51 protein-coding genes, 1 tRNA gene and 3 rRNA genes (2 of these 55 running past the window's edge) are annotated in these 57,671 nt (G+C 34.2%); 40 read left to right on the forward strand and 15 right to left on the reverse strand.

Annotated features, from left to right (window positions below; translation table 11 throughout):
- A protein-coding gene (locus SMGD1_RS10795; protein WP_008339433.1) for an ATP-binding protein crosses the window boundary here: on the reverse strand, positions 1-1,187 show its 5' portion. It extends 601 nt beyond the left edge of the window; only the first 1,187 of its 1,788 coding nucleotides appear in the window; the start codon lies at positions 1,185-1,187; its stop codon lies beyond the left edge, outside the window.
- A 179-nt stretch (positions 1,188-1,366) separates the two neighbouring features.
- Between SMGD1_RS10795 and SMGD1_RS10800 the strand changes: the two genes are divergently transcribed.
- From SMGD1_RS10800 to SMGD1_RS10820, 5 genes are read left to right on the forward strand one after another with little or no spacing between them, the layout of a single operon-like run.
- Entirely contained in the window at positions 1,367-2,197 is an 831-nt protein-coding gene (locus tag SMGD1_RS10800) for a DUF58 domain-containing protein (RefSeq protein WP_241761478.1), read from the forward strand.
- Positions 2,198-2,608 (forward strand): hypothetical protein, encoded by a 411-nt coding sequence (locus SMGD1_RS10805; RefSeq protein WP_039920245.1) that lies wholly within the window; start codon positions 2,198-2,200, stop codon positions 2,606-2,608.
- Positions 2,601-3,530, forward strand: a complete 930-nt coding sequence (locus SMGD1_RS10810) for a VWA domain-containing protein (RefSeq protein WP_008339211.1) — start codon at positions 2,601-2,603, stop codon at positions 3,528-3,530. The genes SMGD1_RS10805 and SMGD1_RS10810 overlap by 8 nt, the downstream gene beginning before the upstream one ends.
- Positions 3,527-5,374, forward strand: coding sequence for a VWA domain-containing protein (locus SMGD1_RS10815; protein WP_008339436.1), 1,848 nt, complete (start codon positions 3,527-3,529; stop codon positions 5,372-5,374). Before SMGD1_RS10810 ends, SMGD1_RS10815 begins: the two co-directional genes overlap by 4 nt.
- Positions 5,358-6,776 carry a BatD family protein gene (locus SMGD1_RS10820; RefSeq protein ID WP_008339300.1) on the forward strand — a complete coding sequence of 473 codons (1,419 nt, stop codon included), beginning with the start codon at positions 5,358-5,360 and terminating at the stop codon, positions 6,774-6,776. Before SMGD1_RS10815 ends, SMGD1_RS10820 begins: the two co-directional genes overlap by 17 nt.
- Here the strand turns inward: SMGD1_RS10820 and SMGD1_RS10825 are convergent.
- On the reverse strand, positions 6,768-7,598 hold the full coding sequence (locus tag SMGD1_RS10825; protein WP_008341345.1) for a prephenate dehydrogenase: 831 nt from the start codon (positions 7,596-7,598) through the stop codon (positions 6,768-6,770). The two genes, SMGD1_RS10820 and SMGD1_RS10825, sit on opposite strands and share 9 nt — an antisense overlap.
- Before the next feature lie 101 nt (positions 7,599-7,699).
- Between SMGD1_RS10825 and bamA the strand changes: the two genes are divergently transcribed.
- The gene (gene bamA, locus SMGD1_RS10830) at positions 7,700-9,931 is read left to right on the forward strand and encodes an outer membrane protein assembly factor BamA (protein ID WP_008339508.1); all 2,232 of its coding nucleotides are present in this window, start codon (positions 7,700-7,702) and stop codon (positions 9,929-9,931) included.
- On the opposite strand, the gene SMGD1_RS10835 is transcribed toward bamA, so the two are convergent.
- The 6 genes from SMGD1_RS10835 to plsY form a co-directional block, all read right to left on the reverse strand.
- Positions 9,928-11,388: a Ppx/GppA phosphatase family protein gene (locus SMGD1_RS10835; RefSeq protein ID WP_008339289.1), complete on the reverse strand. Its 1,461-nt coding sequence runs from the start codon at positions 11,386-11,388 to the stop codon at positions 9,928-9,930. The genes bamA and SMGD1_RS10835 overlap by 4 nt on opposite strands.
- A gap of 11 nt (positions 11,389-11,399) precedes the next feature.
- A complete protein-coding gene (locus SMGD1_RS10840; protein WP_008341347.1) occupies positions 11,400-11,651 on the reverse strand; it encodes a YfhL family 4Fe-4S dicluster ferredoxin in 252 nt (83 codons plus the stop codon).
- Positions 11,652-11,752: 101 nt separating this feature from the next.
- Complete coding sequence (locus SMGD1_RS10845; RefSeq protein ID WP_008339358.1) at positions 11,753-13,051, reverse strand: sensor histidine kinase; 1,299 nt, start codon at positions 13,049-13,051, stop codon at positions 11,753-11,755.
- A gap of 157 nt (positions 13,052-13,208) precedes the next feature.
- Positions 13,209-13,883 carry a homeostatic response regulator transcription factor HsrA gene (gene hsrA / locus SMGD1_RS10850; protein WP_008339592.1) on the reverse strand — a complete coding sequence of 225 codons (675 nt, stop codon included), beginning with the start codon at positions 13,881-13,883 and terminating at the stop codon, positions 13,209-13,211.
- Positions 13,884-13,983: 100 nt separating this feature from the next.
- A complete protein-coding gene (locus SMGD1_RS10855) occupies positions 13,984-14,313 on the reverse strand; it encodes a dihydroneopterin aldolase (protein ID WP_008339307.1) in 330 nt (109 codons plus the stop codon).
- On the reverse strand, positions 14,313-14,927 hold the full coding sequence (gene plsY / locus SMGD1_RS10860; RefSeq protein ID WP_008339567.1) for a glycerol-3-phosphate 1-O-acyltransferase PlsY: 615 nt from the start codon (positions 14,925-14,927) through the stop codon (positions 14,313-14,315). Before plsY ends, SMGD1_RS10855 begins: the two co-directional genes overlap by 1 nt.
- 99 nt (positions 14,928-15,026) lie before the next feature.
- On the opposite strand from plsY, the gene nadA reads away from it, so the two are divergent.
- From nadA to SMGD1_RS10940, 16 genes are all read left to right on the forward strand, one after another.
- Entirely contained in the window at positions 15,027-16,025 is a 999-nt protein-coding gene (gene nadA / locus SMGD1_RS10865) for a quinolinate synthase NadA (protein ID WP_008339431.1), read from the forward strand.
- Positions 16,022-16,837, forward strand: a complete 816-nt coding sequence (gene nadC, locus SMGD1_RS10870; protein ID WP_008339301.1) for a carboxylating nicotinate-nucleotide diphosphorylase — start codon at positions 16,022-16,024, stop codon at positions 16,835-16,837. The genes nadA and nadC overlap by 4 nt, the downstream gene beginning before the upstream one ends.
- A gap of 11 nt (positions 16,838-16,848) precedes the next feature.
- A complete protein-coding gene (gene flhB / locus SMGD1_RS10875; RefSeq protein ID WP_008339595.1) occupies positions 16,849-17,898 on the forward strand; it encodes a flagellar biosynthesis protein FlhB in 1,050 nt (349 codons plus the stop codon).
- A gap of 27 nt (positions 17,899-17,925) precedes the next feature.
- Positions 17,926-18,603, forward strand: coding sequence for a DHH family phosphoesterase (locus tag SMGD1_RS10880; RefSeq protein WP_008339196.1), 678 nt, complete (start codon positions 17,926-17,928; stop codon positions 18,601-18,603).
- A gap of 1 nt (position 18,604) precedes the next feature.
- Positions 18,605-19,972 carry a peptidoglycan metallopeptidase Pgp6 gene (gene pgp6, locus SMGD1_RS10885; protein WP_008339303.1) on the forward strand — a complete coding sequence of 456 codons (1,368 nt, stop codon included), beginning with the start codon at positions 18,605-18,607 and terminating at the stop codon, positions 19,970-19,972.
- Between the two features lie 98 nt (positions 19,973-20,070).
- Positions 20,071-20,955, forward strand: a complete 885-nt coding sequence (gene lpxC, locus SMGD1_RS10890; protein WP_008339510.1) for a UDP-3-O-acyl-N-acetylglucosamine deacetylase — start codon at positions 20,071-20,073, stop codon at positions 20,953-20,955.
- Positions 20,948-21,409, forward strand: coding sequence for a hypothetical protein (locus SMGD1_RS10895; protein WP_008339291.1), 462 nt, complete (start codon positions 20,948-20,950; stop codon positions 21,407-21,409). The genes lpxC and SMGD1_RS10895 overlap by 8 nt, the downstream gene beginning before the upstream one ends.
- An 8-nt stretch (positions 21,410-21,417) precedes the next feature.
- Positions 21,418-22,299, forward strand: a complete 882-nt coding sequence (gene thrB / locus SMGD1_RS10900; RefSeq protein WP_008339365.1) for a homoserine kinase — start codon at positions 21,418-21,420, stop codon at positions 22,297-22,299.
- A gap of 31 nt (positions 22,300-22,330) precedes the next feature.
- Complete coding sequence (locus tag SMGD1_RS10905) at positions 22,331-22,594, forward strand: DUF448 domain-containing protein (protein WP_008341351.1); 264 nt, start codon at positions 22,331-22,333, stop codon at positions 22,592-22,594.
- A complete protein-coding gene (gene infB, locus SMGD1_RS10910) occupies positions 22,578-25,217 on the forward strand; it encodes a translation initiation factor IF-2 (protein WP_008339207.1) in 2,640 nt (879 codons plus the stop codon). Before SMGD1_RS10905 ends, infB begins: the two co-directional genes overlap by 17 nt.
- A complete protein-coding gene (gene rbfA, locus SMGD1_RS10915) occupies positions 25,214-25,579 on the forward strand; it encodes a 30S ribosome-binding factor RbfA (RefSeq protein WP_008339477.1) in 366 nt (121 codons plus the stop codon). The genes infB and rbfA overlap by 4 nt, the downstream gene beginning before the upstream one ends.
- A complete protein-coding gene (locus tag SMGD1_RS10920) occupies positions 25,569-26,018 on the forward strand; it encodes an LSm family protein (protein ID WP_008339233.1) in 450 nt (149 codons plus the stop codon). Before rbfA ends, SMGD1_RS10920 begins: the two co-directional genes overlap by 11 nt.
- Entirely contained in the window at positions 26,012-27,022 is a 1,011-nt protein-coding gene (gene ribD / locus SMGD1_RS10925) for a bifunctional diaminohydroxyphosphoribosylaminopyrimidine deaminase/5-amino-6-(5-phosphoribosylamino)uracil reductase RibD (RefSeq protein WP_008339367.1), read from the forward strand. Before SMGD1_RS10920 ends, ribD begins: the two co-directional genes overlap by 7 nt.
- A gap of 1 nt (position 27,023) precedes the next feature.
- Positions 27,024-27,749: a bifunctional demethylmenaquinone methyltransferase/2-methoxy-6-polyprenyl-1,4-benzoquinol methylase UbiE gene (gene ubiE, locus SMGD1_RS10930; RefSeq protein WP_008339299.1), complete on the forward strand. Its 726-nt coding sequence runs from the start codon at positions 27,024-27,026 to the stop codon at positions 27,747-27,749.
- A gap of 21 nt (positions 27,750-27,770) precedes the next feature.
- Complete coding sequence (gene xseA / locus SMGD1_RS10935) at positions 27,771-28,958, forward strand: exodeoxyribonuclease VII large subunit (RefSeq protein ID WP_008339550.1); 1,188 nt, start codon at positions 27,771-27,773, stop codon at positions 28,956-28,958.
- Positions 28,955-29,554 (forward strand): FmdE family protein, encoded by a 600-nt coding sequence (locus SMGD1_RS10940; RefSeq protein ID WP_008339239.1) that lies wholly within the window; start codon positions 28,955-28,957, stop codon positions 29,552-29,554. Before xseA ends, SMGD1_RS10940 begins: the two co-directional genes overlap by 4 nt.
- 10 nt (positions 29,555-29,564) lie before the next feature.
- Here the strand turns inward: SMGD1_RS10940 and sppA are convergent, their stop codons facing one another.
- The 4 genes from sppA to SMGD1_RS10960 form a co-directional block, all read right to left on the reverse strand.
- Positions 29,565-30,434, reverse strand: coding sequence for a signal peptide peptidase SppA (gene sppA / locus SMGD1_RS10945; protein WP_008339397.1), 870 nt, complete (start codon positions 30,432-30,434; stop codon positions 29,565-29,567).
- A complete protein-coding gene (mqnF, locus tag SMGD1_RS10950) occupies positions 30,434-31,654 on the reverse strand; it encodes an aminofutalosine deaminase family hydrolase (protein ID WP_008339226.1) in 1,221 nt (406 codons plus the stop codon). The genes sppA and mqnF overlap by 1 nt, the downstream gene beginning before the upstream one ends.
- Positions 31,655-31,722: 68 nt before the next feature.
- On the reverse strand, positions 31,723-32,844 hold the full coding sequence (locus SMGD1_RS10955) for a glycosyltransferase family protein (protein ID WP_008339528.1): 1,122 nt from the start codon (positions 32,842-32,844) through the stop codon (positions 31,723-31,725).
- Positions 32,841-34,205 (reverse strand): FAD-dependent oxidoreductase, encoded by a 1,365-nt coding sequence (locus SMGD1_RS10960; protein WP_008339360.1) that lies wholly within the window; start codon positions 34,203-34,205, stop codon positions 32,841-32,843. The genes SMGD1_RS10955 and SMGD1_RS10960 overlap by 4 nt, the downstream gene beginning before the upstream one ends.
- A 141-nt stretch (positions 34,206-34,346) precedes the next feature.
- Here SMGD1_RS10960 and SMGD1_RS10965 point away from each other — a divergent pair, with 141 nt between their 5' ends.
- From SMGD1_RS10965 to rrf, 15 genes are all read left to right on the forward strand, one after another.
- The gene (locus tag SMGD1_RS10965) at positions 34,347-34,682 is read left to right on the forward strand and encodes a hypothetical protein (RefSeq protein WP_008339372.1); all 336 of its coding nucleotides are present in this window, start codon (positions 34,347-34,349) and stop codon (positions 34,680-34,682) included.
- Between the two features lie 78 nt (positions 34,683-34,760).
- Positions 34,761-35,243: a type II 3-dehydroquinate dehydratase gene (aroQ, locus tag SMGD1_RS10970; RefSeq protein WP_008339575.1), complete on the forward strand. Its 483-nt coding sequence runs from the start codon at positions 34,761-34,763 to the stop codon at positions 35,241-35,243.
- A 3-nt stretch (positions 35,244-35,246) separates the two neighbouring features.
- A complete protein-coding gene (gene folK / locus SMGD1_RS10975; protein ID WP_008339280.1) occupies positions 35,247-35,735 on the forward strand; it encodes a 2-amino-4-hydroxy-6-hydroxymethyldihydropteridine diphosphokinase in 489 nt (162 codons plus the stop codon).
- Positions 35,732-37,003 carry a flagellar biosynthesis GTPase FlhF gene (flhF, locus tag SMGD1_RS10980; protein WP_008339276.1) on the forward strand — a complete coding sequence of 424 codons (1,272 nt, stop codon included), beginning with the start codon at positions 35,732-35,734 and terminating at the stop codon, positions 37,001-37,003. The genes folK and flhF overlap by 4 nt, the downstream gene beginning before the upstream one ends.
- On the forward strand, positions 37,000-37,875 hold the full coding sequence (locus tag SMGD1_RS10985; protein ID WP_008339518.1) for a MinD/ParA family protein: 876 nt from the start codon (positions 37,000-37,002) through the stop codon (positions 37,873-37,875). Before flhF ends, SMGD1_RS10985 begins: the two co-directional genes overlap by 4 nt.
- Before the next feature lie 21 nt (positions 37,876-37,896).
- Positions 37,897-38,232 (forward strand): hypothetical protein, encoded by a 336-nt coding sequence (locus tag SMGD1_RS10990; protein WP_008339254.1) that lies wholly within the window; start codon positions 37,897-37,899, stop codon positions 38,230-38,232.
- Positions 38,229-38,912, forward strand: coding sequence for an RNA polymerase sigma factor FliA (locus tag SMGD1_RS10995; protein WP_008339422.1), 684 nt, complete (start codon positions 38,229-38,231; stop codon positions 38,910-38,912). Before SMGD1_RS10990 ends, SMGD1_RS10995 begins: the two co-directional genes overlap by 4 nt.
- Position 38,913: 1 nt before the next feature.
- A complete protein-coding gene (gene fliM, locus SMGD1_RS11000; RefSeq protein WP_008339473.1) occupies positions 38,914-40,011 on the forward strand; it encodes a flagellar motor switch protein FliM in 1,098 nt (365 codons plus the stop codon).
- The gene (gene fliY, locus SMGD1_RS11005) at positions 40,004-40,870 is read left to right on the forward strand and encodes a flagellar motor switch protein FliY (RefSeq protein WP_008339263.1); all 867 of its coding nucleotides are present in this window, start codon (positions 40,004-40,006) and stop codon (positions 40,868-40,870) included. The genes fliM and fliY overlap by 8 nt, the downstream gene beginning before the upstream one ends.
- A gap of 2 nt (positions 40,871-40,872) precedes the next feature.
- On the forward strand, positions 40,873-41,643 hold the full coding sequence (locus SMGD1_RS11010) for an LOG family protein (RefSeq protein ID WP_008339223.1): 771 nt from the start codon (positions 40,873-40,875) through the stop codon (positions 41,641-41,643).
- A 3-nt stretch (positions 41,644-41,646) separates the two neighbouring features.
- Positions 41,647-42,678: a tRNA 2-thiouridine(34) synthase MnmA gene (gene mnmA, locus SMGD1_RS11015; RefSeq protein WP_008339531.1), complete on the forward strand. Its 1,032-nt coding sequence runs from the start codon at positions 41,647-41,649 to the stop codon at positions 42,676-42,678.
- 425 nt (positions 42,679-43,103) lie between these two features.
- Positions 43,104-44,619, forward strand: a 16S ribosomal RNA gene (locus tag SMGD1_RS11020).
- Positions 44,620-44,730: 111 nt separating this feature from the next.
- A tRNA-Ala gene (locus tag SMGD1_RS11025) sits at positions 44,731-44,806 on the forward strand.
- Positions 44,807-45,038: 232 nt separating this feature from the next.
- A 23S ribosomal RNA gene (locus SMGD1_RS11030) occupies positions 45,039-47,934 on the forward strand.
- Between the two features lie 194 nt (positions 47,935-48,128).
- Positions 48,129-48,244 (forward strand): 5S ribosomal RNA (gene rrf / locus SMGD1_RS11035).
- Together the 16S, 23S and 5S rRNA genes with 1 tRNA gene alongside form the textbook arrangement of a ribosomal RNA operon.
- 65 nt (positions 48,245-48,309) lie before the next feature.
- On the opposite strand, the gene SMGD1_RS11040 is transcribed toward rrf, so the two are convergent.
- Positions 48,310-49,392 (reverse strand): AAA family ATPase, encoded by a 1,083-nt coding sequence (locus tag SMGD1_RS11040; RefSeq protein ID WP_008339596.1) that lies wholly within the window; start codon positions 49,390-49,392, stop codon positions 48,310-48,312.
- 194 nt (positions 49,393-49,586) lie between these two features.
- Between SMGD1_RS11040 and SMGD1_RS11045 the strand changes: the two genes are divergently transcribed.
- From SMGD1_RS11045 to SMGD1_RS11055, 3 genes are all read left to right on the forward strand, one after another.
- Positions 49,587-53,555, forward strand: coding sequence for a hypothetical protein (locus SMGD1_RS11045; protein ID WP_008339368.1), 3,969 nt, complete (start codon positions 49,587-49,589; stop codon positions 53,553-53,555).
- An 86-nt stretch (positions 53,556-53,641) separates the two neighbouring features.
- The gene (locus SMGD1_RS11050) at positions 53,642-54,727 is read left to right on the forward strand and encodes an AAA family ATPase (protein WP_008339590.1); all 1,086 of its coding nucleotides are present in this window, start codon (positions 53,642-53,644) and stop codon (positions 54,725-54,727) included.
- Positions 54,728-54,773: 46 nt separating this feature from the next.
- A complete protein-coding gene (locus SMGD1_RS11055; protein WP_039920240.1) occupies positions 54,774-55,418 on the forward strand; it encodes an SGNH/GDSL hydrolase family protein in 645 nt (214 codons plus the stop codon).
- On the opposite strand, the gene SMGD1_RS11060 is transcribed toward SMGD1_RS11055, so the two are convergent.
- Both SMGD1_RS11060 and SMGD1_RS11065 read right to left on the reverse strand, forming a co-directional pair.
- Positions 55,413-56,450, reverse strand: a complete 1,038-nt coding sequence (locus SMGD1_RS11060; protein ID WP_241761479.1) for a serine hydrolase domain-containing protein — start codon at positions 56,448-56,450, stop codon at positions 55,413-55,415. The two genes, SMGD1_RS11055 and SMGD1_RS11060, sit on opposite strands and share 6 nt — an antisense overlap.
- Before the next feature lie 2 nt (positions 56,451-56,452).
- On the reverse strand, positions 56,453-57,671 hold the end of the coding sequence (locus SMGD1_RS11065; protein WP_008339267.1) for a CapA family protein. Its footprint extends 1,625 nt past the window's final position; the window shows 1,219 of its 2,844 coding nt (coding positions 1,626-2,844); its start codon lies off the right edge, out of view; the stop codon is at positions 56,453-56,455.

Below are 57,671 nucleotides of genomic sequence, written 5' to 3' on the forward strand. Positions count from 1 at the left end.
TTTAAGGGCTGTCTCCATTGATGAGCAATTGCTCCTATCATCTCACCCATAGAAGCTAATTTTGACTGCTCTTGAATGATTTCTAACTGTTTTATATTTTCATTTGTTTTTGTCTCAATAAGATACTCTAGATTCTCGTTAATCTCTTGTAGTTTTTTTGTTTTTTCATCTATTATTGTTTCAAGGTTTTCATTTAGAGCTTTTAGTTTACTTTCGTTCTCTTTATGCAGAGTTATATCAGATATGTTTGCCACAACAAGAACACCGTTTTGTTTATAACTGGAGCCAAAAGAGATGACAATAGGAAAAATAGTTCCATCTTTTTTAATCGCTTGAAGTTCATGTTCTTTACCTAAGATTCCGCATGATTCTCCTGTTTTTAAGTATTTTATAGAAGATATGTTATGTTTGTCTTTATACTCATGAGGAACTATATATGAAAGGTTATGAGTATTTATCATCTCCTCTTTAGTCCAACCAAACATTTGCTCTGCTTTTTTGTTATATGTAGTAATCTTTCCAGTTTCATTTATAGCGATAATAGCATTGTTATTTGATTCAATAACAGCTTTTTCATACTCTTCCTTATTTATTATCTCTTGTGTATTTGCCTCTATCTTTTTTGCCGCTGGTTTAAATATAAAAAATACTTCAAGCAGTAGAACAAATAGAGTAGTTAGCATCAGATAAAATTCATATTGAGCTAATATTTCTAGTTGAGAGTTTGCATATTTTTCATACTCTTTTACAGCTTTATCTAGTTTCATAAGTATAGATTTTGATGAATCACGTGATTGTTTTAGATATTCTTGATTATTAGTTAAAAGCAGGTTTGTAAAGTTTAAAACATATTTGTCAAACTCATCATTAAGCCCTTGTTTATAGTAAATGTCTGATAGTTCTTTAGTAAATACTTTTGTTAGGAGATATTGATGACTGGAACTTATCTCATCAATTGCATCTTTAAGTTCACTTTTTGTAGACTTATTTCTATCTGCAGTATAGTTTATACCAAGAATTACTAGTCGTTGAGAGAGCATTCTTTGTTTACCGCTAATGTTGATTATTTTACCATACTCTTCATTGGAACTAATGACGTTTTTAGTCAGTAAATTGGCGACTATAATAAAAAATGCCACTAATAAAACAGCTGGTATATACCTCTGTGTAATTGATAAATTAAACATATTAAACCATATTATAAAAATTACACTATCTATAGTGCTTTGACTATTCTAGCATCTTTTATGTTATATCTTATTAAGCATAGATTTTAACGAGCAATTATTTTCACTAATCATTAACCCCATTTAGCTATACTCCTAAGAATATTTTTTAATAATTTTCAAAACCGAGATAGCAAAGAATGAGTAAACTGAAAAAAATTCTAGTTCGAGCAAGACGACAGGTCTTTAGTGAAATGGTCGGGAACAATCCCTCTATCTTTCAAGGTGAGGGCTACGACTTTATTGAACTGCGTGAGTATATGGCTGGTGATGATATACGTCATATTGACTGGAATATCACAGCGAAGATGCAAAAACCATTTATTAAAATCTTTCGTGAAGAGAGAGAACTAAATGTCGTTATTGCTACAGTTTTAAATGGAAGCGTACACTTTGGCTCTAAAAAATTCAAACAAGAGACAATAGCTGAGATATCAGCACTTTTAAGTTTTTCAACTTTAAAAAATGGTGACTTATTAAGTTCATATATATTTACAGATAAAATGATTTCAAACTCGAAACCTAGTAAAAAACTTAATCAAATTCAAAAATATGTTTCAGAGATTTTGGATTTTAATGCGATCAATCAAAAAGTTGATTTCAAAGTTATAGCAGATACTCTTTATAAGCGATTGAGAAGAAAGTCACTTATATTAGTAATCGGAGATTTTTTTGAGATTCCAGATTTAAAATTACTGGCAAAAAAGCATGAAGTTGTAGCTGTGATTGTAAGAGACATACTTGAAGAGAAACCACCTGAGATGGGGTTTGCATCTTTGGTTGATCCTGAGAGTGGGGCAGTTTTGGAAGGTGATTTCAACTCTTCGAGTGTAGAGGCTTATGCTAAAAAAGTCGTAGCTCATGATCATGAATTATATAATACTTTTAGAAAGCATCAGATCAGGTTTGCAAAAATATATACTCATAGTGTAGCCAGCGTAGAGCTTCGTAGATTGTTCGAGGGTAGGTAGATGCAAGATAATAATCAGACTTTTGATATTCCACTTCATGATATAAAACCAATAGTAGATATACAAGAGTATTCTCTTTACTACTTTTTAGGAATAAGCTTTTTTGCTCTTTTACTTGTCTTTGGATTAATCTACTTGATATACAGATGGGTTAAAGCTAAAAATGCTTTTAACATAAGAAAAGAGCATTTTGAAGTTATTAACTCACTAAATCTTAGTGATACAAAACAATCAGCATACATACTTACTTCATTAGGGTTTACTTTTAGAGACGATAGCCAAAGACACACTGAGATGTATGATAACCTAGTTCAAAGACTAGAATCATATAAATACAAAAAACAAGTTGATGAATTTGATAGTGAGGTCAAGGGTTATATAGAAGTTTATAAGGGCATGATTGATGTTTGACGGACTTTATTTTGAGTTCCCAAGGTTAGTTTTTATTATCTTCTTTTTTGTAGCTTGTGCGAGCCTATGTAAGATGAAACTGCCATCTATCTACTTTCCTCATACCGGGCAGTTTATGAACAACTCTGTTTCAGCATCTAAGTTACTTTTCTTTTTAAAGTGGCTTGGAATTATAATGCTCATACTGGCTTTAATGTCCCCAGTAAAAGATGAGCCTTATACTCTTGAGCCAAAAGACGGTTATGAGATAGCACTTATCCTAGATGCATCTCAGTCAATGAAAGCTCAAGGCTTTGATGTTACAAACCCTCAGCTTACACGATTTGATGTAGTTAAAGATATAGTCAGTAATTTTATAAAAGAGAGACAAAACGACAATATAGGATTAGTTGTATTTGGAGCTTATTCTTTTATTGCATCTCCACTTACGTATGATGAGAATATTTTAAACAAAATAGTCTCACAACTCTATATCGGAATGGCAGGAAAATATACAGCACTGTTTACTTCTTTAGCTCAAGGTGTAAATCTTTTAAAGATGAGTGAGTCCAAGAGTAAAGTGGGTATTTTGCTTACAGATGGCTTCAGTACACCAGAAGTAGATAAAATCCCATTTGATGTTGCTCTAGACATGGCGATTAAAGAGAAGATAAAAATTTACCCTATTGGCATCGGAATGCCTCATGAGTATAACATAGAAGTTTTGAGGAAAATTGCTGAAAAAACCGGAGGAAAAGCTTTTGGAGCAGCGAGTGCAACTGAACTTAAAGAAGTTTACAAAGAGATAGATGCATTGGAAAAATCAGAGATACAGGCTGAGACTTTTTCATACTTAAGCTACTACTATGTATATCCACTTTTTATATCTTTGTTATCTTTAATGCTATATGTCTATTTTAGAAATAAGAGGGGGCAAGCATGAGTTTTTTACATCCAGAATTTCTATACTATATGCTGCCCCCTCTTTTTATACTATTTGGACTGCTGCTAACTCAAAAAGAGACTCAAGCACATTTCTTTAGTAAAGAAGTGATGGACAAACTTAGAGTAAGTGCAAACACTATGACTCTTCGTGCTAGAAATGCGCTGTTTTTTCTTATCGGATTTTTTATCATAATTGCACTTGGACAACCAGTTATTGATGATGGCAAAGTAGTTGTAAAAGCAAAGAGTGCAGATATTATGATAGCTCTTGATATCTCAGATTCAATGCTTGCCGAGGATGTTTACCCAAATCGCTTAGAACTTGCAAAAGAAAAAGCTCTAACACTGCTGTCTGAAGCTCCAAGTGAACGTGTAGGCATTATGGCTTTTGCTAAAAACTCATATCTTGTCTCACCTCTTAGTTTTGATACAGGTGCGGTTAGTTTTTTACTAAAGCAGCTTGACACTACATCAATAACTCAAAAAGGAACAGACTTCTTGTCTATCTTGGATGTTTTTAACACATCTCAAGAGAATGATGGTGAAAAATATCTTCTCATACTTAGTGACGGTGGAGATTCTAAAGAGTTCTCAAAAGAGATAGAACTTGCTAAAAAGAGTAATATTGTTGTTTTTATATTAGGCGTAGGTACAGTAAAAGGTGCTCCTATTAAACTTGAAAATGGAAGTTTTATAAAGCAACACGGAGAGATACTCGTCTCAAAACTAAATGAAAATATAGCAGATTTGGCGACTAAGAGTGGTGGAGTTTATATTCAAAGTACAACTTCTTCTTCAGATATAAAAACTATGTTAAAAGAGATTAAGGGCATCTCTAAGGCTAAAGAGCTTAAAAGCGAAGAGATACACAAATATATACCACTTTTTTACTATCCTGTAGCTATGGCTCTTTTTCTTTTACTGATTGCTACTAGTTCGATGAGTAAGAGAGTAAGAGTAGAGCTCCCATCATTACTGGCGACCATAGTGCTTGTATTTGCATCTGTAGACTCCAGAGCAGGGGTATTGGACTTTATGGACTTAAGCGAGGCTAAGGATGCTTATAAAGCGGAGGATTATGTAAAGTCAGCAAAACTCTATGAGAAGTATGCCCAGAGTTCCAAAAAAGGAGAGAGTTTTTTTAATGCTGGGAACTCACTCTATAAACAAAAAAAATATAAAGAAGCTGTAGAAGCGTATGAGAGAGCAACTTTTGACAGTAATAGTCTAAGAGCAAAAAACTTCTCCAATATGGGTAATGCTCTTGCAAAATCTCAGAGCTTGCAAAAAGCTGTAGAGTCTTATGAAAAGTCTCTTGAAATAGAAGAAGATAAAGATACTAGAGAGAATTTAGAAGAGGTTAAAAAACTTTTAAAAAAACAAAAACAGCAGTCAAAAGACAGTGATAAGCAAAATGACAAAAAAGATAAAGATAAAGATGACAAGAGCGAGTCCAAAGAATCAAAAGAAGGTGATAAAGACTCAGATAAAAAAGATAAATCTAAAAAAGAAGAAGACAGCTCAAAAAGTAAAAAGTCTGAAGATAAAGATCAAAAATCTGATGATATGAAGTCTAAAAAAGAGAAAGCCTCAGATGCAGAGGATAAAAAAGAGAAAAAGAATGAAAAAGAAAAAAAAGAGCAGTTAGAAAAACTTGATAAAGATGAAGATAAGAATAAATCGGAGTCTCAAAGTAAAGCCCAAAATCTAACTGAAGAAGAAATGAGTGATGCTGAAGAAGCAAAATGGATAGATCAGCTTAATTTACAAAAAAACACTTACCTCTATAAACTCGGTGAGCAAAAACCTATGAAGGAAATGAGTGATGAAAAACCTTGGTAAAATAGTTTTATTTTTACTTTTAGCACAATTATCAGCGACAGCTAGCGTTAAAGCAACAGTAGATGCAACAAGTATAGAAGTTGGGGAGATGGTTACTTACTCTCTGCATCTTTCAGGAGTAGATGTTGATAGACCAACAATTCTCAGCCTTTGCGGTACTGATGTGATTTCAACAAGCTCACAAACATCAATAGAGATGATAAATGGGGACATAACTAGAAAGAACATACTTAGCTATAAGTTTATGCCACAAAAGAGTTGTGTAATTGAGCCTATTGAAGTAACGATTGACTCAAAGGTTGAAAAGAGTAATTCTGTTGAAATAAAAGTAGGCGAGATAGTTGCAAATAAAGATGCAGATTTTATTTTGACACTTGAAACTCCTACAAAAGAAGTTTATGTTGGGGAGCCATTTGAAGTGACCCTTCTTTTTAAACAAAAAAGCGATGCAGAGGCCGTTGATAGTAAGTTTATTCCACCTGAGTTAAAAGGTTTTTGGATCAAGGGTGAATCACAACCACAAAGAAGTCAGGATGGAAAATACTCAGTTTCAAAAGTAATCTATACGATGGCAGCTCAAAGAGTTGGAAAACTAGATATATCTAAAGCACAGATACGTATAGCGTCTAGAGCTCATGTTCGTGATAGTTGGGGCTCATGGATACCAAAGATTAAGTGGAGAACTTATTACTCAAATGAGCTAAATATAGATGTAAAAGCTCTTCCTGGTGGTGTGGATCTTGTGGGTAATTTTAGCATCAATGCAACTGCGGATAAATCTGAGATAAACCCCAGTGAAGCTTTAAACATTACTATAGAAGTACTGGGAAATGGCAACTTGGAAGATATAAAAAGTTTTAAACCATATATAGACGGAGTAAATATTTTTGATGAGAAGATAGTTGTAAATGGAAATAAACTGACTCAAAAGATGGCATTTGTAGCAGAGAGTGACTTTGTTGTAGCGCCGTTTGTTTTAAAGTATTTTGACCCTATTACAAAAGAGATAAAAACAGTCTCAACCAATGAAATAAGTATAAAAGTAAAAAATGCGAAACCAAAAGAAGAGTTAACTATTAAAAGAGAAGAAGTAGAGCCAAAAGAAGTTGTTCAAACAGTAAACTTTTCAATCTCTAATCTTTGGATTGCAATAATCTTTATTGTTGGTTTAGCATCTGGAGTATTAATAATGCTTCTGAAACCTTGGACGATTTTAAAGAAAGAAAAAAATATTTCAATAAAAGATCCTAAAACACTTTTAATTAAATTGTTTCCATATAGAAATGATGAAGAAGTTCAAATAATTATAGATATTTTAGAAAAAAATATCTACTCAGATGCTAAGATAGAGATTGATAAGAAGCTTCTAAAAGAGATTATTAAAAAATATAATCTACTCTAAGATATCGTGAAGTTTATAGCCATCGTTCATGGTTTTATTGACTTCACTCCACTCATCGTTCTCAATGCTTTTCTTTAGCATTGAAAGTTCGCCTTCAAATACTTCTATTGCTTCAAGAAGATTTGATTTGTTTTGTCTAAAGATGTCTTCCCACATATTTGGTGAACTTTTCGCGAGTCTGCTCATAGAACGAAAACCACCGGCAGCCAAAGCTAAAATATTATGTTTATTCTCTTGTTTCATTACTGTGTTCGCAATTGAGTAAGAGATAGCGTGCGGCATGTGCGATATGAAAGCAGCATGACGATCATGTTCGTTTGATCCCATAAAGTATTTTCTCATTCCAAGAGCTTTAAATATCTTTCTACTAACTTCTTGTTGGAACTTTCCACTATCTTCTAAATCACATAGAACAACTACCTGATCTTTATAAAGACCTTCTATAGCCGCTTTAGGACCAAAGTACTCTGTTCCAGTCATAGGATGTGCTGCAATAAAGTTTTTTCTGATTGCTGGCGGAACCGAAGAGACTATTATGGACTTAGTACTTCCTAAGTCTATAATAGTTGTATTCTCATCTATGTCTGTTAAATTTTTAAGTACAGCTATTACTCCATCAACAGGAATAGCTAAAAAGATGACATCATATTTTTTCACTTCTTCAAAATCTACTATTTCACTAACCAAATTAAGCTCTAGAGCTTGTTCCTGGTGCTCTTTATTGTGGTCACTTCCAACTATCTTATCGATAAAATCTAATTTTTTTAGACTAAGAGCCAACGAGCCACCCATAAGTCCAAGTCCAACTATTGCTACATTCATATTATTCTTTTATATTTAGTTTTCAAATTATGTCACAATTTACTTAACATTAACCTCATAACGGGTAAAATCTTTTCTTATTTTATAACTATGGAATTTTAATGAGAATATTTTTAGCAATCTTGCTAGCTCTAATAACAATGAACCTATTTGCTATGACTGTAAAGTCTGTTAACTATGAAGGAATGGTACACATTTCAAAGCCGGTTGCACTAAGAATGCTTGAGTTTGAAATAGGCGATACAATAGATGATAAAACTCTAGATGAATCAATAAAAAAATATTTTAAACAGGGATATTTTGATGATGTTTGGGCTGAGTTTGATGATGGAAATCTAACTTACCACTTTAAAGAAAAAGCTATTATCTCTAAGATTGAACTAAAGGGTTGGAAAGAAAACGATAAAGATATTTTAGATAGTGTTGTTCAGATTAAAAAGGGTTCACTTTATGATAAAAAAAAGTTAGAAGCTGCTAAAAAAAGAATTATAGAAGCGATTAGTCAAGACGGAAAAATTGACAGTGTTGTAGAGGTAGAAGAAGAACTTCTAGACAATGGCAGTATTAAGGTTACCTTCATTGCAAATGAAGGTAAAGAGATTGTTATAGAAAAGTTAGACTACAGTGGTGTACTTGGTTTAGACAGTGATCTTTTCAATGATGTTATAGCAAATAAAGAGCATCAGTTCATGGGTTGGTTTTGGGGACGAAATAACGGAGAGATGAAACTTTCTGATTTAGCGTATGATCCGCTTAGAATTCGTGATACCTATATGCAGTATGGGTACTTAGATGCTAAAGTTGATGAACCATTTGTTAGGGTGAATTTTGACCACTACACGGCTGACATGAGTTATCAGATAGAAGAGGGTGAAGTTTATCATATTAGCGGTATCTCTATAAATCAAGTTGAGCATGTTATTGCTGATGAAAAGATACGTGAGATAATTAGTTTAGAAAAGGGTGAAGCCTTTAATATTAAAACTTTTCGTGATGATGCACAAAAAATCAAAACAATTATTGCAGATTTAAGTTACGCTTTTGTTCAAGTTGTTCCTGACCTTAGAAAAAATAAAGAAGACCATACTGTTGAAGTTGTATTTAAAATTACGCCTGGTGATAAAGTTAAAATAAGAAATGTAGTAATCTCTGGAAATAACAGAACACTAGATAGAATCATACGTAGAGAGCTCTATCTTGGGCCTGGAGATATGTATTCACTAACTGACCTAAAAGACTCCAGAAACTCTTTAGGTAGACTTGGTTTTTTCGATGGAAATACAATAGAAGAGAAGAGAATAGATAACTCTAATATGGATCTTGTTGTAAAAGTAAAAGAGGCACCGACCGGTAATATTCAACTTGGTGGTGGATACGGTAGTTATGGTGGTCTTTTAGTTACAGTTGCAGTAGATGATAGAAATATATGGGGTTCTGGTATCAATATGGGTGTAAAAGCTGAAAAGTCTGAAAAGACTCAGAATTACTCATTTAATATCTCAAATCCGAGACTAAATGATAGTGACTTTAGCGGTAATTTTTCAATATTTAAATCATTTTATGAATACAATGATTATAGTGTAGACTCTGATGGTGTAAGCATTGGAACCGGACATAGGTTCTCAAGACATATTAGTGGATACCTAGGTTATAGTTTTTCGAACAATAGTTACAGTGATGTAGACGCTAACTCTACGGTAGCTAATTCAATATATTTTGAAAGTTATGCAAAAAGTTCTATCGTAATTAGTTCAAAGTTTGATAATACTGATGATTACTATCTTCCAAGAGAAGGGTTTGATATAAGTCAGAGTTTTGAGAAATCAGGACTTGGCGCAGATGCTGACTTCTTTAAAAGTAGAACAAATTTTGGTAAATACATTGGCTTGGAAGATTATGTTGGTTTCGATGCAATCTTTAGATATAAAGCTAGATTTTATTTTGCTGCAGACACTGGATACTTGCCAATTGCCGATAAATTTTATATGGGTGGACTTGGAAGTGTTAGAGGTTATGAGTCATATTCCATCTCTCCAGCTGTAGTAGAAAGTGACGGAACTATTAGACGTATTGGTGGGAAACAGACTTTTTCTAACAATGTTGAACTTAGTCTTCCTCTTGTACCTAAAGCTAAAATGAGAATGGTCGCATATCTTGACTGGGGATTTATCGGTGATGACTCTCTTGATGAATTTTCTCGTGGCGGTTATGGTCTAGGTTTAGAGTGGTTCTCTCCAGTTGGACCAATTCAGCTTATGTTTTCGAAACCACTTAATGTGCAAGACGGAGATAAAACAACTTCTTTCGAGTTTACAATGGGACAGAGATTTTAAAATATAACTTTTAAATTCTCTATTCTCTCTAATTTATTTACAGACTCTCTACATAAACGAAGTGACTCTTTTGAGTCTATCTTTAATACACCATCATTAAAAATTAACTCAAAGTCAATATTTCTAGGTCTATGCGCTACAAGAGATACACTAAGAGACAGGATATAACTAAGAGCATATAGAGTTTTTTGTTCAGGTAAGAGCTCACGATACTTTTGCATATGTGAAGGTGATGGTAGTTTCTTTTTTGCATATTTACATAGAGTGGATATCAGAGTAATTTGATTATGCGTAAATCCATATTCCAATGCACTTTGCAGTATGTAATAGCTGTGTTTATTTTTAGAGAAAAAGTGTATATCATTTCCACAAGGGTATAGTTTAGCAGCAAGGCTTAAATCTTTACGAAAAGATTTATCAATGCCTAAATGTTTATGTGTGATGTCAAAAATCTTTTTTGCAAGTGAATTTAATTGTATTGCTATACCTTTTTCACTTACGTGAGAGTCTAGAATATATCTTGCTGAACTATTATAGTGCTCAGGAAACTTGTCTTTTGAACCTCTTAATAGATCTGCAAGAAAAGCACCTTCCCTTACTCCCACACCGCTTGTTATTACTTTTTCTATTGATAGTTTTTTTAGAACTCTTTGAAGTATTAGAGCTCCTGGCTTAATAATATCAAATCTTTCATCCTTGATACCAAGATTAGTAAGTTCTTCCTCGTCAGCTTTCATTATTGAAGATATAAAGTTATCTAATTCAGTGCCTGTATAAGAGAATGCATGAAGTTTGTTTAAAGGATGTTCTTTATTATCCATTATAGCATTGGATATTGCTCTGAAAGTTCCACCAATACCAATTAGTGTTTTAGCTTGTATGCCATCAAGAACTTCTAGTTTTGCATCAATGTATTTTATTGCTTCACTCTTGTTTTTGTCATCACAAAACAGTTCTTTTAATCTTACAGTACCTAAGTTTAGTGATAGGGTATTTGAGACATCTTTATCATTGATGAGGGCTAGTTCGGTTGAACCACCCCCTATATCTATACTTAGCGCATTTTTTTGAGTAGGCAGAAGATTCGCACAGGCAATTGCACCTAAGTAAGCTTCTTTTTCACCATTAATAATTTTTATATTTAGATTTAATTCCTCTTTTGCTCTTAAGAGGAATTCTTTTTTGTTTGGTGCATCTCGTAAGGCAGAAGTAGCGACACATAAAGTTTTTCTTGCTTTATATGAAGCTATGATGCTTAGAAAGTCTTTTAATGCATCTAAAGTTCTTTGCATAGGAATCTCTTGAAGATTACCATCATTTTGGTAAGCATTTTCAGAGAGTCTTACTTTACTCTTTGATTCATTAAGCAGATGAAATGCAAAACGAGAAGTCTTTTCATAGACTACTAATCTAACTGAGTTAGAACCTATGTCTATTACCGCTACACGTTTTGCCATATATGTAGACTTTAATCTTCGTTTTCTAAATTTCTAGATTTAAATTGAAGTTCCGCAATAGATTCTACATTATCTTTATCTAAAACAATACAATCAACAGGACAAACTGATATACAGGCTGGTTCATCATAAACACCTACACATTCAGTACATCTGTCTGGGTCTATATAGTAAATTGGATCACCCTCTTCGATAGCCATTGTAGGACACTCTTCGCGACATGCGTCACAAGCAATACATTCATCATTAATTAATAGAGCCATTAAAAAACCTTATATTTTATAGTTGTTTTTTATAGATTCATTCATCTATATTTTACATGTCCGATTTATATCAAATTATAGCTTCAGAATTTTTTAAACGATTATCTTTTTGGTAGTAAGCAAGACAATTTAGAATTTATTTCAAGTGAAGATATCGTACCGTCTATTCCATCATCTCTATTCTTTATATTTATCTTTGCTCCTAATGCGTCTGCGGCGCTTTTAGCTAAGAACAACCCTAGACCAACACCAGACTTGTTTCCTTGTCTTTTAAACGGTGCAAATAGGTCTACACTCTCATCAATACCACAGCCCTCATCTATAACTTCAATAAGTAGTCCATATTCACTCTGGCAGCTTCTAAGTGTAACCGATTTATCTTTTTCAGTGAACTTTATAGCATTTTGCAGGAAGTTTTGAACTATCTGGTTAAGAAGAGATACCTGCATAGTTGCCATAAAACCATTTGGCTCAAAATGCATGTGTAAATCTTTTCCATCATTTTCTGCTAAAAGTTTGAAATCATTTGCCTTTTCACGAAGAAAGGCTATAACATCAACTTCAACAGGTTTTTCCAACTGTGCTCCCTCTTGACGGCCGATGTTAAGAATATTAGATACTATGATATTCATCTCATCAATAGTTTTATTTGTTGTCTTTAAGGCATCTATATACTCTTCAGGACTTCTTTTTTTAATTAGAGTTACCTGATTTTTAAGTTTTATTACTGCAAGTGGAGTTTTTAATTCATGAGCAGTTCCTATAAAGAGTTCTTTCTGATACTTGACAAAGTTCTGTATTCTAGCAATAAGGTGGTTGATTGTGCTCCCTAATGGTTCAAACTCTTCTGGAAGCTCTTTAACCTTTATAGGCCTCATAAGATGCTCATTCATATTAGAGAGTCTTGAACTAATTGTTTGAATTGGAGTGATGAGCATTTTTGATAGTGCAATTGCATAAACGATTACTAGTATGAAACCTACAATATTAATAATAAATATATAACGAAGGATTTTAGCTAAGAGTTTTTTTGTAGGTGTTATATCTCTTGTTATTTTTAAATAGCTTAATTCATCAAAATTAAATGGGTATACAAGTGTTAGGTATGTGTGTCTTTTTTTTGTACTCTCATAAAGGTCTATATCTTGGTTTAGTTTTTTTATATGAATGATTTCAACATCTATTCCCAGTACTGTATCTGGCGTGTCCGGATCAATTTGCACTAGTGATTGGTTGTTAGCTATATTCTTTGCATATTGAATCAATTCTTGATGTTTTTCATCATATATTGAGTTTTCAATATATAGATACAAAAAAGATGAGAATATAAATATGAGCGACGCCGAAGCAAATATAAGTTGGATTAGAAAATTTCTTCTAATACTTCTTTTTGTAAACATTTATTACCTTGATATAAATTATACGCAATTATATCCTAGTATATTAAAATAAAAAGAGAGTGTTTGATGAAATTATTGCCCAAAGGCGAAGCTTTAGTGCCTAAACGGCTAGCAAAGCGAAATGGAAGTGAATTCCTTTTCGCGTTTTAAATAATATTTAGTTGATTTCTTTTGGGAAACAAAAACGGTAACCACGACGACGAACTGTCTCAATAGTTGTAATATTTAATGGTTTATCCATTTTTTGTCTAATCTGATTAATCGCAACTTCAATAACATTTGGAGTTACTAGTTCCGGTTCTTCCCAGATTGCGTCAAGAAGTTGTTCTTTAGAAACAATTTGATCACGGTGACGAGCAAGGTGAGTTAGAACTTCAAAAGGTTTACCCTTAAGCTCAATTTCTTGTTCTTTGTAAGTGATTTTTTCTTCTTCAGGATTGATTATTAAATCTTCAATTTCGATAATATTGCTTCCGCCAAAACGAAGACGAGCTTCAATACGTGCAATTAAAACATCAAAGTCAAAAGGTTTTCTGATATAGTCATCAGCACCACTTCTAAGAGCTTCAATTTCACTTTCGTTATCATCTCTTGCAGATAAAACAACTACAGCTGTTTTTGGAGTATTTGTTTTGATATCACCAATGATATCTATTGCGTTCCCATCTGGAAGCATCCAATCCATTAAAACTAAATCATAATTACGAATGTCAAGATAGTACTCTCCATCTTTAAGAGTTTCTACTGCATCGCTCTGGTAACCAAATTCTTTTAGTCCCTCAGTAAGCATTTTGTTTAATGTTACTTCATCTTCTATAATAAGAATGCGCATTAATTTGTCCTATAAGTGAATATTTTGGCGGAATGATATCATAATTTTAGCTTACTTTAAAGAAAAATTCAATTATTTTTAATAATTCTTTAACTTATAATTAAGATTGGGATTTGTATGAATTACTCACACTTACCTTGCAGTCGGGTAAAATCGATGGTTTTGTTATCTTTATATTCATGCTTTTTATGGATGAATATTCTTTAATTAACTTTAAATTTAGGTAATCTAAAGCATCTTCAATGAGTAAAAACTCACTTTTTATCATAACATCTTTGATTTTTTGAACAATATCTGCATAATTTAAGAAGTTTTTTTCATACTTATAATCTAGAGTAAGATTTATAACTACATCTTGAGGATTTTGCCTTTCAAAATCTAAAATTCCAATAATACATTGAAATTTTAGGTCTTCTATATGAATAGTCACTAAACTACTCTTTTCTCTTCACCTTTAAAAAGACGAATAATATTTGGAATATGCTTATAGTAAAGGATAAATACAATAAAGACTACTGGAGCATGTGCCATATCTGGATGAATGAAAAAGCTAGATATTAAAAGAGCTGCTACACCAGTTAGTGACGAAATAGAAGATATACGTATAGTCTTTGCCCCAACTGCCCAGACAATTAGAGCGATAATTGTTTCATATGGAAGCATGAACATCATAACACCCATACCTGTAGCGATACCTTTGCCACCTTCAAGACCTAAGTAAGGGCTGAAACAGTGACCAATTACAGCTAAAACTGCAATTCCCCAGAGGGTAGCTTCACTAAGTCCTGTAAAATAAGCAACCGCTAAAACTAAAATACCTTTAAAAGCATCGAGAGCTAAAGTAGCAGCTCCTAATTTTTTTGCTAAAGAAGGGTTAGTCTCTTTTACGACTCTAAGCACATTTGTTGCACCTATACTGCCGCTTCCACTTGCTTTAATATCTACACCGGCAAACTTCTTTGCAAGAAGCAGACCAAATGGAATACCGCCTACAAGATAAGCTGCTATAAAAAATTGTACGTTTGTGTTAAATAAAAATTCCATCAAATACCTTATATATTAATTCTGACATTTTACTTTACATATAGTTATAACTATATAAAATTCGATATAATTACAAAATTATATATTAAGGGTTATTTGTTGAAGTTTACAAATGAAGAATTAAAACAAAAAATTATTGAACTAAAAGAGAAGTTAAGTGTAACTCTTGTGGCACACTATTATCAAAGAGATGAAGTTTTTGAAATGGCTGATATTACGGGTGACTCACTGGAACTTGCTATAAGAACAAGAGATGATGATGCAGAGTATGTAGTTTTTAGCGGTGTTGGTTTTATGGGGCAGAGTGTAAAAGTACTCTCTCCTCATAAAAGAGTTGTTATGCCAAAAGCTGCTTGTTGTGCGATGGCTAGAATGATTGACTCAATGTACTATGATGAATCTGTGAAGTTTTTAGAAGACAATGGAATTTCAAAAGAAAATATTCTACCTATTACATATATCAACTCAAATGCTGACGTAAAAGCAAAAGTTGGTGAGATGGGTGGTATGGTCTGTACAAGCTCAAATGCTAAAAAAATTATTACGACTGCTTTAGCTGAAGGCAAAAAGATACTTTTTGTTCCAGATAGATGTCTAGGTCAAAATATAGCAAATCAGATGGGACTTAACTCTTGTGTTATTGGAGATGGGAAAGATCCAAATGAAGCTGATATTATCTGCTACAACGGTTTTTGTTCAGTACATCAACTTTTTACAGTTGAAGATATTACTTTTTACCGTAAAAAATATCCAGGTATTTTAATAGCTGTGCATCCAGAATGTGATCCGGCTATTTGTGACGCAGCTGACTTTGTTGGTTCAACTTCTCAGCTTATAAAGTATATTACTGAATTACCCCAAGATCAAAAAGTTGCAGTTGGAACTGAGTTCAACATGGTTAATCGTCTAAGAAAAAAGAACACTTATGTACTATCTTCTACAAAACCTGAGTGTCCGACTATGAATGAGACTACTCTTGAAGATGTTTATCTGACTCTAAAATCAATCGATGATGGTGAACCTTTAAATGAGATACTTGTGGATGAGAAGACTCAGAAGTGGGCAAAAATTGCTTTAGAGAGAATGTTGGCACTATGATAAAAAAATTTGTAATTGAGACACTCGCAGAGGATGTTGGTCGTGGAGATTTATATGCTCTAGTTGAGCCAAGTGTAGATGCTAGTGCTAAAATAATTGCAAAGAGTGATGGGATAGTAGCTGGAAGAAAATATATAGACGTTTTATCTGAGTTAGAGAGTTTTAAACTCGTTTGGTTTAAAAGTGACTCAGAAGTTTTTTTAAAGGGTGATGTTATTGCCGAAATTAGTGGAGATTCACATACTATTCTACGTATTGAGAGAACACTTTTAAATATGCTTTTACACGCAAGTTCAATCGCTACTCTAACTAGAAAATATGTTGATATCGTTGAGCCATATGGAGTTAAGCTTTTAGATACAAGAAAAACTAGACCACAACTAAGAGTTTTTGAGAAGTATGCTACGAGATGTGGTGGAGCTGTAAATCACCGTATGGGTTTAGATGACTCCTTAATGATAAAAGATACACATCTTAAAACTATAAAAGATTTAAAAAATTACATACAAAAAGCAAGAAAACAGATTCCTTTTACTGCAAAGATAGAAGTAGAAGCTGAGACATTTAAAATAGCAAGAGAAGCAATGGCTAGTGGTGCAGACATTGTTATGTGTGACAATATGAAGCCTGAACAAATCGCCGAAATAGTTGCTTATAGAAATGAAAACTTTGCACATATACTTTTAGAGGCAAGTGGAAATATTTCACTCGATACTATAGAATCATACGCTAAAAGCGGTGTAGATGCTATAAGTAGCGGCTCACTTATCCATCAAGCAAATTGGATAGACCTATCTATGAAAATGGACTAAAGTTATAATCCATGGCTGATGATGCTGAAAAGACAGAAGAACCCACCCCCAAGAAGATAGAAGATGCAAGGAAGGAAGGTAATGTCCCGAAGTCTCAGGATACTTCTGGAGTCATTACGCTCTTTGTAGCAATACTTGCAACGCTAATGCTCTTCCCATATATGAGTAATCATATGTTACTTTTATTTAAGTACTACTTTTCTCTTATTGGCACACCGTTAGATAAATTATTCATGATAGATATAGCAATAGTGACAATTAAAGAGTTTCTTTTGATAATAATGCCTCTAGCGATTGCGGTTGCTATATCAGGTGTTATTGCAGCTCTTGCTCAGTTTGGTTTTTTGTTTACAACAAAGGCAATAATGCCAGATTTTAAAAAGATTGATCCCATTAAGGGAACGAAAAATCTCTTTTCAATGAAAAAACTTATTGAAAGTGTTAAGATTACATTTAAATCATTTACGACTCTTGGTATCGGTTTTGTTTTTTTCTTTTTGTATATTCTAGAACTTCCAACTGTTGCTCTATTTAGTCTTGGAGAACAATTGGTTTGGTTAAAAGACAAAGCAATAATCTTAGCTTTTGTTATGCTTCTTATCATTTTTGTTTTTGCTATGATAGATATTGTAATAGTAAGAAAGCAGTATTTTGATGGGCTTAAAATGAGTAAACAAGAGATTAAAGATGAGATGAAAAACATGGAAGGTGATCCTCTTATTAAAGGTAAGATTCGCCAGATTCAGATGCAGGCCTCAAGAAAAAGAATGATGGCGGAAGTTCCTAATGCAGATGTAATTATTACCAATCCAACTCATTATGCCGTTGCTCTAAAATACGAAGAGTCTAAGCGTGCTCCATATGTAGTTGCAAAGGGTATGGATAATATTGCCCAACAGATTAAAAAAATAGCAAGAGAGAACAATGTACATATTGTTCAAAACCCACCATTAGCAAGAAGTCTATATGCTGATGTTGAAATAGATAAACCGATACCAGAAGAGCTCTTTGCTGCGGTTGCTGAAGTATTGGCTTACGTTTATAAAATGAATAAAAAATAGTGTATAATCGTCAAACTGTGAGAGAAAATGAATAATATTTTAAATGGAATTGACAACGCAAAATATGTTATGATAGTCGCTGATGCCAAGAATCTATCAAATGCTAGTGCTTTGTATACATATATACTTAGGTTGCATAAAAAAGTCTCTTTGGTTTGTGAAACTAAAAATATAGATAATAAGCTATCGTTTTTACCATGGTTTGAAAAAATAAAGTCTGTAAAAGTGTCATCAGCTGATTTTATAATTGAGCTTGACATTGGCAGTCTTGAACTTTACAGTCTATTTAAAAATAACGATATTAAGATAAACAATAAAATGGCAACAGCACTTTATGGAGGCCTTTTACAAGAGAGTGAAGGCTTCTTAAATTCGGCTGTCAATGGTACAACTTTTGCTGTAGCAAAAGAATTAATAGAGTGTGGCGCTGATTATAAAACTTCTAATAGATTTATAATGAAAAGAACCACTTTGTGCGCTATAAGATTAAAAGCGTTAATGCTAAAAAACATGATACTTCAAAACTCTGCAAAAGCTGCTGTGTTTTGCATTTCTAAGGATGATTTAAAATCAACTGGGGCAGAACTAGAAGATTGTGATGAGTCTATGCAAGAAGCGTTAATGCTTCCTCATGTAGAATTAGCAATTCTTTTAGACATAGACAATGAGTATGAAGTTTTAAAATTAAAAGTTAAGGAAATATAGTTTGAGAAGAAGAAACGGTAAGTCTTCGCTAGGTGTTAAGTTAATATTCGCTTTAGTAATAGCAGGTGCTGTGTATGTATATAGTTCTGCAATGTTTGAAAGAGAAGTTCCAAATATAAACCTACATTCTAATGGATATTGGAATTTAAAAAAGCCACTTAAAATAGATATAGATGATAGTAGCGGTGTTAAATCATATAGTGTGATTTTAAAAAGCAAAGATGATGAAAATACTCTACATTATGAGCAATTCATAACACCAAAAGGTTCAATAAGTATAGAAGTTGAACCGCCAAGAAGTGCATACGCTATGAAAGACAAAAGTATTAAAATAATTGTTCAGGCTACAGATGCAAGCAAGTGGAACTTTTTAAAGGGCAATACATCAATCAAAGAGTTTGAACTTAAAATTGATAAAAATAGACCAGAGTTATCAATAATCAGTAATTCATATAAGATTAAACAAGGTGGTGCAGCACTAGTTATTTTTAAAGTTAGTGATGATAATTTAAAAGAGTTTTATATCCAAACAAATTACGATAAAAAGTTTAAAGCACAACCTTTTTACAAAGAAGGATACTATATCTCTTTATTAGCGTGGCCAGTGGTACACCAGAATTTTAAAGCTACTATCATTGCGAATGATTTTGCGGATAACAGTTCAAAGGTTTATATTCCGCTGTACATTAAAACAAAGAAATATAGAATATCAAATATAAAGTTAAATGATTCATTTTTAAAAGGAAAAATCGCCCAACTTGCTGAAGAGTTTGCCGAGACTCAAGGAGTTGAAGATTCTATAGAGCAGTTTAAGATTATAAACGAAGATGTGAGAGCTAAAAATGAGAAGTTGATTCATGAAATAACTTCTAAAGTATCCGATGAAATGATAAACGATTTTAAGATTAACAAGATGTATCCACTTAAAAATGCACAAGTCGTTGCTTCATTTGGAGATCATAGAAAATACTCTTACGAGGGTAATAATATTAGTGAATCATATCACTTAGGACTTGATTTGGCAAGTAACGCTCAAGCTCAGATTAAACCACAAAATAGCGGTAAAGTTGTATATTCTGATTATAATGGTTTATATGGAAATATGCCTATTATTCATCATGGACTTGGACTTTACACACTTTATGGACACTGTTCAAGTGTAAATGTAAACAGTGGTGATTTTGCAAATATTAAAGAGAATATAGCAAATACTGGTAAAAGTGGCTATGCTATGGGAGATCACTTGCACTTTGGTGTTTTAATCCAAGGAGTTGAAGTTCGCCCTGCAGAGTGGATGGATCAAGAGTGGATGAAGTTAAATATAAGTGATGTTATTAAAAATGCTAAAGAAATTATAGATAGAAGCTAAAAGGAAATAAATAATGAAATTATTCTCGCCGATAGGCGTAGCTTTAGTGAGGGGAATTTTTCAAAGAATTCACTTCTTTGTTGAAGGAGACAAATAGAATGTATCAAACTACTATAAAAAAAGCTGTTGAGTTAGTTGGAATTGGATTGCACAAGGGAACGCCCGTTCGCCTAAGACTTGAACCGTTAGAGTCAAATAGTGGAATAGTTTTTTACAGAAGTGACGTAGATGTCGCAATCGCACTAACACCAGAAAATGTAGTTGATACTAAAATGGCGACTGTTATAGGAAAAGATGGCATAGTGATTTCTACCATAGAGCACATGTTATCCGCAGTTTATGCTTATGGACTTGATAACTTAAAAGTTATAGTAGATGCAGACGAAATTCCTGTTATGGATGGCAGTAGTGCAAGTTTTTGTATGCTATTAGATGAAGCTGGTATAAAAGAGTTAGATAAACCTAAAAGAATAATGCGTATAAAAAAAGAGATTATTGTTCAAGAAGGAGAGAAGTATGTAAAACTATCTCCGTCTCCAGATTTGAAATATGATTTTACAATCAAGTTCGCGCATCCAGTTATTAATAAACAAGAGTATGTACTAGAGTTTACAAAAGAGAGTTATAAAAATGAGATAGCTAGAGCTAGAACATTTGGCTTTTTACATGAAGTACAGTATCTGCGTTCAAAAGGTTTAGCTCTTGGTGGAACATTAGAAAATGCTATTGTTCTAGATGATAAAAAGATATTAAATCCTGAAGGCTTAAGATTTCCAGATGAGTTTGTAAGACATAAAATCCTAGATGCTATAGGAGACATGTCTCTAATTGGTATGAACTTTATAGGTAATTATGAAGCAATGGCTGGGAGTCACGATTTAAATCATAAGTTAACAGTAGAGCTTTTAAAGAATCCTGAAAACTATGAAATAATTGAGCTAGTTGGAGAAAAAACTGCGGAATTAGAAAAAGCATATGCCTAAAGTTGTAGATGTTGTTTTAGTTGCTTTATCTTCCCCGATTCTAATTGGAATATATGAAGATAAGAAATTAATAGATACTATTAAGAGCGAAGATAAAAGTTCAGAAGTTTTACCAAAAATATATGATGATATTTTGAAAAAGTATGAAGTAAAAAATCTTTTTTATGCAAACGGACCAGGAAGCTTTATGGCCATAAAAGTTGCATATATTTTTCTAAAATCACTTAGCGTTTTAAAAAAAATACCTCTTTTTGCAACAGATGCATTTTATTTTAATGAAAATCAACCTATAAAAGCGATTGGAAAGCTATATTTTGTTAAAATTTCATCAGAAATAAAAACTCAAAAATTAGAAACAGCACCAAGTATGGAATTTAAACTTCAAGATGTGCTAGATTATAGTGAGTTTAGTACGACGGCGACGCCTTTTTATGGCATCGGAGCTGTTGGATAGGAAAATAATTGACAATAAGTGTACCAGCAACAAGTGCGAACCTAGGGCCAGGATTTGATTCTTTAGGTCTAGCAGTAGATTTACGTAATGAAGTAGAATTTCATCCATCAAAGTTTTTTAGTGTAAGTATTAAAGGTGAGGGTGAAAATAACCCAAGACTTAAAGGTAATAATCTTTTTGTTAGCATCTTTAATGATCACTATAATAGATTAACTCAGAAAAAACAAAATTTCAAATTTACTTTTTATAATCAGATTCCAATGTCTAGAGGACTTGGAAGCTCATCTGCAGTGATTGTTAGTGCAATAGCAAGTGCACATGAAGCAGCTGGAATCAGAGTTTCAAAAAGAAGAATTTTAAATCATGCACTTTTTTATGAGTCGCATCCAGATAATATCACACCTGCTGTTATGGGTGGATTTAATGCTGCGACAGTTGAAAAAAATAAGGTATTTTCACAAAGAAAGCATCTTCCAACATATTTAAAGGCAATTGTTACCATACCAAATAAACCAATTAATACATTAAAAGCTAGAACACTTTTACCAAAATCTTATTCTAAAGAAAATGCAATATATAATTTATCTCATACTGCTTTAACAGTTGGCGCATTTTTTAATGAAGATTGGGAAATGTTAAAGCTTGCAGCTCAAGACAGATTTCATCAAAAAGCTAGAATGAAAGTTCTTCCGGAACTTTTTTCTGTACAAAAGCTTGCATATGAAAGTGGCGCACTTATGAGCACACTATCAGGTAGTGGTTCAACATTTTTTTCAATGGCATATGATGAAGATTCAGCTATGATTGCAAACAAATTAAAGCAGAAATTTCCAGACTTTATTGTGAAAACTTTGGATTTTGATAACAATGGATTGGTAATAGAGAGATAATCTCTATTAAATAAAGTAAGATTTAGATATAATGGCGAAAAAATTAAATCAACCTATTCGAATGTGCGTCTCTTGTAGAGAAAGAGACACTCAAGATAATCTGCTGAGGCTTCAATGTATTGACGGTTCAATAGAAATATTTAAAGATATTGGAAGAAGTTTTTATTTATGCGAAAATTGTATCTTTGAAGAAAAAAAAGTTTTAAAAGCACTGATGCGCCAATGCAAAAGTGGAGACAAAGATAAATTTACGAACAAACTAAAGGAGATCATCGCTGATGATAGAAAAAGTTAGAGTACACGAAATTGCAAAAGAACTGGGTATAGCTTCTAAAGATGTTTTAGAAAAAGCAAAAAAAATGGGTCTTGAAGTAAAATCGGCACAAAGCGTAGTTACTATGGAGCAAGCAGAAGGGCTAGCAAACTTCATTATGAACGGTGAAGTGGCCGCTGAACCAGTAAAACCTGTAATAATAAAAGCACCTACTAAAGCAAAAAGTGATACTCCAAAACAAGAAGAAACTCCTGAAGTAGACGAAAAGGTTGTTCAGATAAAAGCTTCTAAAGAAGTTGAAGTGATTTCTGAGAAAGAAGTTACTAAAGAAGAAACTCCAGAAGAAGAAGTTGCTAAAGAAGAGCCTAAAGCTAAAGCAGAAGTAAAAGAAGAGTCTAAAGCTGAAATAAAAGAGAATAAGACAGGTTCTATTAAAGTTGTTGAACCAGTTATAACTCGTCAGATTAAAAGAACTGGACTTAAGATTGTTAAAAAGAAAAAACCAAAAGTAGAAGAGACTTATGAAGCACCAAAAAAACAGGTGTCCTCAGTCTCTTCTTATGGTAAGGTAAGTGCTGAAGTTTTAGAAGAGTTGGCTCAAAAGAAAAGATCTAAACAGAGTAGTGCTACTGCTAAAAAGCAAGAGCAAGGTAAGCGTATTGAAATATTTGGCGGATCAATGGTTGAAGTATCTATGGATATGGATGATCAAGTAGTTCTTCTTGATCTTAACTCTACAGAGAGAGCTCCACTTCCAGTTGAAGAGGCAAGAAAGCCAAGAGCCCCAAAACCTGCTGGTAGAAATGCTAATAAAAAACAAGCACCTCGTGGTAGAAAAGTTTCTCGTGATAAGAGGAAAAAATATGCAAAATCTACTCAAGAAGATGAAATTATTACTCATGTAGAAATTCCTGAAGATATTCGTGTTTATGAGTTTGCTGAAGCTCTTAATCGTCCAATCTCTGATATTATAAAAGTTCTTTTTGACCTTGGTATGATGATGACTAAAAATGATTTTCTTGGAAATGATGAGATAGAAATTTTATCAGAAGAGTTTGATGTTGAAGTAACTATTATTGATCCTAAAGATGAATTTACTCATAATGAGGAAGATATAGAGGAAGATCCAGATGCGACTGAGAGAGCTCCTGTTATTACAATTATGGGGCATGTTGATCATGGTAAAACTTCACTACTTGATGCTATTCGTGAAGCAAAAGTAACTGATGGTGAAGCAGGTGGTATTACTCAGCATATTGGTGCTTATACGATTGAGCAAAATGGTAAAGCAATTACGTTTATAGATACTCCTGGTCACGCTGCATTTTCGCACATGCGTCAACGTGGTACAGCGATAACAGATATAATTGTAATAGTTGTAGCTGCTGATGACGGTGTTAAGCCTCAGACTCTTGAAGTTATTAAACTTGCAAAAGAGTCTGGCGTTCCAGTTATTGTTGCACTAAATAAAATGGATAAAGAGACTGCACAGCCAGATATGGTTAAAGGTCAAATGGCAGAGCATGGTATGAATCCAGTTGATTGGGGTGGAGATATAGAATTTATTCCTGTTTCTGCAAAATCAGGTATGGGTATTGATGATTTACTTGAAAATATTCTTATTACTGCGGATGTTCTTGAGCTTAAGGCAAATGAAAATGCATTGGCTAAAGCTGTTGTTGTTGAATCTTCACTAGAAAAAGGTCGTGGCCCAGTTGCAACTGTTATCGTTCAAAACGGTACTCTTAAAGTTGGAGATTACGTTGTTTGTGGTGCTTCTTATGGTCGTATTAAAGCCTTAGTAAATGAGCATGGTAAACAGATAAAATTTCTTCTTCCAAGTCACACTGCCGTTGTAGCTGGTCTAAATGAAGTTCCTGCATCTGGTGAAATTATGATGACTATGAGTAGTGATAAAGAAGCTAAAGAGTACGCTCTAAAACGTCACGAGTATGACAGACATAAAGAGCTTTCACATAGTACTAAATCAACGTTAGAAGATATGACTTCTATGATTGCAGAGGGTAAACTTAAATCTCTTAAAGTAGTACTTAAAACTGATGTTCATGGTTCTCTTGAAGCAATTAGAACTTCACTTAATGAACTTAGAAATGATGAAGTTAAAATCAATGTTATCTCTGCAGGTGTAGGTGGAATAACTGAAAATGATGTTGAGTTAGTTTCTAATAGTGAAAACTGTGTACTTCTAGGTTTCAATGTTCGTCCTACTGGTAGCGTAAAAGCACTTGCTAAGCAAAGAAATGTTGATATTAGAACTTACTCTATAATTTATAAACTACTTGATGACATTACTGGTATGTTAACTGGTATGATGGCACCGAAATTCACTGAAGAAAATACTGGTCAAGCAGAAGTTAGAGAAGTATTTAAAATACCTAAGGGTATGGTTGCTGGTTGTGTTGTTGTTGATGGAAAACTTATTCGTGGTGGAATGGTTCGTGTTATCCGTGATGGCGTTGTTACATATGAGGGTGAACTTACTTCACTTAAACGTTTCAAAGACGATGTTGATGAAATCGGTAACGGTTATGAATGTGGTGTTGTTATTAAAGGTTATGACGATGTTGTACCTGGTGATATTCTTGAAACATTCAAAAAAGTTGAGCAAAAAGTTTCTCTGTGAATGAAGCAGAAATAAAGATCAAGAGAACAGAGTCACTTCTCTTGGAATTGATTCCAGAAGCATTAGGTCAGTTAAATGACAATAGACTTCATGAATTAGATATTGTTGAAGTTAAATGTTCTCGCGGTAGAAGTGATGCAAAGGTTTATATAAACCCGCACAATTATTCTGAAGCAGATAAAAACACTTATCTTAGACAGCTTAGAAAAGCTTCTCCTATTGTAGAAAATTTTTGTCTCAAAGATCAAGGTTGGTATCGTTGTCCAAAATTAACTTTTGAGTTTGATACACAACTGAAAAAATCACAAAATATAGAAGACCTGTTTAAAAAGATTGCAAAGGATACTAACGATGAGTCTTGAGAGTGATATAAATTCACTGGTAAAATCAGTTGATTTAGAGCTGTATGATGCTACTGTAGTAAGTGAAAATGATGAAACTATTTACCGTATAAGTGTGATTTCTAAAGAGATAGTTGATGGAAAACGTTCTGGTATTAGTTTAGACGCCTGTGTCAATTTAACTCATCTTATTTCTCCTTTACTAGACGTTACTCCTCCAGTTTCAGGTGATTATAGACTTGAAGTTGGCAGTCCTGGTATAGAGAGAAAGCTTTCTTCTTTAAAGCATTTTTTATTGTCAATAGGGGAAAATATTTCTCTTCTTTTAACAAATAAAGAGAAATACAAAGGTAAACTTGTAAAAGTTAAAGATTCAAAAATTTTCTTGAATGTCGGTGACGAAAAAGTTGAAATTGATTTTTATGAAATTTTAAAAGCTAAAACATATTTTGAATGGTAATAGATAGTAGCTTTTTTATAAATCTAGCCTTGAAAGAGGCTTGGAAATATCAAGGTTTAACTTATCCAAATCCTGCAGTTGGATGCACAATTGTGAGTCCTAAAAATGAACTTTTATCAGTAGAAGCACACAAAAAATCAGGACTCCCACACGCTGAAGTCATGGCACTTCGAACTGCATACTTTAAATTAACAAATGACTCCAAAATACTAGAACTTACATCTTCAAGTGAAATTCATACATTTTTATTAAATAATCATAATAATTGCTTTAGAGATATTTCTTTATATACGACATTAGAACCATGCTCTCACATTGGCAAGACTCCGTCTTGTGCATCACTAATATCCGCACTTGGTATTAAAAAAGTTTTTGTAGGTTTTAATGATATTAATGAAGAAGCATCTGGTGGAACAGAGATTTTGAAAAAAAGTGGAGTTGATGTTCAAAGCTCTATATTAGAGAAAAAAGCTTATGACCTAATTGCACCATTTAATAAATGGAAAGAAGATAAGTTTGTCTTTTTTAAGTGGGCACAGAGATTAAATGGTAGTACAGATGCTGGAACAATAAGTTCTATAGAATCAAGAATTAATGTTCATAAAATGCGAAATGTGTGTGACCTGCTTGTAATAGGTGGAAATACAGTTAGAGAAGATAGACCAACTCTGGATGCTAGACTTGTTCATGGAAAAGCCCCAGATGTGTTAATAATATCAAGAAAAAAAGAGTTTGACAAATCTATAGCATTATTTGGTGTTGAAGGCAGAGAAGTTTTTATAGAAGATAACTTCTCACTCTTAAATAACTATAAAAACATTATGATAGAAGGTAGCTCGAACATGTTCGAGCTAACGAAAGATATTGTAGATTATTATCTTTGCTACTTAGCTCCAACAATTGGTGGGAAGAGTGGATTTGAAAAAGTAGAAGAAAAATTCGAGATTTTAAATATAGACCAAGAAGACCAAGATATAATAATGTGGATGAAAAGGGAAAAATAATATGCAAAAACAAGAAACACAAAAACAAGAAAAAATTGTATCAATGTTTGATGATATCGCTCCAACGTATGACACTGCAAATCGTGTTATGAGTATGGGTGTAGATAAGAGCTGGAGACGTAAAGCTTGTGATTTAGCTTACAAATTTTATGCTAAAGATTCTGTTGATAAGATTGTTGATGTAGCTTGTGGAACCGGTGATATGATGGATTTCTGGCGTTCTCGCTCAGTTTCGTCAGGAGTAGCAGTAGGCGAGATTGTTGGAGTTGATCCATCTGTTGGTATGGTTAAGGTAGCTCGTAAGAAGTATCCTAAATTTAACTATCATATATCAAAAGCTACTGAGATTCCTCTTGAAGCTGGTAGTGCAGATTTTTTAAGTATTACTTATGGCATTAGAAATGTAGTTGAGAGAGAAAAGGCTTTAGTTGAGTTTAACAGAGTTCTTAAAAAAGATGGACTTGTTATAATTTTAGAGTTTATGAAAAATGAAAATCCGTCTCTACTTGGGCAGATAAGAGATTTTTATATGAATAAAATTTTACCTAAAGTAGGTGGGTTCATCTCTAAAAATTTAGAAGCTTATGAGTACTTGCCAAATTCTATAGAAGACTTTTCAACTGTAGAAAATATGCAAAAAGAGCTTGAAGCTGCTGGCTTTGAGATGCTTTATACTAAAAGCTTTTCAATGGATATCTCTACACTTTTAATAGCTAGAAAAAAATAATTTTTACATAAAGGTGAAGCTTTGAATGTTTTAAATGTTTCATCATTAAATGAGCAGATTCAAATTCTTTTAGAGAGTACTTTTTCTCGAGTTCTTGTCGAAGGAGAGCTCTCTAGAATTACATTCCACAACAGCGGTCATATATACTTCACATTAAAAGATTCAACTTCAACTCTTAAAGCTGTAATGTTCAAGGGAAATGCAACAAAACTAAAATTTCAGTTAAAAGAGGGTCTCAAAGTCATTTTAGATGGTGCTATTACTCTTTATAAACCTCGTGGTGAATATCAGATAAATTGTTTCTCAATAGAACCAGCAGGACATGGTACTTTGGCTTTGGCATACGAGCAACTGAAACAAAAGCTTGCATCTAAAGGATATTTTGAGCAAAGTATAAAAAAACAACTTCCAAAATTTCCTTCTAAAATTGCTCTGATAACTTCAGCAACTGGTGCAGCTCTGCAAGATATGCTCCGCGTTGCAAACAGTAGATATAGAGCTTTGGAGATAGATATCTATGATGTTTTAGTTCAAGGAGACAGTGCAGCATCTTCAATAGCGAATGCCATTATTGTAAGTGATACAAGAGAGTATGATTTTATAGTAATAGGTCGTGGTGGCGGAAGTATTGAAGATCTATGGGCCTTTAACGAAGAAATTGTTGCAGATGCTATTTTTAGAGCAAAGACCCCTATTGTTTCAGCTGTTGGACATGAGATAGATTGGCTTATAAGTGATTTTGTATCAGATTTAAGAGTACCGACTCCAAGTGCAGCGATGCAGATGTGTCTTCCTGATTCAAATGAACTGTATCAGACTCTTGATTCATTATCAGTTCAATATACACAAATAGTGTCTCAAAAAATACAGAGTTCCAAGCAGGAACTTACTCATATGTATAGCTTATATTCTAGCCATTCAATTCAGAGAAAGCTAGAGCAGAAGATGCAAGAAGTGAAAATATTAAAAGACTCTTTTTTCCATGCTATGTCAACAAAACTCAATGTTGCTCAAAGTCAAGTTTTAAATCTGCAAAAGATGATAGAATCCAACCATCCAAAGTTTAAAAGTAAAAAAGGCTTTGCACAAATATCACAAGACTCAAAGGTTATAGATATTTCTACTCTTAATGTTGGAGATGATTTTTTAGCACAGAGTGCTGAAGTCAGTATAAGTGCAAAAGTGATAAAAAAGGAAAATATATTATGAGTTATCCAGATTTTTTTGATGAAATAGAAGTTATAAAAGTTAAAGATCAACTTTCAGCTATTTTAGGTGCATTCTCAAATGGAGAATATGAATTTAACTATCTTGATGTAGTAAAATCAGCTGGACATAGTTGTCCAACTGTAGCAGGTGCTTATCTTATTACATTGGAGGCTCTTAAAGCTCTCTACCCAGGTGAAGTGGCAGTTCGTGGAAATATTAAAGTAGAGTTCAAAGAATCATTACAAGAAGGTGTTGCTGGTGTAATAAGCAATGTAGTTTCTCAAATAACAGGCGCTACTGATAAGAGTGGTTTTAAAGGATTAGCTGGAAAATTTGCAAGACACTCTCTAATGGATTTTGACTCAATGATAGACTCTTCTGCAAGGTTTACAAGAGTTGATACTGGTAAAAGTGTAGATGTTATTTACGATCCTTCATCTGTAATGCCAAATCCAAATATGCAGCAATTAATGCAAAAAATGATGGGTGGTTTGGCTCAACCAGTTGAGATTAAAGAGTTCGGTGAACTGTGGCAAGATAGAGTAAAAAGAATTTTTGAAAACACACAAAGTGTAATAAAAGTAATAGAGGTATAAAACCTCTTTACTATTTTAATATTAAAGCTGGAAAGTATGTGTGAAGAGTTAGAGCTGTAGAAGCTGTTAGTTTTTTCATTATCTTATCAAACTTGTCTTCTTTGTTCCAGATAGGATCATCTACCCCGCTGAGTAAAATAAGTTTCATCTTCGCATTGTGACTTACTCCAAGAGAATCTACTAATCCAACATCTTTAGCTTGCTGAGCAGTAAATATATGTGCATTAGCAAACTGATCTCTCTTTTTTATATCAAGCCCTCTTGCTTTTGCTACGTCTTGTGTAAACATATCATACGTGCCTTGGATAACCTTGTTTAGCTCATTTATCTCATAAGGCTCCCACTTTCTATCTGGTGTTCCAACCTGTTTATACTTACCTGCTTTTACACTTTGTGTAGATATCCCAATTTTATCCATTAATTCACTCATATCAGCACCTTGCATGATTACACCAATGCTTCCAACCATTGAACCTGGATTTGCAATGATTTCATTTGCCCAGATGCTGGCATAGTAACTACCGCTGGCAATAGTTCCTTTTGCATATGCAATGACTGGTTTTTTTGTTCTTAGTCTTTTAATAGCGTATGCTATTTCAATAGATGGTGCTACAGCTCCACCAGGAGAATCAACTACAAGTAAAACACCTTTTACATTATTGTTGGCTCCAGCTTTTTCAATCTGCTCTAAAATTTCTGATACTTCTATTATCGGTCCAACTAAATTAATCTGTTGAAGATTATTTTGAGTAAGATCTTGTTCACTTTCAGGAGCAAAAATCAAAACCAAAATTAGTACAAATACCATAGCTTTAAAATGGTTTTGGATAAAGCCCAGTGTTGTAGTTATAGGTGAAAATAGTCTTTTTAAAAATTGCATTAATTACCTTTTTCTTGTTTTCCGTTTATATAAACTTTAGATATATTATATCTATGTAATATTAAATGAATTGCTAACTCATCAGTCGGCTCTTTGTCTAAGTCTAATACAAGCATATCTGCATTTTTGCCTTCTGCAATTTCACCTGTATTAAGATTAAGTGCAGATGCGGCGTTGATTGTAACGCTGTTTATAAGTTTTTTGGCAAGTTCTAATAGTGGCATCTCAGAGTGCATAAATAGTGCACATTTCATCTCTTCAAAAAGATCTAGAGAATAGTTTGAACTTAGTCCATCAGTTGCACAAATCCAGTTGATGTTTTGTTTATCAAGAGCGTTTAAATCAAGAGCGCCATTGCCTAAAAGTCTATTTGAAATTGGGCAGTGGATAACTGTATGCTTATTTGAAGCAATAGTCTTTAACTCTTCTTCATTAGCTTTTACAACGTGAGTAAGTAGAGCATTTGAGCCGTTGAAATGCTCTAAAAATTCTTTAGAGTCACTGACAGCAGAGTTTTGTTTTAAGAGGTTTTCAAAGAAATCTTTAAAATCTCCATCACTAGAATCCAGCCAGTTCCTCTCAGCTTCACTTTCCATAAAATGCGCACTAAGTTTAAGCTTTTCATTTTTTACTATTCCAAGAGCTTTTTTTATTAAAATAGGGTGAACAGAATAGGGTGAGTGAATAGCAACTGCTGGATGAAAACCTTCTCTTGCAACGCTCTTTGAAGCATCTAGACGAGAAAGAAAATCACCAAAAAGTGCATCTGCCATAGTTGCCTGAGAACCAATTAATTCATTGAAAAAAACTACATTTTGTACAGCTTTTGCACATGCTTGAAGATCCATTCCATGTGAACTTATTGCTCCAAATGTTGTAATACCTGATTCAAGCATAGCATCAATTGCTTTACTCATGCATGTAGCGTCACATCCGCCTATGAGCTCTTCACGATTTTCAATGACGCTGTATAGCCAGTTCATAAAATCGCCATAACTAAGATTAGTTTTATTCGCACTAAACTCTATATGAACGTGAGCGTTAATGAGTCCAGGCATAAGAAGTGAGTTTTTTTCTAAAACAGCTACTTCTGCATCTGGATACTCTTTTTGTAACTCTTCAAGAGGAGCTATTTTTTGTATTGTTTTATCAAAAGCAACTGCTAAGTCTGTTAGCAGAGTGTTCGGTGTTAGTATATAGTTTGGTGATATTATTTGCATATTTTATCTTTATTGTTAAAGTTGCAAATTATATATAATAAGCCATGAAAAGCTTATTAAGAATCACTTTAAAGTGACTCTAACTCTTCATAAAGCTCTTTTGCCATAATTTTATAGTTTCTTTTGTGTGCGAGCAATTTTTCTTGTCCTGAATGTCCCATTTTGGCAATTTCTTCTTGTGACATATCTATAATTTTTTCAAGTTTAGCAACTATTTCGTCACTGTCAAAATTACAAAAGAGAGCATCTTTTTCACTGAAAAGTGTACGATTTTTTGCATTATCTGTCATAAGCGTAGGAATTGCACACGTGTAGTAGTCCATAACTTTTGCCGGTATTGCAGTAGAGTAGATAGGAATATTTGGCAATAGTGCAATGCCGACATCACAGTCATCAACTTGAGCAAACAACTCATTTAAATTATCCGCCTTAATAATACTTATTTTATCATTGATTGTTGGATATTTCTGTATTACAAATCTTGCATATTCTGAGTCAAGTGTAGAGATGTTTAGATGCCAATTATTTGAGTTTACTTTTGTAAAAGCAACTAATACTTCTTCAAATTGTCTAAGACTATCAAGAGTACCTACATAGATGAAATGACATTCATCTCCATCTGACTGGCGATGCGGAGTGATTCGTGCTGGGTCTAATCCTGCTGGTAATGGAAAACTTCTAACGCCTGTATCTGCATAAAAAGTATCTTCCATGTCTTTAGATGTTGGCATGAAAATATCACATTTTGATAGAAGGGTTTTCTTGGAAGATTTTTGAAAATAGTTTTTAACTGTATCTATAATTGTATTGCTGTTATTAGCTTTATGAGCCTCATAAATCTCTTCTTTTTTTGGAAAAGATAGTCTATACCCTACTTTATAACCATATTTTTCGCGACTTTGGAGAATATCTTTTAAAATATCAGGCTTGTTACGAACAAATACATAGTCGTATGAAGAGAGATCAACACCCTTGGAATCCATATAACAAGCAATCTCTTTTTTATACTGCTCTGGAACTACATAGTCTGTTCCTTTTGCTTGAAAGCTATTTTTGAATTTTGTAAAATATACAATATTTACATCATAATACTCTTTTAGATAGCCGTTAAAAAGTGGACCGATTGTACCATGCTCACTATACTCTTGCTGATCTGTAATATAAAGAAGTTTCTTTTTCGTTTTTGTCATATTTCATCCCCTTGTATTGTTTGCTCTTCTACTAGTTCATCATTGAAAAGTTGTTCGTCAAATTTAAATCCAAGATACTCACATATCGCCTCTACATCACGTACTGCATTGCCTAAACATGATGTTGCACCTGGAGAAGGTGTCATGTTGAAAATGATTCCTTCTCCAGTGTTTATAGAAGCTTCACCAAGCATAAGCTTTTGGTTTTTCTTGTCTAAGATTTGAGGTCTTACACCACCAAAACCCTTAGCGTATGATATATCTTCTTCACTCAGAGAAGGTACAATTTTTCTTGCATCTTGGAGAAAGAGTTTTTTATTGATAAACGGCACTTCAAACATGAAGTTTTTCAGTACATAGTTGCGAATATCAGAATCTTTTAGTAGGTCATAAAAGATTTTAATAACATTGTAATCAAGTCGAAGAGTTTTAAAGAAGTCTATATAAGTGCCTGGTTTAAAACGTTCTAGTTTTGGCAGCATTAGAGCTGTCGGTCCAAATCTTGTAAAGCCATTAACTAAAATATCTGGATCACCATGAAGAGCGGCAAATGGAAGCTTTGGATTTTGAACCATATATACTTTACCATTTAATATTTTACGGTTACCCATATAAAAACTTCCAGCCATTGGAAGACAACCAAAATCTAGTCCATGCCCCATTCTGTGTGCTAGATATAGACTATGCGCACCAGCATCTACAACAACAAAATCAGCAGTAAACTGACTCATAGTTGTTTGTATATGATAAGTGCTCCCAATCTTTTGAATATGCTTTACTTCATTATTAAAAAAGATGTCCGTTACTTTATCTTTTATCTTAAGAGTATTATCTATAAAAGTATCACTTAGAGCTTTAAAATCAACTGTAGTATATTCACCTTTTGCACCCATTCCAACAATATCTTCAGGACGCTCTTTCCCATCTTTGTCAAAAATGACAGCAGGTTCTATTTCGGCTAACTGCTCTTTAGTATAAAACTCCAAGTATGGATAGAGGGATTTAAACTCTTTGTAGCGGTTTTTAATGTAATCTACCTCTTCATAACCTACACCAAGAGCCATTTTTTGATGTGAAAAAATCACCTTGTTTTCATAACCGTACTGAAGACAGTACTTCTCAACCATCTTTGCTGTTCTTTTGACTTTTGCAGCTTTTTCTAGAGTATAGTTAGTCTCGATATCACCACAGTGAATTGTCTGAGAATTCGCAGATCCATTAGAGTTCAGTGAAGCTAAGGAGCCATATTTCTCAAGTAAACATATGTTTTTTATGTCTGTATAACGGCCTAGTTCATAAAAAAGAGCAGCGCCAGAGACACCGCCTCCAACAACTATTACATTATAATGATTCTGTGTCATATTTTCTTCTTTTTCAGGTTAATTTATTTGTTGTTATTATAAGATGCTACGATAATATTAATTTAAACATACTTAAATTTATAGATGGAAATATATTATATGATATAATCGAAAAAATAGATTTTTATTAAGGAGTTTATTATGGGTGAGTTTATAAAATTTGAGAATTTAGAAGAAGAACTTGTTGACTTGACAGATGTTCTTAAAAATAGTCTGCAAAGTGAAGTATTATCAATTAAAAAGCTTGTAAAGTCGTGTGATAAGTTCAAAAAGATATCTAAAACTATTTGTAATTTAGATGAAGCTGAGTATGTTATTTTTTCAAAATATATGACTAAACAATTCCATCAGTCTGAATCCTATATATTTGTAGATGCTACAGGTAAAAATGTGTGTAATGTATCTGGTCGAGATATTGACCTATATGACATGATAATGGATTGTGAAAATCTTGTCGAGAAAAAAGATCAGTATTGATCTTGTGTAACTCTTTTTAATATTACTTTTGATAGAATAGCTCCTTAAAAGTTTTAATATTTACAAAAAAGGTAAAAAATGAAAGTAGTAGTTATCCAAGGTCCAAACTTAAATATGCTTGGTGTTCGTGAACAACATATATATGGTCCAATGAAGTTAGAGCAAATCCATGCACAAATGAAAGAATTCGCAACTCAAAATAACATAGAAATAGAATTTTTTCAAAGTAACCTAGAGGGTGAAATAGTAGATAAAGTTCAAGAGTGTTATGGAGATGCGGATGGTATTATTATTAATGCTGCAGCATATACTCATACTTCAATAGCTATTAGAGACGCTATATCAGCAGTTGGTCTTCCTGCAATAGAAGTTCATATCAGTAATATTAACCGTCGTGAAGAATTTAGAAAAGAAAATATGATTGCTCCTGTTTGTACATCATCTGTTGTAGGTTTTGGCCCTTTTGGTTACCATCTAGCAATGATGGGAATGTTACAGATTATGAGTGAAATGCAAGCAGCTCAAGAGATGCAAAAGCAACAACAAGAAGCAGCTCAGTAAATCATGTATATAAAGCGTAGGCTTAATGAGAGTTTAACAACCTTTAAAGGCTTACACTTCGGGTCTAATCTTAGGTCCAAAAGTTTTCACAGATACAGAGTTACAGTTGGAATCGGTGGCAATGTTGGAGATGTTAAACGAAGGTTTGAACATCTCTTTACATTTTTTAAAAGAGATAAAAGAGTTGAACTCTTAGAAACCTCGTTGATTTTGAAAAATCCTCCATTTGGTTTTATGGGCCAAGATGATTTTTTAAATTCAATTATTATACTGCAAGTCAGCATGCAACCTTTTACTTTTTTGGATTACTTACATAGAGTAGAGAAAAAATTTGCTCGTAAGCGAAGTTTTGCAAATGCTCCAAGGACTTTAGATTTGGACATCATTTTTTTTGATAACAGATTTATGAAAACAAAGAGACTTACCGTGCCACATGCAAGTTGGTTTGAAAGAGAGAGTGTAATGATTCCCTTGATGGATATAAATAGATGAAGATACTTACATTTACAGGTCGCACACCTTCTGAAGCTCTAAAAAAAGCTAAGCTTGAAGTTGGCGATGATGGTATGCTTATTGAGACTCGTGAGATTCAGAAAAAAGCACTAGGTAGACAACCACTTTATGAGATAGTTATAGGAATAGATGGAAATGATGTTCATTCAACTTATCCAAATAAAATTAAGCCGCTACATGAACAAAAACCACTAAGACAAGAGAGTGCAGATGTGCTTTATGATATCTCAAGTGCAGCTGCACAGATATCTGAAATAGCAAATGTTAGAGATCCTCTTTATGGGTATAACACTTCAAAAGAACCGATTAAATCTTATGAGCCAAAAGAGTTAAAAGAGATAAAATCAGAAATAAATAAACTTGGTGACAAAGTAAAACTTATTCAAAATATGTTTTGGAATGAAAAAGCACCAGATTTAGAGAGTCAAATACCTTCAGAGTTTGCTGAGATATACAGACTGGCTTCTCAAAGTGGTATGGATAGAAATCATCTTGATGCTATTATGAGAATGACACTAGAGCATATGCCACTGAAAATGAGAGAAAACTCGTCAACAGTAAAAAGATATTTTCAAACACTTCTTAGAAAAATGATTCCAATCAGAAGAGAGAGTGTGCCAACACCAGGAACTAAAAAAGTCATTATGCTTGTTGGTCCTACTGGAGTTGGAAAAACAACTTCAATAGCTAAACTTGCAGCAAGGTATTCCTATCTGATGCAAAAGAGATATAAAGTTGGACTTGTTGTTTTAGATACATATCGTATTGGAGCAGTTGAACAACTTATGCAATATGCAAGAATGATGAAACTTGGAATTGAAACTGTTGTTGATCCTCCTGAATTTGCTACTGCACTAAACTCACTTAGATATTGTGACTATATCCTTATAGATACCATGGGTTCAAGTCCATATGATAAAAATAAAATAGAGAAGATTTATGAATGTCTAGAAGCAAATGATACAGAGTTCAATGTGGATGTTGTTTTAGTAATGCCAAGTTCAATAAAGTATGAAGATCTTAAAGCTACTTATGATAATTTTTCTACTTTAAATGTGGATACTGTAATGTTTACAAAACTTGATGAGACTATGGGGTTTGGAAATATTTTTTCACTCGCTTATGAGACTAAACGTCCTATAAGCTATTTCTCTGTAGGACAAGAAGTGCCAGAAGATTTAGTATGTGCAAGTAGTGATTTTTTAGTTGAGTGTTTATTAAATGGCTTTAATAGGAGCAAAGCATGATAGGACATCAGGCTGAAAAACTAGAAGAACTTGTCGCTTCAAACTCTCATAATAAGTCTAAAAAAACTAGATTTATAGCCATTACAAGTGGAAAAGGTGGAGTAGGTAAGAGTACAATTAGCTCTAATCTAGCTTATGTTCTATCTCAAAGTGGTCTAAATGTTGGTATCTTTGATGCGGATATTGGCTTGGCTAACTTGGATGTAATGTTTAATGTGAAGATTAAAAAAAATATCTTACATGTTCTAAAGGGCGAAGCAACTGTAAGTGATATATTAATTCCTATTACTAGAAACCTTATTTTGATTCCTGGAGAGAGCGGTGATGAAATACTAAAGTATGCAGATGCAGCACTATTTAAAAGATTTATGGAAGAGGCTCAAGTCCTTGATAAACTTGATGTCATGATAATAGATACCGGGGCTGGAATTGGTGAGCATATTCAGATGTTTTTAAATGCGGCTGATGATGTGATTGTAGTGACTGTACCAGATCCAGCAGCTATTACAGACGCGTATGCAACAATCAAAACTGTTGCCTTGCTTAGAAATGATATTGGTCTTATCATGAATCAAGTAAAAAATGAAAAAGAAGCTGAAGCTGTTTTTGAGAAGATTCGAAAAGTGGCATTAGCAAATATTGGTGAGAAATTAGACTTGCAGCTTATGGGTAAGATAAACAGTGACGTGAAAGTAAGTTCGTCAATTAAGCGCAGAGCACTCTTTAGTGTTTCATATCCAAATTCTCAGCCACACACTGATATAACGGCAATTGCAAGCAAGATAGCGAGTAGATTGGAACGAAATATGCTCGTTAGTCCAAATGAGAGTGGATTAACTGGGCTATTTAAACGCTTAATGGAACATTTTTAAGTATATTTTTGGGGTACATGGATGTTAGGTGAAAACTTTGTATATTTTTTTACAGTTCAGGGCTTTTTTGTCGGAATAATTTTTGGCGTGCTAAAGTCTTTTGATGCTGAAGGTTTACTTCTGTATACCTTTTTCATAACTACATTTTTTTACCTTTTTTCACATATAATAATTGCTATGTATTTTAGAACAATTACTGCAAAGTCTTATTTCTTTCCTAAAGAGGCACATGAAAGAGAATTAGATCTTTTTGTGAGAGAAATAAACAAGAGAGAAAAACTTATTGATTCTGTATATAAAATTACAGATGCCGCAATAAAAATGAACTCTCAAGAGATGCCAGGACAAAAAACATGATTTCTGCATATACGCAAGACATCAAGCACAAAGAAGATGAGCTGGCTATCCAGTACTTACCTGCTGTAAAAGCAATGGCATTTAGATTAAAAGAGAGACTCCCTAGCTCAATTGACTATATGGATTTATCAGCCATAGGAACAGAAGAATTAATAAAGTTGGCTAGAAGATATGATGAAAAATTAAATGATTCTTTTTGGGGATATGCAAAAAAAAGAGTTTATGGAGCAATGCTAGACTATCTAAGAAGTTTGGATATTTTATCTCGTGCTAGCAGAAAGCTAGTAAAAGCTATAGATTATGCTGTAGAAGAACACAGATTGACCCATGAAGAAGAGCCAACAGATGCAGAACTGGCACTAATATTAGGCGAGAGCGAAGAAAAAGTTCATGAAGCTAGAATTGCATCTACTATATATACCGTTATGCCACTGCATGATCAGCTACAAGTTGGTGATGAAGGTGCTGCGTTAGCCCTTATTGAAAAAGAAGAGCTTATTGCTGTTATAAAAAAAGTTCTATCTGGATACAATGAAAGGGAACAGTTGATAATTCAGTTTTACTACTTTGAAGAGTTGAATCTAAAAGAAATTAGTGAGATTTTAGATATTACTGAGTCTAGGATTTCACAGATTCATAAATCAGTTATTCACAAAATTAAAGAAAGTGTAGGGGCATAATATGGCAGATATACTTTCACAAGAAGAAATTGACGCACTACTCGACGTTGTTGAGGATGAGGGTGATGATATCTTAGAGAGCTCAGATGACAATATGCTCCCACAAAGACAAGTAACACTTTACGATTTTAAGAGACCAAATAGGGTTTCAAAAGAACAACTACGTGCATTTCGTGGTGTTCATGACAAAATGGCACGTTCATTAGCATCTCAGATATCTTCTATTATGCGTTCAATTGTTGAGATACAACTTCACTCAGTTGACCAGATGACTTACGGTGAGTTTCTTATGTCACTTCCAAATCCGACAAGTTTTAATGTTTTTTCTGTAAAACCTTTAGAAGGAAGTGGTGTAATAGAGATAAATCCATCTATAGCATTTCCTATGTTAGATCGTCTTTTAGGTGGAAAAGGTGAACCATTTGACGCAAGTAGAGAGTTTTCAGATATAGAATTAAGTCTATTTGAGACTATTTTACGTGTAATGATGAGTACATTAAAAGAGGCTTGGGGACCAGTAATGGAGATTTACCCAACAATAGAGTCAAAAGAATCAAGTCCTAATGTTGTTCAGATTGTTGCTCAAAATGAAATTGTTGTTATGGTTGTAATGGAGATTATTATTGGACATAGTTCTGGTATGATGAATATCTGCTATCCAGTTATATCTCTAGAGCCAATTCTTCCTAAGTTAGCAAGTAGAGATTTAATGCTAAATGAGACAAGCTCCAAGAAAAGCAGAAATACAGAATTACAAGTTTTACTTGGTGGTGCAAAAGTAAATGTAGAAGCTAACCTTGGAGATGCAGAACTTACGATGAGAGATGTCTTAGATTTACAAATTGGCGATGTTGTAAGGTTATCAAGTGCAGCAAATGACATAGTAACGGTTAGCATTGATGGCAAAGAAAGATTCCGTGGTCAGATTGGATTAAGAAGATTTAGAAAATCAATACAAATTTCTGAAATAATAGATACAGAAAAAGATGCTGTTAAACGTGCATTAGAGAATTTTGAAAACATGAGACATGAAAAAATCTCTGGAGTTAGAGATATAGTAAATGATGATAATAAAAATGAAGGGTCAATAGATGAATAATTTTATGAAACTATTTGAAGATGAAACAATTGGTACAGTAGAAGCCCTTGTAGGTCAAGCACCAAAACTGGAGATGAAAGAGGAACAAAATTTAAGCATTATTTCAAATATCATTCCTCCAATAGTACTTGCCAAACTGAGTGTAAGTGGAGATATTAATGCTACTGCCATGGTTGCCCTTACCCCAAATCTTGCAGCTTCACTTTCTGATATGATGATGGGCGAAGATGCAAGTGATAGAGATGATGTAAGTGATGATGATTTAGATGCCTCAAAAGAGATTATCTCAAACATTTTTGGTGCAATTAGCAACTCTCTTTCTGCACAAAAAGAGATACCTGTTTTATCTTTTAAAATTGATAGTATTGAGTTTGTTGGAGAGGATTCAGACGTAAGCCTTGAAGATTATAGTAAAATGTATGTATATAAATTTATGATTGGAGATCTTACCTCTCTTTTTATGTTTATATTAGATGAAAATCTTAATAATTCATTAGAAGGCAATACTAAAGACAATAGTCATGATAGTATGTCTCCGAGTATGTCTTCAGTGAGTAGTGACTATACATCTAATGTAAAACTAAGTGGTGAAGAAATGAATAATATCTCTCTTATTATGGATGTTAAACTTCCTGTTCGTGTAAGAATTGGTAAAAAGAAAATGCTTTTAAAAGATGTTCTTAATATGGATATAGGTTCTGTTATTGAGTTAAATCAGTTGGCAAATGATCCATTGGATATTTTGGTAGATAACCATGTTATAGCACAAGGAGAAGTTGTTATTGTGGATGGTAACTTCGGTGTTCAAATAACTTCTATCGGATCAAAAAGAGAGAGATTAACTCAACTCAAGGCATAAAAATGAAAGCTAATAAAAATGAATTAGCAAAAAAGTATATAAAAGACATAAAGTCAGCTGACGTTTGGAGTGTCTTCAAAATTATTGCTGATTTTGTAAAAGGCTTTGATGAACTTGGTGAACTAGGACCAACTGTTACAGTGTTTGGTAGTGCAAGAACTAAAAAAACTCACCCTTATTATAAAAAAGCTCAAAAATTATCTTCGATGCTAGGTTCACGCGGTTTTAACATTATGACAGGCGGTGGACCTGGAATTATGGAAGGTGCTAACAAAGGCGCTATAAAACATCATGATGTTGAATCTATTGGTTTAAATATTGATCTTGCATTTGAACAAACAGCTAATCCTTTTACAACAAAAGATTTAAGTTTTGATTACTTCTTTTCAAGAAAAGTAATGCTAGTAAAATACTCTATCGCATATGTTATCTTTCCTGGTGGTTATGGAACATTGGATGAACTATTTGAAGCATTAACACTTATTCAAACTAGAAAAGTGACAGGTGTTAAAGTCTTTGTAGTTGGTGTAGATTTTTACAAACCACTCTTAGATTTTATTGAGAAAAAAATGTTAAAAAATGGCATGATAGATGAAGTTGACTTTGAGTTGATTAGATTAACAGATGATTTGAAATTGATTGTTAATGAGATTCAGCAATCATTGCTTGAACAGATTAAAATGCTTCAAGACGTTGGTCTAGGAGATAGTCAATACTGTAAATCACTTTCAGAATCTTCCGCAAGTAAGAATATAAAGACTAAAGATATATAAAATATGAAAAAAAATAAAAAAGTATTAGTTGGTATGAGTGGTGGTGTAGATTCTACAGTATCAGCTTTACTATTAAAAAAAGACGGTTATGATGTTGAAGGTTTGTATATGAAACTTCACTCAAAACCAGGTTATCATGAAGTACACTTATCACGAGCACAAAAAGCAGCTGATTTTGTAGGTATGAAATTACATGTTTTAGACCTACAAGAGACATTTAATGAAAAAGTTTTTCAACCATTTATAGATACCTATGCCGAAGGTAAAACACCAAATCCATGCGCTCTGTGTAATAGAAACCTAAAGTTTGGTGAAATGGTTAAGTTTGCTGATTTAATTGGAGCAGACTATGTTGCAACTGGACACTATATTAAAACAGATGGAAAATATTTTTATCAAGCTGCTGATGATACTAAAGATCAAAGCTATTTTCTATTTTATGTTCAAAAAAACGTTCTACCTAAACTTATCTTCCCACTTGGAAGCAGACATAAAAATGATATAAAAGAGTTTGCTGCATCTATTAAAGGACTGGAGTCTTTTGCATCTCAAGGGGAATCTAGTGAGATATGTTTTGTTGAAACTACATATACGGACCTTTTAAAAGATTATGTAAACGTAGATAATAGCGGTGAAGTTTTAGATAGAGATGGTAATGTTGTGGGTGAACATAAAGGTTATATGCATTATACAATTGGAAAACGTAAAGGTTTTACAGTAAAGGGTGCACACGAACCTCATTATGTACTGAGTATAGATGCTAAAAACAATCAAATCACTGTAGGCAAAAAAGAAGAGCTTGCTTGTAACAATGTAACTATAGAACACCTTAACATGTTTAATGATTCAGATGAATTTGATACAACTGTTAAGTTAAGATATAGAACAATAGCTGTACCTTGTCATGTAAAGATCGAGAATAACAAAGCAACAGTCACATTAAAAGAGAGTGTATACGGTGTAGCAACTGGTCAGGCAGCTGTCTTTTATGATGATGACAGGCTAATTGGTGGCGGTTGGATTTGTGCAGTTTAATGCACAAACCAATTACAACTAAAAACAATTTGAAAACTTTCCAAAAACTTCCCAACCGATTAAGATTCTTCTAAGCAACAACCCCCTATAATTCCCATCCACAAACAAAGAGACCTTGTCAAAAAGGCCTAGAGAGACTTCGAGTTGAAGCTTTTGAGATTGTTTGAGATCATTGAAAACTAAGCAAGTAAATAGACTTAATAACTAACGAAACAAGTTAGCGATTAGGCATTAATAAGTTTACTTAGAAATAACTAATTAACAACAACCGTCTATTCTATTTGAATCCAGCAATGGATCCCAATAGTATAGATACATACAAAGTCCACAGACTGTTCACGCGGTTTGTGGCAACAAAGCCAATGATTTTTAAATCTTGGGCAAAGATCAGTAATTTCACAGCAATGTGATCTTTACATAATTCAATTATGGAGAGTTTGATCCTGGCTCAGAGTGAACGCTGGCGGCGTGCTTAACACATGCAAGTCGAACGATGATTAAGAGCTTGCTCTTATGATTAGTGGCGCACGGGTGAGTAATATATAGTTAATGTACCTCGAAGACCGGGATAGCCATTGGAAACGATGATTAATACTGGATACTCCTTCTAAACTCAAGTTTAGTCGGGAAACGTTTTTTCGCTTCGAGATCAGTCTATATCCCATCAGTTTGTTGGTGAGGTAATGGCTCACCAAGGCAATGACGGGTAGCGGGTTTGAGAGGATGATCCGCCACACTGGTACTGAGACACGGACCAGACTCCTACGGGAGGCAGCAGTGAGGAATATTGCACAATGGGGGAAACCCTGATGCAGCAACGCCGCGTGGAGGATGACGCATTTCGGTGTGTAAACTCCTTTTATGAGTCAAGAAAATGACGGTAGCTCATGAATAAGCACCGGCTAACTCCGTGCCAGCAGCCGCGGTAATACGGAGGGTGCAAGCGTTACTCGGAATCACTGGGCGTAAAGGACGCGTAGGCGGGCTTGTAAGTCAGATGTGAAATCCAATGGCTCAACCATTGAACTGCATTTGAAACTACGAGTCTAGAGTATGGGAGGGGGAGATGGAATTAGTGGTGTAGGGGTAAAATCCGTAGATATCACTAGGAATACCGAAAGCGAAGGCGATCTCCTGGAACATTACTGACGCTAAGGCGTGAAAGCGTGGGGAGCAAACGGGATTAGATACCCCGGTAGTCCACGCCCTAAACGATGAACACTAGTCGTCGGGATGCTTGTCATCTCGGTGATGCACTTAACAGATTAAGTGTTCCGCCTGGGGAGTACGGTCGCAAGATTAAAACTCAAAGGAATAGACGGGGACCCGCACAAGTGGTGGAGCATGTGGTTTAATTCGAAGATACGCGAAGAACCTTACCTAGCCTTGACATTGATAGAATCTTTCAGAGATGAGAGAGTGCCCTTCGGGGAGCTTGAAAACAGGTGCTGCACGGCTGTCGTCAGCTCGTGTCGTGAGATGTTGGGTTAAGTCCCGCAACGAGCGCAACCCTCGTCCTTAGTTGCCAGCAGGTTAAGCTGGGCACTCTAGGGAGACTGCCTTCGCAAGGAGGAGGAAGGTGAGGACGACGTCAAGTCATCATGGCCCTTATGGCTAGGGCTACACACGTGCTACAATGGGGCGTACAGAGTGTTGCGATACCGCGAGGTGGAGCCAATCACTTAAAGCGTCTCTCAGTTCGGATTGGAGTCTGCAACTCGACTCCATGAAGCTGGAATCACTAGTAATCGTAGATCAGCAATGCTACGGTGAATACGTTCCCGGGTCTTGTACTCACCGCCCGTCACACCATGGGAGTTGATTTCACCCGAAATTGGGAAGCTAACCTTCGGGAGGCTACCACTTACGGTGGAATTAGCGACTGGGGTGAAGTCGTAACAAGGTAACCGTAGGAGAACCTGCGGTTGGATCACCTCCTTTCTAGAGTAAAGAGAGATCATTCGTTTGATCATCTTACAAAGAAAATCTCACAGAGATGTTAGTTATTAGTTTATTACTTGCTTAGTTTTCAGTGATCTAATCATTTGAAATGGGGGGTTAGCTCAGCTGGGAGAGCGCCTGCCTTGCACGCAGGAGGTCAGCGGTTCGATCCCGCTACTCTCCACCATTTCATTTTTTTATAAAGCGTTAAAATCAAATATAAGTTCTTAAATATAAGAGTTTATATTTGGTTTTAAAACCAAAAAGTTCATTAAATTATAATTGTTAAAGTCAACATATATAAGAGATAAAAGAATTTATTCAATTATTAATTATATTACTAAATAACTACAAAATCAACAGGATCTGTCTTGGATGATGTATAAGTACATTAAACAAGGTAGTGAACGCAAATTAGAAAAAAAGATATTAAGGGCCATAGGTGGATGCCTTGGCTAGTAGAGGCGATGAAAGACGTATCAGGCTGCGATAAGCCTCGGGGAGCTGCCAAAGAGCTTTGATCCGGGGATTTCTGAATGGGGCAACCCAGCATGGTGCGAATCATGTTACCCTTTCGAGGGGGCGAACTCAGGGAAGTGAAACATCTCAGTACCTGAAGGAAAAGAAATCAAACGAGATTCCCAAAGTAGCGGCGAGCGAAATGGGATTAGGGCTGTTAGTGATAATATATTTGTTAGGTGAACACTTTGGAAAGAGTGAGCATAGAGGGTGATACTCCTGTAACCGAAAACATTTATATGGTACTAGATTAACGAACGAGTAGGTCGGGACACGTGTTATCTTGACTGAATATGGGGGGACCACCCTCCAACCCTAAATACTACTACTAGACCGATAGCGAACAAGTACCGTGAGGGAAAGGTGAAAAGGACCGCGGTGAGCGGAGTGAAATAGAACCTGAAACCTATGGCTTACAATCATTCGGAGCACTATTGTCGTAAGACAAGTGTGACGGACTGCCTTTTGCATAATGAGCCTGCGAGTTGTGGTATCTGGCAAGGTTAATCGAACGAGAAGCCGTAGCGAAAGCGAGTCTTAATAGGGCGAATTAGTCAGATGCTGCAGACCCGAAACTAAGTGATCTATCCATGAGCAGGTTGAAGCTGGTGTAAGAGCCAGTGGAGGACCGAACGGGTAAAGGTTGAAAACTTTTCCGATGACTTGTGGATAGGGGTGAAAGGCCAATCAAACTTAGTGATAGCTGGTTCTCTCCGAAATATATTTAGGTATAGCCTCGAGCATTAGCATGAAGGGGTAGAGCACTGACAGGGCTAGGGCTGCTTACCGCGGTACCAAACCCTATCAAACTCCGAATACTTCATGTGTAACCTCGGGAGTCAGGCGGTGGGTGATAAAATCCATCGTCGAGAGGGGAACAACCCAGACTAGCAGCTAAGGTCCCAAAGTCTTGTCTAAGTGGAAAAGGATGTGGAGTTGCTGTGACAACCAGGAGGTTGGCTTAGAAGCAGCCATCCTTTAAAGAAAGCGTAACAGCTCACTGGTCTAGCGATTCTGCGCCGAAAATATAACGGGGCTAAGACAAGCACCGAAGCTCTAGATTTGAGATTTATCTCAAGTGGTAGGAGAGCGTTCCATTCAGCGTTGAAGGTACACCGGTAAGGAGTGCTGGAGCGGATGGAAGTGAGCATGCAGGCATGAGTAGCGAGAAAAGGGATGAGAATTCCCTTCGCCGTAAACCCAAGGTTTCCTACGCGATGCTCGTCATCGTAGGGTTAGTCGGGACCTAAGTCGAGTCCGAAAGGGGTAGACGATGGCAAATCGGTTAATATTCCGATACCGACGGTTGTTCGTTTGAGTGATGGGGGGACGCATAGAGTTAATCGAGCTCGCTGATGGAATAGCGGGTCGAAGGACGTAGGTCGAGAAGTAGGCAAATCCGCTTCTCATGAGACCGAGATCTTACAGGCCGAGCAATATCTTCGGATAGCGCTTGGAATCGATGATACTGTCGTGCCGAGAAAAGCCTCTAAACGAGAACAACCGTTGCCCGTACCGTAAACCAACACAGGTGGGTGAGATGAGTATTCTAAGGCGCGTGGATGAACCCTGGTTAAGGAACTCTGCAAACTAGCACCGTATCTTCGGTATAAGGTGTGCCCTGTTTGTTAGGAGATTTACTCTCCAAAGCGAATAAGGGTCGCAGCAAAGTGTCCCTCCCGACTGTTTACCAAAAACACAGCACTCTGCTAACTCGTAAGAGGATGTATAGGGTGTGACGCCTGCCCGGTGCTTGAATGTTAAATGGATTGCTTAGCTTTGCGAAGGCATGAAATGAAGCACAAGTAAACGGCGGCCGTAACTATAACGGTCCTAAGGTAGCGAAATTCCTTGTCGGTTAAATACCGACCTGCATGAATGGCGTAACGAGATGGGAGCTGTCTCAACCAGGGATCCAGTGAAATTGTAGTGGAGGTGAAAATTCCTCCTACCCGCGGAAAGACGGAAAGACCCCGTGCACCTTTACTATAGCTTGACACTGCTATTGGGATATTCATGTGCAGGATAGGTGGGAGCCATTGATTCTACGACGCCAGTTGTAGATGAGGCATCCTTGAGATACCACCCTTGAATATTCTGATAGCTAACTCCGTACAATTATCTTGTGCGAGGACAATGTCTGGTGGGTAGTTTGACTGGGGCGGTCGCCTCCTAAAAAGTAACGGAGGCTTACAAAGTTCGGCTCAGGTGGGTTGGAAATCCACCGTAGAGTATAATGGCACAAGCCGGACTGACTGTAAGACATACAAGTCGAGCAGAGTCGAAAGACGGTCATAGTGATCCGGTGGTTCTGTGTGGAAGGGCCATCGCTCAAAGGATAAAAGGTACGCCGGGGATAACAGGCTGATCTCCCCCAAGAGCTCACATCGACGGGGAGGTTTGGCACCTCGATGTCGGCTCATCGCATCCTGGGGCTGGAGCAGGTCCCAAGGGTATGGCTGTTCGCCATTTAAAGCGGTACGCGAGCTGGGTTCAGAACGTCGTGAGACAGTTCGGTCCCTATCTTCCGTGGGCGTAGGAACGTTGAAGAGAGCTGACCCTAGTACGAGAGGACCGGGTTGGACATGCCACTGGTGCACCAGTTGTTCTGCCAAGAGCATCGCTGGGTAGCTACGCATGGATGAGATAACCGCTGAAAGCATCTAAGCGGGAAGCCAACTTTAAGATGAACGTTCCCTGAAGTACGCTTGAAGACTACAAGCTTGATAGGCTGGGTGTGTACGCAGAGCAATCTGTTTAGCTGACCAGTACTAATAGTACGTTTGTCTTTTTTTTAGTTCACTACCTTGTTTAGTGTATTACATAATATACATATAGTTATTTAGAAAAAACATGTTGACTTTAGTCCTATGCTTTGAAATGGCATACGACACACGACAATCATAACTTAATGAGAAATCATTAATACCCCTTTATTGACTCAAAACAGTCAAGTAAAAGAACATCTAGGTGTCTTTTTACTTGATTGTCTAGGTGGCTATAGAGAGAGGGAAACGCCTGGCTCCATTCCGAACCCAGAAGCTAAGCCTCTCATCGCTGATAATACTGATCCTTGCAGGATTGGAAACGTAGGTCGCTGCCTAGTTGATCAATTTTACTTTCTCTTCTTTACTTAATTAATCATATTTATATTAAACATGACCTACATATTTACTTTTCATATCTTATATTGTCAATATTTTCACTTAATAATGGAAAATAAAATATTTTTAATTTATTTATTAACCCTTTTTTACTTATACTTTTATTTATTTTTTCTTTACGTATTTTACTGCATTCCTGTAAATCATTAAATGAAGTTAAAAAAACAATTACATTAATTATATGTGTTTTTTTAAACACATCTATCCATACTTTTCTCTGTATTGGTCCAAGATTTGGATTATCTATGATAATATCAATGTTTTTAGAGTTAATTGCTTTATTTTTCATTTTTAAATCTAGAGCGTCTATTTTATTTTTTATATCTTGATTGTTTCTCATATAGTTATATGCTTCATCATAACTATTTTTGTTGTATTGTTTTCCTATTTCTTCAACTGAAGAATCTCTATTTATTGCCAACGCACCATTATTATGCTTTTCTACCCAAGTACTTTTTTTAGAACATGGTGGCCCAACTAAAATGGTTACTGTGTTTTTTTTATTTTTAGTGATTTTAGTTTTATTTTTGATACTTTTAAATAAATCTATAAATTCTTGCATATATTCTTTATTATATAAATGAATTCTTGATTCATCTATCTTTCGTCCTTGTAAATCACACCGTACATATTGTGTTAACTCTATTAGTATATTCTCTTCATATTTGAATTGTTCTAGTAGTTTTTTCAGTGATGGTCTCTTATATTTTATGTGGTCAATAATTATATATTGATAAGAAATAATTTTAAAAATTTTTATCTTTTCATCATCTGTTAAGTCTGTTTTGTTTAATACATCTATTGATATGAAAACTGATACACCTTCAAAGTTTCCAAATGATACACGTTTATGTTCTTTATTTTCACTTCTAGTGTATATTCTACCTATATCATGCAAGATGACTGCCCATTTAACAATATTTGAGCACTTGTATTTTACAGTATTGGTATATGCCATCATAGTGTGAGTCCATACATCACCCTCAAGGTGATGCAGATTTAAATTATCTTTATCGTATGAGTAAGAACAAGCTTTCATCTGATCTACTAGATCATGATTTTTTTTAATAAACTCGTTTAGTATTTTCATAATATAGCTCTATTTATGGATTATATATTTAAACATAAGTTTGTGAAATTCAGTAAACTTAGGATAAAATTTTTCGTAATATCGTTATATATTATAACCTCTTTAATATTATCTCTATTGTACTTGAGTCCAATGTACAAATATCATTAATTATCGTACTATAATATAATTAATTTGTTTTCGAGGAGTATATTATGTCTAAGGTAATAGGAAAAATAGAAAGTATAGATGGAAAGTTTTATGTAAAAGCTGAGGATGGTTCGCTTCGTGAGATTTCAAAAGGCGATAATATCCATGAGGGAGAAGCTATTGTTGGAGATAGCTCAAATAAGGCTATTGATAGTGTAATTGTTTCTATGAAGGATGGTTATGGTGATATTGTAATTCTTGGAAATCAAGAGCAACTATTTGATTCTTCTTTAGCATCTGAAGAATTCGCTGAGAATGAGACAGTAACTCAGCCGAACTCTATAAAATCAATGTTAGATGATCTTGGTGAAACAGATGATATTGATAACCTTGAAACTGCAGCTGGAGGAGAAGGTGGTCCTCAATCATCAGAAGGTGGTGAAGCTAATTTTGCTGATGTAAATAATGCAAGTGTAGATATTAATGCAGATTTACGTGAACGAGAATTTGATAATACTCCAAGAGAAAAGCAAGATGAGAATGTTGAAGATAATGATCGTGCAGAAAGAGATAGATTATTAGACACTGACACAGATACTGACACAGACACTGACACAGATACAGACACTGACACTGACACTGACACAGATACAGACACTGACACTGATACAGACACTGATACAGACACTGACACAGATACAGATACTGATACAGACACTGATACAGATACTGACACTGATACAGACACAGACACTGACACTGACACAGATACAGACACTGACACGGATACAGACACTGATACAGACACAGATACTGATACAGACACGGATACTGACACTGACACAGATACTGACACAGATACAGACACTGACACAGATACAGACACTGACACAGATACAGATACAGATACTGACACGGATACAGACACAGACACTGACACAGATACTGATACAGACACGGATACTGACACAGATACTGACACAGATACTGACACTGATACTGACACTGATACAGACACAGATACTGACACGGATACTGACACTGATACAGACACTGACACTGACACTGACACAGATACAGACACTGACACAGACACGGATACTGACACAGATACTGATACTGATACTGACACAGACACTGATACAGACACTGACACAGATACTGACACAGATACAGACACTGACACTGACACTGACACAGATACTGACACTGATACAGACACAGACACTGACACTGACACAGATACAGACACTGACACGGATACAGACACTGATACAGACACAGACACAGACACAGATACAGACACGGATACAGACACGGATACTGACACAGATACAGATACAGACACAGATACTGACACTGACACAGACACTGATACAGACACAGATACTGACACTGATACAGACACAGACACTGACACTGACACAGATACAGACACTGACACGGATACAGACACTGATACAGACACAGACACAGACACAGATACAGACACGGATACAGACACGGATACTGACACAGATACAGATACTGATACAGACACAGATACTGACACTGACACTGACACAGACACTGATACAGACACAGATACTGATACAGACACGGATACTGATACAGACACAGATACAGACACAGATACTGACACAGATACAGATACTGATACTGACACAGACACAGATACTGACACTGACACTGACACAGACACTGATACAGACACAGATACTGATACAGACACGGATACTGACACTGACACAGATACTGACACAGATACAGACACTGACACAGATACAGACACTGACACAGATACAGATACAGATACTGACACAGATACAGACACTGACACTGACACTGACACTGACACAGATACTGACACAGATACTGATACAGACACTGATACAGACACTGATACAGACACAGATACTGATACAGACACGGATACAGACACTGATACAGACACTGACACTGACACTGACACAGATACAGACACTGACACGGATACAGACACGGATACTGACACAGATACTGATACTGATACTGACACAGACACTGATACAGACACTGACACAGATACTGACACAGACACTGACACAGATACAGACACTGACACTGACACTGACACTGACACAGATACTGACACTGATACAGACACAGACACTGACACTGACACAGATACAGACACTGACACGGATACAGACACTGATACAGACACAGACACAGACACAGATACAGACACGGATACAGACACGGATACTGACACAGATACAGATACAGACACAGATACTGACACTGACACAGACACTGATACAGACACAGATACTGACACTGATACAGACACAGACACTGACACTGACACAGATACAGACACTGACACGGATACAGACACTGATACAGACACAGACACAGACACAGATACAGACACGGATACAGACACGGATACTGACACAGATACAGATACTGATACAGACACAGATACTGACACTGACACTGACACAGACACTGATACAGACACAGATACTGATACAGACACGGATACTGACACTGACACAGATACTGACACAGATACAGACACTGACACAGATACAGACACTGACACAGATACAGATACAGATACTGACACGGATACAGACACAGACACTGACACAGATACTGATACAGACACGGATACTGACACAGATACTGACACAGATACTGACACTGACACAGATCCTGATCCTGACGGATCTAAAGATGGATCTAAAGATGGATCAAAAGATGGTTCAAAAGACGGATCAAAAGACGGATCAAAAGACGGATCAAAAGATGGTTCAAAAGACGGATCAAAAGACGGATCAAAAGACGGATCAAAAGATGGTTCAAAAGACGGATCTAAAGATGGATCAAAAGATGGTTCAAAAGACGGATCTAAAGATGGATCTAAAGATGGATCTAAAGATGGATCAAAAGATGGTTCTAAAGACGGTTCAAAAGATGGTTCAAAAGACGGATCAAAAGATGGTTCAAAAGACGGATCAAAAGACGGATCTAAAGATGGTTCTAAAGATGGTTCAAAAGACGGATCAAAAGACGGATCAAAAGATGAAAAAGAAAAAGATGACAACTCTGATGCAAACGGTAAAGGTGGTAATAAACACGACCGTGATGACAAAGATAAAGACTCTCAAGAGAATGCTGAAGATAAAAAATCTGATGATACTAAAGAGTCAGTAGAGACAATTAGCTTTAAAGAATCATTTGAAGATAATAACTATAGTGGTACATGGAGAGTTGTTAACGATAAAGACTGGGATGAAACAAATGGTATTGAAGTTGAAGATTCAGGTTTAGTTACAACTGCAACAGATGGCGATAAAATTGCTGAGCTAGACGCTCATCAAAATACTACAATATCTAAAGACTTTGATACTTCTGGTACTGATGAACTTACTGTTTCACTAGATTATCAACCAAGACAAGATTCTGAATCAAGTGATATGAGTATTACTATCAATGGTGAAAAATATGACCTAAGCCATGATGGTACAGCTTCTGAAGGCGTTGTGATTACAGAAGGTGAAAATGGTTGGTCAAACTACTCTATAACTCTTGATACAACTGATGTAGATGAAGTTTCTCTTGAAATAGCTGGAGAAGGTACAAGTGATAGTTACGGAGCATTAATTGATAATATTGAAGTTCATGGTACTGCAGAAGTAGCTTCTGACGCGAATGCTGAAGATAACAATACTTTCATAATGCAAACAGAACCTGATATTGATTTTGCTAGTATGGATGGTGAAAGCATAGATACTATTGACATGACAGCAGGTAAACATGAAATTTCATTAAGTATCGGAGATGTTCTTGATATGACAGATTCTGATAACACACTTCGTATAGATGGTGATGATAAAGATGAAGTGAATCTTGAAGGTGAATGGGTATTAGGAGAATCAGTAATAGTTGATAGTGGAGAAACGTATAATGAGTACACTGCTACTCTTGATGATGGTACAGATGTTACACTAGAAATTAGTCAAAACATTGATGTAGAAAGTTAGTATTTAAATTATCTAACTAATTGAGCTTTAGAATCACTTTTACTCAGTGATTCTAGAGTATAAGTATTTTAAAGTATTGGTTAAAAATGATAAAGTGGTTCATTGAACATTTCCCTGAATATGTTGCTAAAATGCGAGAGTGTAGTTACCATTATGAAAATATAGTTTTTAATCTTCATCACTTAGAAGGTGATGTATGGTCACATACTGTCATGTCTTATAATTTAGGTATAAAGCATAAAGTAAAAAGAACTATTTTATGGGCTATACTTTTACATGACTTAGGAAGAGTATTCACAAGGAAAGTTGATTCTGAGAATTCTAAAGTAATATTTGGAGATTTTGAAGGTGTGTCTTCTTTTGTAGCTTTAGAAATTTTAAAAAAAGCAAATGTTCCAGAAAATGAAATCATAGAAATAATAAAAATAATTTCATTCCAATATACAATAATTGATCATATAAAATATAACGATCCTTCTTTTGATGAGCTGAGTAAAATGTTTATATATGAAGAAGATTTGTTTAAAGATCTATTTGAATATGTTAGATGTGACTTGTTTGGCAGAATAATAGACGAAAGTAAAATAGAATATTATGATATTAATAGGGTTGAACAATCAATAAAAAAAATAAACCAAATTTCTAAAAATAAAAAAATAAAAACTACTAAGAAAAATATTTTGTACATATTGGTAGGACCACCGTGTTCTAGAAAAAGCAGTTGGGTTAATAGAAAATCAAAAGAATTTATTATAATAAATAGAGACTCTTGTGATGAAGAAATAGGTAAAAAGTATGGGAAACATAGTTATGATGAAGCATATGACTTTGTTAAAGAAAATCCTGATGTAGAAAAAGAAGCTGATGAACTATATAAAGCTAAAAGAGAGTTTGCTAAAAATTCAAAGAATAAAAATATAATTATAGATAACCCTAATCTCATGCTCTCAAATAGAAAAAAATGGATAACACCATTTCTAGATACACATACAATAAAAGTAATTGTATTTTTAGATTCACTAGAAAATATAGTCAAGTGTAGTAAAAAACGTTCAATTGAAATAAATAAGTATATTGATGAAAAACTCATAATAAGTAAGTTAAAAACCTTTTATTTTCCACTATATTCTGAAGGAATAGATGAAATAAAATATATCTTTAATAAAGAATAATATCTATTATAGTATTTTTGGTGTGGCTTGTTTGGTATAATAATAAATGAAAAAAAATAATAGGATTCTATTTCAAGGTGATTCTATAACTGATATGAGAAGAAGTAGAGGTGATAATATAAGTCATAACTTAGGGCATGGCTATGTATATATTATCGCTTCATATTTATCTTTGAACTATCATTTTAAAAATTACTCATTTATAAATAGAGGGGTAGCACAAGATAAAATTGAGGATATATCTAAACGATGGCAAAAAGATGCTTTGTCATTAAAGCCAGACACTCTTTCTATTCTAGCAGGCATTAATAACATAGGCTCTATAGTTAATGATAATGGCACTACAGATTTAATTAAATTTAGAGATATTTATATAGAATTGTTAAATGACTTTAAAAAAGAGATGCCAGGTTCGTCTATAATTATTTGTGAACCATTTTCTCTACCTGTTGATAAAAGAATGAAAAATTGGACTAAGAGAAAAGAAGTTCTAAATGAAACACATGATATATTAAAAGAGATATCGAGTGATTTAGATATACAATACATAGAATTACAGTCTGTATTTGAAGAGGCTTCAAAACTTAAACCATACGAGTATTGGCTATATGATGGTGTTCATCCATCACCGGCTGGTCACGCATTAATAGCTAAAACATGGATAAAAGAAGTTTTGAATATAGAGTTATAATAATTTTGAATTTATTATTTTGAAAAATAAATTTTTAAATTCTTTTGTATTAATGCGATTAGATTTTTTTATATCTACTAGATGAACTATAACTATATTTAATTTTGGTAAAATAACAAGCCATTGTCCACCAAATCCTCTAGCACAATATATATCTTTACTACTCCACCACATGTATCCATAAGAATTACAAAATTTATTATCAAGTATAGTATATTTTTTAAAACTTTCTTGAATCCATTGTTTAGAAATAATACTATTATTATGCCATTTACCATTGTTTTCCATTAATAAACCAAATCTAGCTAGGTCTAAAATATTCATTCTAAAGGGGTATGCTGGATGTATAGATGATTTTTTATCATATACATATCTCATGTCTTCTAATTTAAGGTTTTGCATTTTAATTTTGTCAGCGATATCATTTTTAAATGTTTTGAAAAATGATTTTTTTGTTTCTTGTTCAAATATTGTAAGTAGTGTATTAAAGTCCCAATTATTATAGTACCAATATTCATTTGCCTTATGACTTCCTCTTAAAGGTCTTATTTCTTTCATTTTTTTTGTTTCGTATGCTGCTGGATGATAAACACCGGATCTAGATTTTAATAAATCTGAAATTTTTGCTTCTCTCTCTGTATCAGTCAAGTTATTTATATCATTTATATTTAATTTTTGTAGTGTAGAGTTAATATCAATAGTTTTGTTCAGTATATATTTTCCATATGTAGCACTTAATATACTTTTTCTTATTGAATATAAATTATATTTTTTTTTCAAGTCCCCCCAACTATATACTATAACACCATTTTCTATAATGAGAACGCTACTTCTTGATATGTTTTGTGAATATTTTTTTGCTTTTGCTAATTTATTTATTGACCAACCCATATAGCTAGGATGTTTTATTTGTTCCCAGCTTTTTTCTGGAAAATATATTTTTGATTTATTATAATCGCTTAGAAGTTCTAATGCATTTAGATTAAGTAATAATATAAAATAAAAAAATAATAATTTATATAAAAAATTCAAATTTATTTCTTACCATCCCAATCAATCCCTGAAGTATATTTTGGTACTCCATAACTTACTACTTCTATGTTTCCTATATATACTTGCTTGTCTAAATTATTCTTATTTAATGAATTAAATTTCATATGCTCTTTTTTTGAAAAATTATAAAATCCAAAATATAGTTTATAAATCCCAGTTGTCAGATTAGGTTTTGGTCTTACAACTGCGTAATCTAAAACTAAATCATTTTTTTCCCAGTGTATAGGATTATATATTCCATTAGATATTGGATGAAAATCTTCGAAACTATCTAGGTTATCAATATGTTTACCATATATTTGTATTTCCCATCTATCCGTAGATAGTGAATGATATGGCATAAGTAGATTTTCAATTAAAAAACCTGTTCCCTGCCTAAATATTTCAGTTGTTTTAGATGCAATTAATTTAAAGGAAGTATCAAAAATGATATCTATTTTATTGTTTGATACCCACTCTGGCATAGTCTCCAAAAGGATGTTTGGTTTTTGGATATTTTCTAGGTTTATTGATTTTATTTTTTTAGTGCTATTATAAACTTTTTTTGGTGTTTTCTTATCTTCTATAGGTTTTGAATTATTATAAAATTCAATTACTAATTTATCATCTATATCTGCAAAGAAAATATCTTCAGATATTTGCTTTGTAAGATTGATGAATTTTTCTTTATATAGATTATTCTCTTTAACATTTTTTATAAAGTCAACTTGACCATTCTTAAGTTTTAGTGGATAAATTTCAACTTTATTAAATCCTGATTTATCAAACTCTAATACAAAACAAGCTGAATTATTTAGCTCTTTATGCCCAGAAATATTATCAACTAAAAAAGTACCCATATCATAGATGATAGGTTTATTTTTGTATAGTTCTATTCCATGTAATAGATGCGATGAATGACCAATAATTGCATCGTACCCAATATCAATAATATCTCGTGCAAATTGTTTTTCTTCATAACTTGGATATGATGTCCAGTTTTTTGTCCAATGAGGAGACAAAATAATTAAATCAGCATAGTTATTTGCTTCTTTATATAATTTTGTAAGTTCATTAATGATTTTAACTTTATCGGTAATATGAAAAACACCTGCTTTTGATTTAGTAGCACAATATTTATCTGAATCCCAAAATGTGAAAATTGATATAAATGCTAAGGTGACATCCCCAACTTTTACATATTCTGGTTTTATAGCTTCT

This window comes from Sulfurimonas gotlandica GD1 (assembly GCF_000242915.1).
In the GTDB taxonomy this organism is placed as follows: Bacteria; Campylobacterota; Campylobacteria; order Campylobacterales; family Sulfurimonadaceae; genus Sulfurimonas; species Sulfurimonas gotlandica.

Excerpts from the sequence above, each read along its gene's own strand:
- SMGD1_RS10880 (WP_008339196.1), top strand. The coding sequence starts at position 17,926 with ATGAATAATATTTTAAATGGAATTGACAACGCAAAATATGTTATGATA.
- SMGD1_RS10965 (WP_008339372.1), top strand. The coding sequence starts at position 34,347 with ATGGGTGAGTTTATAAAATTTGAGAATTTAGAAGAAGAACTTGTTGAC.
- SMGD1_RS10955 (WP_008339528.1), bottom strand. The coding sequence starts at position 32,844 with ATGACAAAAACGAAAAAGAAACTTCTTTATATTACAGATCAGCAAGAG.
- SMGD1_RS10825 (WP_008341345.1), bottom strand. The coding sequence starts at position 7,598 with ATGAATGTAGCAATAGTTGGACTTGGACTTATGGGTGGCTCGTTGGCT.
- infB (WP_008339207.1), top strand. The coding sequence starts at position 22,578 with ATGATAGAAAAAGTTAGAGTACACGAAATTGCAAAAGAACTGGGTATA.
- SMGD1_RS10995 (WP_008339422.1), top strand. The coding sequence starts at position 38,229 with ATGATTTCTGCATATACGCAAGACATCAAGCACAAAGAAGATGAGCTG.
- nadC (WP_008339301.1), top strand. The coding sequence starts at position 16,022 with ATGATAAAAAAATTTGTAATTGAGACACTCGCAGAGGATGTTGGTCGT.
- SMGD1_RS10985 (WP_008339518.1), top strand. The coding sequence starts at position 37,000 with ATGATAGGACATCAGGCTGAAAAACTAGAAGAACTTGTCGCTTCAAAC.
- bamA (WP_008339508.1), top strand. The coding sequence starts at position 7,700 with ATGAGAATATTTTTAGCAATCTTGCTAGCTCTAATAACAATGAACCTA.
- ubiE (WP_008339299.1), top strand. The coding sequence starts at position 27,024 with ATGCAAAAACAAGAAACACAAAAACAAGAAAAAATTGTATCAATGTTT.
- folK (WP_008339280.1), top strand. The coding sequence starts at position 35,247 with ATGTATATAAAGCGTAGGCTTAATGAGAGTTTAACAACCTTTAAAGGC.
- SMGD1_RS10990 (WP_008339254.1), top strand. The coding sequence starts at position 37,897 with ATGTTAGGTGAAAACTTTGTATATTTTTTTACAGTTCAGGGCTTTTTT.
- mqnF (WP_008339226.1), bottom strand. The coding sequence starts at position 31,654 with ATGCAAATAATATCACCAAACTATATACTAACACCGAACACTCTGCTA.
- plsY (WP_008339567.1), bottom strand. The coding sequence starts at position 14,927 with ATGGAATTTTTATTTAACACAAACGTACAATTTTTTATAGCAGCTTAT.
- SMGD1_RS11040 (WP_008339596.1), bottom strand. The coding sequence starts at position 49,392 with ATGAAAATACTAAACGAGTTTATTAAAAAAAATCATGATCTAGTAGAT.
- SMGD1_RS10940 (WP_008339239.1), top strand. The coding sequence starts at position 28,955 with ATGAGTTATCCAGATTTTTTTGATGAAATAGAAGTTATAAAAGTTAAA.
- SMGD1_RS10895 (WP_008339291.1), top strand. The coding sequence starts at position 20,948 with ATGCCTAAAGTTGTAGATGTTGTTTTAGTTGCTTTATCTTCCCCGATT.
- sppA (WP_008339397.1), bottom strand. The coding sequence starts at position 30,434 with ATGCAATTTTTAAAAAGACTATTTTCACCTATAACTACAACACTGGGC.
- SMGD1_RS11050 (WP_008339590.1), top strand. The coding sequence starts at position 53,642 with ATGATAAAGTGGTTCATTGAACATTTCCCTGAATATGTTGCTAAAATG.
- SMGD1_RS10810 (WP_008339211.1), top strand. The coding sequence starts at position 2,601 with ATGTTTGACGGACTTTATTTTGAGTTCCCAAGGTTAGTTTTTATTATC.
- SMGD1_RS10805 (WP_039920245.1), top strand. The coding sequence starts at position 2,198 with ATGCAAGATAATAATCAGACTTTTGATATTCCACTTCATGATATAAAA.
- SMGD1_RS10815 (WP_008339436.1), top strand. The coding sequence starts at position 3,527 with ATGAGTTTTTTACATCCAGAATTTCTATACTATATGCTGCCCCCTCTT.
- SMGD1_RS10845 (WP_008339358.1), bottom strand. The coding sequence starts at position 13,051 with ATGTTTACAAAAAGAAGTATTAGAAGAAATTTTCTAATCCAACTTATA.
- SMGD1_RS10840 (WP_008341347.1), bottom strand. The coding sequence starts at position 11,651 with ATGGCTCTATTAATTAATGATGAATGTATTGCTTGTGACGCATGTCGC.
- hsrA (WP_008339592.1), bottom strand. The coding sequence starts at position 13,883 with ATGCGCATTCTTATTATAGAAGATGAAGTAACATTAAACAAAATGCTT.
- lpxC (WP_008339510.1), top strand. The coding sequence starts at position 20,071 with ATGTATCAAACTACTATAAAAAAAGCTGTTGAGTTAGTTGGAATTGGA.
- ribD (WP_008339367.1), top strand. The coding sequence starts at position 26,012 with ATGGTAATAGATAGTAGCTTTTTTATAAATCTAGCCTTGAAAGAGGCT.
- flhB (WP_008339595.1), top strand. The coding sequence starts at position 16,849 with ATGGCTGATGATGCTGAAAAGACAGAAGAACCCACCCCCAAGAAGATA.
- SMGD1_RS10960 (WP_008339360.1), bottom strand. The coding sequence starts at position 34,205 with ATGACACAGAATCATTATAATGTAATAGTTGTTGGAGGCGGTGTCTCT.
- aroQ (WP_008339575.1), top strand. The coding sequence starts at position 34,761 with ATGAAAGTAGTAGTTATCCAAGGTCCAAACTTAAATATGCTTGGTGTT.
- SMGD1_RS10920 (WP_008339233.1), top strand. The coding sequence starts at position 25,569 with ATGAGTCTTGAGAGTGATATAAATTCACTGGTAAAATCAGTTGATTTA.
- fliM (WP_008339473.1), top strand. The coding sequence starts at position 38,914 with ATGGCAGATATACTTTCACAAGAAGAAATTGACGCACTACTCGACGTT.
- SMGD1_RS11055 (WP_039920240.1), top strand. The coding sequence starts at position 54,774 with ATGAAAAAAAATAATAGGATTCTATTTCAAGGTGATTCTATAACTGAT.
- SMGD1_RS10835 (WP_008339289.1), bottom strand. The coding sequence starts at position 11,388 with ATGGCAAAACGTGTAGCGGTAATAGACATAGGTTCTAACTCAGTTAGA.
- fliY (WP_008339263.1), top strand. The coding sequence starts at position 40,004 with ATGAATAATTTTATGAAACTATTTGAAGATGAAACAATTGGTACAGTA.
- SMGD1_RS10905 (WP_008341351.1), top strand. The coding sequence starts at position 22,331 with ATGGCGAAAAAATTAAATCAACCTATTCGAATGTGCGTCTCTTGTAGA.
- SMGD1_RS11010 (WP_008339223.1), top strand. The coding sequence starts at position 40,873 with ATGAAAGCTAATAAAAATGAATTAGCAAAAAAGTATATAAAAGACATA.
- mnmA (WP_008339531.1), top strand. The coding sequence starts at position 41,647 with ATGAAAAAAAATAAAAAAGTATTAGTTGGTATGAGTGGTGGTGTAGAT.
- SMGD1_RS11045 (WP_008339368.1), top strand. The coding sequence starts at position 49,587 with ATGTCTAAGGTAATAGGAAAAATAGAAAGTATAGATGGAAAGTTTTAT.
- SMGD1_RS10820 (WP_008339300.1), top strand. The coding sequence starts at position 5,358 with ATGAAAAACCTTGGTAAAATAGTTTTATTTTTACTTTTAGCACAATTA.
- SMGD1_RS10800 (WP_241761478.1), top strand. The coding sequence starts at position 1,367 with ATGAGTAAACTGAAAAAAATTCTAGTTCGAGCAAGACGACAGGTCTTT.
- flhF (WP_008339276.1), top strand. The coding sequence starts at position 35,732 with ATGAAGATACTTACATTTACAGGTCGCACACCTTCTGAAGCTCTAAAA.